Origin of the sequence: Brucella sp. RRSP16, from assembly GCF_052246815.1 — a bacterium.
In the GTDB taxonomy this organism is placed as follows: domain Bacteria; phylum Pseudomonadota; class Alphaproteobacteria; order Rhizobiales; family Rhizobiaceae; genus Brucella; species Brucella intermedia.
Genome location: NZ_JBQQAM010000017.1, coordinates 1 through 56179, shown reverse-complemented (window position 1 = coordinate 56179; position 56179 = coordinate 1). Strand labels below are relative to the sequence as shown.

Sequence of the window (56179 nt, the reverse complement as noted above, 5' to 3'; positions counted from 1 at the left end):
AATGCATGCCGACAGATTTTGTTCCGTGGGTCGGTTAAAAAACCGGGCCGATTGGGCTTCCACCAAGTTGCGGCTTGTCGCAGCGCGAAATCTGATTTACCCGGTTGCGCATGAAAATACTCGCGCTTGATACTGCCGCTTCGTGGTGTTCCGTTGCCGTCTACGATTCCGATGGCGATCTCGTGCTTGCCGATGTGAGCGAAAACATCGGCAAAGGACACGCGGAAGTATTGATGACCTATGTAGAACGCGCTTTGACGGAGGCGAAACTATCGCTCAGTGACATGGATCGGGTCGCGGTCAATATCGGGCCCGGATCGTTTACCGGCGTGCGTATCGGCGTTTCGGCGGCGCGCGGCTTTGCATTGGCCCTCGGCGTTCCGGCGCTCGGCATCACAGCCTTCGAAGCGCTGGCCGCTGAAAGCCGCCTCACGACCCCTGAAAAGCCGGTGCTCGTCCTCCTCGACGCGCATCGCGGCGAAATTTATGCGCAATCATTCGATGCGAAGGGTTTGCCAGGCGATAAGCCTCTGGTCCTGTCACGGGAGGAGGCAGAGGCCCTTGCCGCTTCCCAGGCGGAAAATACGGTTCTTGCGGGTTCTGCTTCCGTTTCAATCAAAGAAACGGTTGGGGGGCGTTTCGCGCTCGGCCCGTCAGAGCCGACCGCGACAATCGGCGTTTATGCGCGTCTCGCTGGCTCGCGCCAGCCGGGGGATGCGCCGAAGCCGCTTTACATGCGCGGGCCTGATGCAAAGCCACAGGTCGGGTTTGCGCTGCCCCGGAAGAGCGCTGGGGAATAGCCGATGATGGGCTTGCCGTTCGGCCGTTTCGGTCGCAGGGAGGTTTCGATAGAACCGCTGAACGCACAGGACAGCCATGCAATCCAGCGCATTCATGCCGCCGCCTTCCATCATGGCTGGAGCTCCGATGATTTCAGGTCGCTGATTGGCGAAAACACTGTGTTCGGCTTTGTGGCGCGTGCGGAAGGCAAGCCGAACGATGCGTGCGGCTTTGTGCTGGCTCGTCTGGTCGCAGGAGAAGCCGAAATCCTTACCATCGCCGTCGCGCGCGACGTGCAGCGGCAGGGCGTGGGGCGTGCGCTCATGGATGCCGTGCTGCGCCATCTCTACCAGGAACGGGCCGAAACGCTTTTTCTCGAGGTGGACGAGGCCAATGTCGCCGCGCAGGCGCTTTATCGCCGCCTCGGCTTCCGGAAAATTGGCGACCGTCCGGCCTATTACGAAACGGCGAATGGGCGTTCGGCGGCCCTCATCTTGCGGCGTGACCTGAAGAGGGCGCCATGATCGGCGCGATACGGATATTCCTGGTCGTCGCGGCCATGGTTGCGCTGAGCCTGTCGCTGATTCCGGTGCAATATCTGTTTTTGAAACTGAAGAACGGCTGGAAACGCAGCCTGCCGAACTTCTTCCACCGCGTCGTGGCGCGGCTTTTCGGCTTCCGCATCAGGACCGTCGGCCAGATGCACGAAGGCCGCCCGCTTCTCCTTGTCGCCAATCATACATCATGGAGCGACATTGTCGTGCTGTCGGCCGTAGGGCAGGTGTCCTTCATCGCCAAATCGGAAGTGCGCGACTGGCCCGTCTTCGGCATGTTCGCCGTCTTGCAGCGTACCGTTTTCGTGGAGCGCGAGCGGCGAGGCAAGACCGGAGAGCAGACGTCGGAGATTGCGCGGCGTCTGGCGACCGACGACGCAATGGTGTTGTTCGCCGAAGGCACGACATCGGACGGCAATCGCGTTCTGCCTTTCAAAACGGCGCTTTTCGGTGCCGCGCACGCCGCGATCAAGGAAGCGAATGTGCCTGAAGTCATGGTTCAGCCGGTCGCCATCGCCTATACGGGGGTTCACGGCATGGCGATGGGCCGCTATTTCCGCCCCATTGCGTCGTGGCCGGGCGATGTCCAACTGATGCCGCATCTCAAAGGCATCTTGCGCGAGGGTGCGATAGACGTCGAGGTGCGTTTCGGAGAACCCATTGTCGTAACCGCCGAGACAGATCGCAAGGCGCTTGCTCGCACAATGGAAAACCGGGTGCGCGCGCTTTTGCAAAGCGCATTGCTGGGGCGTGATATCCCCGAAGAATGACAGCCGTCAGATTGTCACCTTCCAAAATGACGACAAAAGCTGTAGATAGCCGCGCATGAGCGACAATATCACCGAACTCGACCCCGCGGCAGAGCGCCCGAATGCGCGCAAGGTTTTCGTAAAGACCTATGGCTGCCAGATGAACGTCTACGATAGCCAGCGCATGGCCGACAGCCTTGCAGCGGAAGGCTATGTCGCGACCGATACGCCGGATGATGCCGATCTGGTTCTGCTCAATACCTGCCATATTCGCGAAAAAGCGTCGGAAAAGCTCTATTCCGCGCTTGGCCGTCTGCGCAAGATGAAGGATGCGCGTGAAGCGAATGGCAAGGAACTGACCATCGGCGTTGCGGGCTGCGTGGCGCAGGCGGAAGGACAGGAAATCCTGCGCCGTGCGCCGAATGTCGATCTTGTCATCGGGCCGCAGACCTATCATCGCCTGCCCAATGCGCTTGCGCGGGTTCGCGGCGGCGAAAAGGTGGTGGAGACCGAATACGCTCTCGAGGATAAATTTGAACATCTGCCATCGCCGAGGCGCGAGGAAACGCGCAAGCGCGGTGTTTCAGCGTTCCTGACCGTGCAAGAGGGCTGCGACAAGTTCTGTACCTTCTGCGTGGTTCCCTATACGCGCGGCTCGGAAGTTTCGCGCAGCGTGAAACAGATCGTGGCGGAGGCCGAGCGCCTTGCCGACAGCGGCGTGCGCGAACTGACCCTGCTCGGCCAGAACGTGAATGCCTGGCACGGCGCTGGTGACGATGGCCGCGAATGGGGCCTCGGCGAACTTCTGTTTCGTCTGGCCCGCATTCCGGGTATCGCCCGCCTTCGTTACACGACCAGCCATCCGCGCGACATGGATGACAGCCTGATTGCCGCCCATCGTGACCTGCGCCAGCTGATGCCTTATCTGCATCTGCCGGTGCAGTCCGGCTCGGACCGCATTCTCAAGGCGATGAACCGCCGTCACAAGGCGGGTGAATATGTGCGCCTCATCGAGCGTATCCGCGAAGTCAGGCCGGATATGGCGTTGTCGGGGGATTTCATCGTCGGCTTCCCCGGTGAAACCGATCAGGATTTCGAAGACACGATGCAGCTCGTGCGCGAGGTCAATTACGCACAGGCCTATTCGTTCAAATATTCGCCGCGTCCCGGCACGCCGGGTGCCGATCTTGACGATCATGTTGAGGAAGCGGTCAAGGATGAACGCCTCCAGCGGCTTCAGGCACTATTGTCCGAACAGCAATATGCGTTCCAGGATTCCATGATCGGTCGCGAGATGGATGTGCTGCTCGAAAAGCCGGGTCGCGTTGCGGGCCAGATGGTGGGCCGTTCGCCATGGCTGCTGCCTGTCATCATCGATGACAATCAGGACCGGATCGGCGACATCATTCATGTGAAAATCACGTCCACAGGCACCAACAGCCTTATTGCGCAAAAACTGGCCTGAAGGCATGATGATGCCGAGGCAGAAAATTTCGGCGTATTGAGTCGCTTGCCGGTAATCCTGTCGAGACTATGATTGCAATGCGTGGACGGTTTGCGTTCATGCATAGTCTGGTCTGAAAAGTCCCCTACTTTTCAGGATTGTGCTTTAAGGAGATACGGTTGAGCGCTACGGAAAAGCTGAAGTCTGCCAAGCCAACCAATCAAACGCAAAAAAGCCCGACGACCGGGGCCTCGGATATGGCCCATATCGTGCTCACCTTCGACAACAACCGTCTTGCCAGCGCGCTTTACGGTCAGTTCGATGAAAACCTTGCCCGTATCGAACAGAAGCTTGGCGTGGATGTCCGCTCCAAGGGTAACCAGCTGTCGATCCGGGGTGAGCCGACCGCGACCGAGCAGGCGCGGCGCGCGCTCGATCATCTTTATGCCACGCTGCAGAAGGGTCATGAGCTTGGACCATCCGATGTGGATGGCGCACTCCGCATGGCAATCGCTGCCGATGACCAGTTGACGCTGCCGACCATGGAAAACAAGGGCAAGCTTTCCGCAGCCCAGATTTCCACGCGCAAGAAGACGATCTTTGCCCGCACGCCGACGCAGGATGCCTATATGCGGGCACTCGACCGGTCGGAGCTGGTGTTCGGCGTCGGTCCCGCCGGTACCGGCAAGACCTATCTTGCCGTTGCTCATGCCGCCATGCTTCTCGAACGCGGTCTGGTGGAGCGCATCATCCTGTCCCGCCCCGCTGTCGAGGCGGGGGAACGTCTGGGCTTCCTGCCCGGCGACATGAAGGAAAAGGTCGATCCCTATCTGCGCCCGCTTTACGATGCGCTTTACGACATGATGCCGGCGGAAAAGGTGGAACGTGCCATTACCGCGGGTGTGATCGAAATCGCGCCTCTTGCCTTCATGCGTGGGCGTACGCTGGCGCATTCTGCGGTCATTCTCGATGAGGCGCAGAACACGACCTCCATGCAGATGAAGATGTTCCTGACCCGCCTTGGCGAGGGTTCGCGCATGATCGTGACGGGCGATCCAAGCCAGATTGACCTTCCGCCGGGGCAGAAATCGGGCCTCGTGGAAGCACTTCGCGTGCTGGATGATGTCGAAGGCGTCATCAAGGTGCGCTTTACGGAGAAAGACGTTGTTCGCCATCCGCTGGTGGCAGCAATCGTCGGCGCTTACGACCGCGACGGCAAACAGCACGCGCGTTCGGAATGATCTTGCAATTGCCTGCTGGGATCACGATTTAACAAAGGCTGTCTGCCTCTTGGCAGACAGCTTTCCCGAGCATGATTCCGAAAAGCGGAACCGCCTGCGCAGGGAAATCGGTCCACCGGCTGATTTCTGATCCTGTTTTGGTCGGATAAATCATGCTCAAGCAAAGGCTTCTGTGCGTCTGATTGGACGCACGGCGCTCTAATAACTGAAAGGTGATGCGGCTAACCAGCATGGAGAGCCGTGGTAGAACGTGTCAAATAACGCGATCCATATCGATATCATGATCGAAGCCGGCAACTGGCAGGACGAAAACGCCCTTGAAGGGCTCGTAAGAAAGTCCGTCGAGGCCGCCTGGTCCAACCTTGGACTGAAAAGCGCAGCAAGCGAACTCAGTGTCGTCTTCACGGATGATGCTTCGATCCAGACCCTCAATGCCGAATGGCGTGGCAAGGACAAGCCGACCAATGTGCTGTCGTTTCCGGCATTTCCGGTCAAGGCCGGATCGCAGCCGGGACCGATGCTCGGCGACATCATCATTGCGCGGGAAACCGTCGAGCGAGAGGCTCTTGAAGAGGGAAAGCCGCTCGAAAACCACCTTGTACACCTTGTCGTGCATGGCTTTTTGCACCTTTTGGGTTACGATCACGAAACCGATGCGGAAGCGGAGGTGATGGAGGGCCGCGAGCGTGAAATCCTTCATGCTCTTGCCATCCCCGACCCTTATGCTGTATCCGATTGAGACCTTAACAACGATTGACCATGGCTGATCAAACATCGCACCCCCCGTCCGCTGGCGAAAATCGCAGCGAGACTCAAGACGCCGAAGGGCAAAGTACGCAGCGGTCCGTAGTGGCCGAAAAGCGTTCCCTGTTGTCGAATATTTTCCCGTTCATGCGCTCGCGCCAATCATCTTCGCTGCGTGAAGATCTGGCCGATGCTCTTTCCAGCACGGCAAGCGAACAGGATTCAGCATTCTCGCCCGAAGAAAAGGCGATGCTGCACAATATCCTGCGCCTGCGCGAAATCCGCGTTGAAGACGTGATGATCCCGCGCGCCGACGTCGAGGCCGTGGAAATTTCCACGCCGCTCTGGGAAGTGCTGGAGCTTTTCGAAAAATCCGGCCATTCGCGTATGCCGGTCTATGCCGAAACGCTGGACGATCCGCGCGGCATGATCCATATCCGCGATGTTCTCAACTACATCACCAAGCAGGCCCGTCAGAAGACCACGCGCCGCAGCAGCACGCGCAGCAAGGCGACTGCCGAAGACAAGGCCGCCAAGTTCGACATGGGCCGCATCGATCTCACCAAGACGATCGGTGAACTCAATCTCATGCGCAAGGTCCTGTTCGTGCCGCCATCCATGATGGCGAGCGGATTGATGGCGCGCATGCAGGCGACCCATATCCAGATGGCTCTGGTCATCGACGAATATGGCGGCACTGACGGTCTGGTCTCGCTGGAAGACATTGTCGAAATGGTCGTCGGCGATATCGAAGACGAACATGACGACGAAGAAATCATGATCGCCGAAGAAGCCGACGGCGTGTTCGTCGTCGATGCACGCGCCGATCTGGAGGAACTGACGGCAAAGATCGGCCCGTCTTTCGAAGTGGGTGAGCATGGCGAGGACGTCGATACGGTCGGCGGTCTGATCTTCTCGGTTCTCGGGCGCATTCCGGTTCGCGGCGAGGTCGTTCAGGCCATTCCGGGCTACGAATTCCACGTGCTGGAAGTCGATCCGCGCCGGGTAAAGAAAGTGCGTATCGTGCCGCTTTCCGCGGCTGACCGTCGCCGCCAGCAACGCGCTGTCGTATCCGCCAAGCCGGGAGAACAGCCCGCACAAGCCGAAACGGCAACCGACGCCCCCAAAGAGGCCGGATGATCGAAAGGCTGGCGGGGAAAATCATTCTGTCGAGCGGCTGGCGTCGTGCGCTGGCCGCTTTTCTGAGTGGTGCCTTCGCCACACTGACCCAGCCGCCCTTCGATATCTTTGTAGCGGGCTTCATCTCTTTTCCCATTCTCGTCTGGCAGATCGATGGCGCTATCGCCAATGTGAATGCCGGTCCGGTCAGGTGCCTGCTTCCCGCAGCAGTGGTCGGCTGGTGGTTTGGTTTCGGTTATTTCGTTTCAGGGCTGTGGTGGATCGGCACGGCGCTGCTCGTCGATGCGGACCAGTTTGCCTGGGCCCTGCCGCTTGCGGTTCTGGGTCTGCCCGCGTTTCTGGCGCTTTTCTACGCGCTTGCGGCCATGGTCGCGCGTATCTTCTGGTCTGACGGCCTGGGGCGCATCGTTGCGCTTGCGTTCGGCTTTGCGCTGGCGGAGTGGCTGCGCCTCTTTCTGTTCACGGGTTTCCCGTGGAACGCCATCGGCTATGCCATCATGCCAACGCCGCTTCTGATGCAGTCGGTCGCCGTGCTCGGCCTCACCGGGATGAGCGCGATGGCAGTGTTTGTCTTTGCCGCACCAGCATTGCTGATCGGCGGGCGGTTTGCAAAGACGGGCATCGCATTTGCTCTGATACTCGTCGCTGCCCACATCGGCTTCGGTGCGTGGACGCTTTCACAAGCGCCCGCATTGGGCGAGGAAAAAACCGCGCTCGCGGTTCGTATCGTGCAGCCATCCATCGCCCAGACCATGAAGTGGGATAATGCCGAACGCCGGTCCATTTTCGACAAGCTGGTTTCCCTGACAGCGGAAGCACCCGCCGAAGGCAAGCCGAAGCCCGATGTGATCATATGGCCCGAAACGGCAGTTCCTTATATCCTCACCTCAACGCCCGAGGCTCTTTCCCGGATCGGCGAAGTTCTGCAGGACGGTCAAGTGCTGTTGACCGGTGCCGTTCGTGAAGAAAAAGCATCCGGTGGCGGCGAGCCGCGCTATTATAATTCCATTTACACGATCGATGACCGGGGAGTCATAGTCGATGCCGCCGACAAGGTGCATCTCGTCCCCTTCGGCGAATATCTGCCTTATGAGAATTTTCTTCGCAGGCTTGGGCTTCAGGAAGTGGTGGAAATGCCCGGCGGGTTTACCGCCGGCACCACGCGCCGCGCGCTGAACGTGAAAGGCGGCACAAGCTTTCTGCCGCTGGTCTGCTATGAGGCGATTTTCCCGGACGAACTCGGCTATTCCGGACAGGCGGCAAGTGCCATCATCAATGTGACGAATGACGCGTGGTATGGCGATACGCCGGGACCATACCAGCATTTTCGGCAGGCACAGGTGCGGGCCGTGGAGCAGGGGCTGCCCCTCATTCGCGCAGCCAATAATGGTCTTTCAGCGGTCGTGGATGCTTATGGTCGAATCACTGACGGCCTTGCGCATGATGCCGTCGGGGTCGTTGACGCTTACCTACCGTCAACTCGTGCACCATTTTGGAGCACGCCACCCGGCTCGCGACAATCTCTGGTAGCGCTGTTAACCTTACTCGCGGTGAGCGTGGCTCTCCGACTGCCAATCGGCAGGCGTTTTCATTGACAGACTAATATTGTTACGATGTTATGGCTCGGCGGCGACGGTTTTTGCGGAAAATCGTCAGACTACCTCCCAAAACTTATTGTTATCGCTGTTCAGATGAACAGAGCATGAATGAAAGCTCGCAGCTGCGAGGAGTGACAGTTGTATGATTGAGAATAAAAAGAAGCCCAACCCCATTGACGTGCATGTCGGCAGCCGCATCCGTCTTCGTCGTAACATGCTGGGCCTCAGTCAGGAAAAACTAGGCGAAAATCTCGGCATTACCTTTCAGCAGATCCAGAAATACGAGAAAGGCACCAACCGTGTCGGTGCAAGCCGCCTTCAGGCGATCTCGGCCATTCTGAATGTCCCGGTCTCCTTCTTTTTTGAAGACGCGCCGGGTTCCTCGAACCAGGCCGGTTTTGCAGAAGATAATGAAGCGACCTACGTTGTCGACTTCCTGAATTCCAATGAAGGCGTTCAGCTGACCCGTGCCTTCACGAAAATTTCAGATCCCAAAGTGCGCCGCAAGATCATCGATCTCGTGAAGTCGCTCGCTGCGGACGCTGACTGACTGCATATCCTGAAAAGGCGATAGGAGCGGGACATGGCCGTGTCCCGCCGGACTTGGCACTTCACGGCGCGGGAACAGTCGGAAAAGGCCATGCGGAACGAATTTTCGTGCCGAGGCGCTGTCGCAACAAGAATATGCATTGACGGTTTAATCCCAACTTCGCTAACACATTACCGTGCCCGGAACGCTGGAACCTGTTCCGGGCGCTACTGTGTTTCCATGGCGGAGATATTCTCCGTTGGATTTTCAAGAGGGGTTACCCGTGTCGCGCAGTTCTTATCTCTTCACCAGCGAATCTGTGTCCGAAGGCCATCCGGACAAGGTTTGCGACCGCATCTCCGATGAAATCGTGGACATGATCTACAAGGAAGCGCGCCGTACCGGCGTCGATCCGTGGTCTGTCCGTGTTGCCTGCGAAACGCTTGCGACCACCAATCGCGTGGTCATCGCCGGCGAAGTGCGCGTGCCGGATACTTTCCTGAAGAAGAATAAGGACGGCACCATCGCCCATGATGCTGCCGGGCATCCGCTCATCAATCCTTCGCGTTTCCGTTCGGCGGCCCGCAAGGCGATCCGTGAAATCGGTTACGAACAGAACGGCTTCAACTGGAAGACCGTGAAGATCGACGTGCTTCTGCATCCGCAATCCGCCGACATCGCGCTGGGCGTGGACAACGCTGCCGACCGTCAGGGCGAAGAAGGTGCGGGCGATCAGGGCATCATGTTCGGCTATGCCTGCCGCGAAACCCCCGATCTCATGCCGGCGCCGATCTATTATTCGCACAAGATTCTGGAAAAGCTGTCCGAAGCCCGCCACAAGGGTGAGGGCGACGCGGGCAAGCTCGGGCCTGACGCCAAGAGCCAGGTCACGGTGCGCTACGAGAACGGCAAGGCCGCCGAGGTTACGCAGATCGTTCTTTCCACGCAGCATCTGGATGCAAGCTGGGATTCGAAAAAGGTCCGTTCGGTTGTCGAACCCTATATCCGCGAAGCGCTCGGCGACCTTCCGATAGCCGCCAACTGCAACTGGTACATCAATCCGACCGGCAAGTTCGTCATTGGCGGACCGGACGGCGATGCCGGGCTGACCGGCCGCAAGATCATCGTGGACACTTACGGTGGTGCCGCTCCGCATGGCGGCGGTGCATTCTCCGGCAAGGACACGACCAAGGTTGACCGTTCCGCCGCTTATGCTGCCCGTTATCTCGCCAAGAACGTGGTTGCCGCCGGACTTGCCGACCGCTGCACGATCCAGCTTTCCTATGCCATCGGCGTTGCACAGCCGCTGTCGGTCTATGTCGACCTGCATGGCACCGGAAAGGTGGCCGAATCTGCGGTCGAGGAAGCGCTGCGTGAAGTCATGGACCTGTCGCCGACGGGCATCCGCAAGCATCTCGACCTTAACAAGCCGATCTATGCCAAGACCTCATCTTATGGTCATTTCGGCCGCAAGCCGGGCCGTGACGGTTCCTTCTCCTGGGAGAAGACGGACCTGACCAAGGCTCTGAAGGCTGCGGTGGCGTAACTTCCGGCGGGAAGTTGCATCTAAAACCGCTTGGCATTATGTGTGCCGACGAATTTCGAGGAGCGCGGTCTTGGATCGCGCTCTTCTGCTATTGGAGCGCATCCCGAAAAATGTGAAACAGTTTTCGGACCGGATGCGCGTCAAAATAGATGGATAGAGCACCAGATATGATGCCCACGGATAAAGTATGACCGAAGAATCTCATCCTCTGCGCGGTGCCGGAAATTTCTTCGGCCGCCGCCACGGCAAGCCTTTGCGGAGCCACCAGAAGAACCTGTTCGAGGATCTTCTGCCGCGCTTGAAGATCGATGTCGAAAATCCGGCACCGCAGGATTTGCGCACGCTCTTTGACGCAAAGGTTGATGCCGTGCGTCTGGAGATTGGCTTCGGCGGCGGTGAGCATTTGCACCACGAAACCGGACGCTATCCGCAGACAGGCTTCATTGGCGTCGAACCGTTCATCAACGGCATGGCCAAGATGCTGGCGGCACTGGATGCAGAGCCGCGGCAAAACCTGCGCCTCTATGATGAGGATGCGACGGCGGTATTGGACTGGCTGCCGGATGCTTCCCTGGCGGGCATTGATCTTTTCTATCCCGATCCGTGGCACAAGCGCCGCCACTGGAAACGCCGTTTCGTGAGCGACGCCAATCTGGACCGCTTCGCTCGCGTGTTGAAGCCCGGCGCGAAATTCCGTTTTGCTTCGGATATCGAACATTACGTCAACTGGACGCTCCAGCATTGTCGCCGCCACCCGGCATTCGACTGGCAGGCGGACGGCCCGTCCGACTGGAATGATGCCTATGAAGGCTGGCCGGGCACGCGCTATGAAGCAAAGGCTTTTCGCGAGGGACGCCGCGCCGCCTATCTGACCTTTATCCGCCGTTGAAGCGGCTGGGCGTAAACGGAATGAATCGAACAGCAGAAGCGGTCTTGAAAAAATCCGCTTCCGCTGGTATATAGGTTTCAAATTCTTGGTCGTTTGAACAAGAGTGGGCCCTCCCGGACCCGCTCTTTTTTGTTACTTACGGCTCTGTAAAAAGGTTTATCGAGTGACGGAACAGGAACAGGCAATTGAAGCCGCAGGCGCAGATGAGCGTATCATTCGCGAAACGGGCATCGATGCAAAAGTAGCAGGCATTGTGGAGCCGGTGCTCAATACGCTGGGTTTCCGCCTTGTGCGTGTGCGCCTTTCCGGCCTCAACGGCCAGACCTTGCAGATCATGGCCGAGCGCCCCGACGGCACGATGACGGTCGACGATTGCGAGCTGGTCAGCCGCACCATTGCGCCGGTTCTCGACGTGGAAGATCCGATCAATGGAAAATACCATCTGGAGATTTCCTCTCCCGGTATCGACCGCCCTCTGGTCCGCAAGTCGGACTTCGCCGACTGGGCCGGTCACATTGCAAAGGTGGAAACATCCATCGTTCATGAAGGCCGCAAGAAGTTCCGTGGCCGTATCGTTCTGGGCGATGCGGAATCCGTCGTGATCGAAAGCGACCAGATTTCCTATGGCAGCGAACCTGTCGTGCGCATTCCATTCGATCTGATCTCGGATGCGCGCCTCGTTCTGACCGATGACCTGATCCGCGATGCGCTGCGCAAGGACAAGGCCCTGCGCGAAGGCCGCATTCCGGGTGACGATCTCGGTAGCGATGAAGCGGACGGGCAGTCCGACGGAGCCGCATCGGACGAAGCCGAAGATAAAGAATAAGTTTCAGGCGTCCGGCATCTTGAGGAGCCGGATGCGACACCAAGGAGAGTCCAATGGCAGTCAGTGCTAACAGGCTGGAGCTTCTGCAGATCGCCGATGCGGTCGCACGCGAGAAGTCGATCGACCGCGAGATCGTTCTTGCGGCCATGGCCGATGCGATCCAGAAGGCGGCGCGTTCGCGTTACGGCCAGGAAAGCAACATTCGCGCGGACATCAATGCGAAGTCCGGTGAGATCAAGCTGCAGCGCCTGCTCGAAGTCGTTGAACACGTCGAGGATTACGCGACGCAGATTTCGCTCTTCACCGCCCGTGATCGCAACCCGGACGCACAAATTGGTGATTTCATCGCTGACCAGCTTCCGCCGATGGATTTCGGCCGTATCGCCGCGCAGTCGGCAAAGCAGGTCATCGTGCAGAAAGTGCGCGAAGCCGAGCGTGACCGCCAGTATGACGAATACAAGGACCGTGTCGGCGAAATCGTCAACGGTACTGTGAAGCGCGTCGAATACGGCAATGTGATCGTTGATCTGGGTCGTGGCGAAGCCATCGTGCGTCGTGACGAACTGATCCCGCGTGAAGCTTTCCGTTACGGCGACCGCATTCGCGCCTATGTCTACGACGTGCGTCGCGAACAGCGCGGTCCGCAGATTTTCCTGTCGCGTACCCATCCGTCCTTCATGGCGAAGCTTTTCACCATGGAAGTGCCGGAAATCTACGACGGCATCATCGAAATCAAGTCGGTTGCCCGTGATCCGGGTTCCCGCGCCAAGATCGCGGTCGTCTCGCGTGACGCTTCCATCGATCCGGTCGGCGCCTGCGTCGGCATGCGCGGCTCCCGCGTTCAGGCCGTCGTCGGCGAACTGCAGGGCGAGAAGATCGACATCATTCCGTGGTCGCCGGATGCGGCTTCCTTCATCGTCAATGCGCTTCAGCCTGCTGAAGTTGCCAAGGTTGTTCTCGATGAAGATGCCGAACGTATTGAAGTTGTCGTCCCGAATGACCAACTATCACTTGCAATCGGTCGTCGTGGTCAGAACGTGCGTCTGGCTTCCCAGCTCACCGGCTGGGACATCGACATCCTGACGGAAGACGAAGAATCCGAACGTCGCCAGAAGGAATTCGCCGAACGTTCGACCCTCTTCATGGAAGCGCTCGACGTCGACGAGATGGTCGGTCAGGTTCTGGCTTCCGAGGGCTTTGCCTCGATCGAGGAACTGGCCTATGTCGAACCGGGCGAAATCGCCTCCATCGATGGCTTCGACGACGATACGGCTGGCGAAATCCAGGAACGCGCCCGCGAATATCTGGATCGCATCGAAAGCGAACAGGATAATCGCCGCAAGGAACTGGGCGTCGCGGATGAACTGCGCGAACTGCCGGGCATCACCACGGCGATGCTGGTGGCTGTCGGCGAAGACGGCGTGAAGACGATCGAGGACTTTGCCGGTTATGCCGTTGATGATCTGGTCGGCTGGCGTGAACGCAAGGACGGCGAAACCGTCGCCCATAGCGGCATCTTCTCCCCGTTTGACGTTTCGCGCGTCGATGCGGAACAGATGGTGCTGACTGCGCGTTTGAAGGCAGGATGGATCACGGAAGAAGAACTGGCATCGGCTCAGGAAGAAGAAGCCGAAGCTGGCGAAGAGGAAGCAGCTTCTTAAGAAGCCTGCTGGAACAGGAGGGGCCGCGTGGCTCTTACGTCTGGTTCATTTCAGGCGTAAGCTGTGCGGCTCTCGCAATTGAGTTCTGAAAAATGGCCGTCGTTCATCCGGATTGATCGGCCAGTCCGGCTTTCGAGGGCGGTGGTGGCCGTCCTGAGCATCCACCCGAAAAATCGGTTGGGATTTTCGGAAAGCGCGATGCTTGGATTCATCGGTTTGGAGCGTCCTTTGTGCGTTTATGAGGACCCATGGCGCTCTAACGGGTTGTGGTGGGGCTTTCGCTCTGGTACAGCGCCCGCGTTGGGTCCGATGTGCGGGCAGACCGCGATGTGGCAAGACTGGAGTACGCGTGGAGCAGGATATGAATGACAGAACCTGTATCGTCACGCGCGAAAGCGGTTCTGCCGATGATTTGATCCGGTTCGTGGCTGGTCCCGATGGTTCCGTCGTGCCGGATCTGAAACGAAATCTGCCGGGCAGGGGATGCTGGGTCAGGGCCGAGCGCCGTCTGGTGGATGAAGCGGTCAAGCGCAAGCTTTTTGCGCGGGCGCTGAAAGAAGGTGTAACGCCGCAGGCGGATCTTGGCGCGCTGGTTGACCAGCTGCTGACGAAATCTGCTCTCGGCAGTCTCGCTCTGGCCCGCAAGGCCGGTGCTGTGGTGTCGGGCTCGACCAAGGTGGATCAGGCGATCCGTACCGGGGCAGCCGCCATGGTGTTGCACGCTAGGGAAGCCGCTGCCGACGGCGTACGCAAGCTTGATCAGGCTCGCCGTGCCGTGGTGCATCTGGATGGCCCCGAAATCCCTTCCTTCTCTCTTTTTACGGGAGAAGAAATGGATTTGGCATTTGGGGGCGGAAATGTGATACATGCAGCCGTACTTGAAGGAAAGGCGGCAGCCGGGTTCGTAAAGCGGGCGCTTATATTGCATCGCTATCGCGGTGAAAGCGCATCGGACTCGGAGTAGAGTGCAGCTCTGGAGGGGTTTGGCAGGCCCCGGATGGGATTGCACGTTGAAGCGGATGACTGGAGCTTTATCCAACATGACCGGGTCGCGTTGGATAATGCTCGAGTAGAGCGGCCGGAGCCGCGAAGGAAACGGAAACGTAATGAGCGATAAAACGAACGACGACAAGACGCTGAGCGTTAATACGAAGAAGACGCTGACCATGAAGCGGCCAGGCGTCGAGCAGAGCACCGTGCGCCAGAATTTCAGCCACGGCCGCACGAAGGCTGTCGTCGTTGAAACGAAGAAGCGCAAATTCTCGCGGCCTGACGAGAAGCCGGAAGTCGAAGCGGCGGCCCCACGGCCTGCTGCTCCTGCCCCGGCGGCTCCTGCGCCTGCAGCCCCTGCACCGGCTCAGGCCGCGCAGCCTGCCCAGGCTGCACAGCCCGCTCCGGCAGTGCGTGCGCCAGCACCTGCAACTCCGGCACCCAAGCCGGCGGCACCTGCTGCTTCGGTAACGAAGCCGCATGTCGCGCAGCAGCGCCCTATGCAACAGCGCCCCGGTGGACAGCAGGCACAGCGCCCGCGTCCGTCCGACCGCTCCGGCATGGTTCTCAACACGCTGTCGCGCTCAGAAATGGATGCGCGTCGCCGCGCACTCGAGGAAGCACAGGTACGCGAAGTCGAAGAACGCGCCCGCGCTGTCGAGGAAGCCAAGCGTCGCGCCGAGGAAGAAGCACGCCGCGCCAAGGAACGTGAAGAATCTGCCCGTCGCCAGGCGGAAGAGGAAGCTCGTCTCAAGGCCGAGGCTGATGCCCGCCGCAAGGCCGAGGAAGAAGCCGCCAAGCGTATGCCGCAGCCCGAAGCCCGCACCGAGCGTCGCGATGACGTGCGCCCGGCGCCGCAGGGCAATCGTCCGCGTGAGGCCGGTCGTCCTCAGGGCAGTCGCCCGCCGCAAGGTGGCCGTCCGCAGCAAGGCGGACCGCGCCCGGCGCCGAGTCTCGTCGATGCTGCTCCCATTCCGGGCAAGCCGCTTCCGCAGAGCCAGCTTCGCAAACCCGGTCAGTCGGATGACGACGATGACCGTCGCGGCGCAGTCCGTCGCGGCACCCCCGCCAAGCCGGAAGTGCGTGCACCGAAGGTTGTGAAGGGCGAAGATGACCGCCGTCGTGGCAAGCTCACTCTCACGAGCAATCTTGAGGAGGAAGGCCGTTCGCGTTCGCTTTCGGCGATGCGCCGCCGCCAGGAAAAGTTCAAGCGTTCGCAGATGCAGGAAACCCGCGAAAAGATTTCGCGTGAAGTGACCATTCCTGAAACCATCACGTTGCAGGAACTCGCCCAGCGTATGACCGAGCGCTCCGTTGACATCATCAAGTACCTGATGAAGCAGGGCCAGATGATGAAGCCGGGCGACGTGATCGACGCCGATATGGCGCAGCTGATCGCTGAAGAGTTCGGCCACACCGTCAAGCGCGTTGCGGAATCGGACGTCGAAGAAGGCATCTTTGGTGTTGCCGACAACGAAGCCGCACTGGTTTCCCGTCCTCCGGTCGTGACCATCATGGGCCACGTCGATCACGGCAAGACCTCGCTGCTCGACGCCATTCGTCATGCCAATGTCGTGTCCGGCGAAGCCGGTGGCATCACCCAGCATATCGGTGCCTATCAGGTCGAACAGAACGGCCAGAAGATCACCTTCATCGATACGCCGGGCCACGCCGCATTCACCGCGATGCGTGCCCGTGGTGCGCAGGCGACCGACATTGCCATTCTGGTGGTTGCCGCTGACGACAGCGTGATGCCGCAGACGATTGAATCGATCAACCATGCCAAGGCGGCTGGTGTCCCGATCATCGTGGCGATCAACAAGATCGACAAGCCTGCTGCCGATCCGCAGAAGGTTCGCACTGCCCTGCTGCAGCACGAAGTCTTCGTGGAATCGATGGGCGGTGAAGTGCTCGACGTGGAAGTGTCGGCGAAGAACAAGATCAACCTCGACAAGTTGCTTGAAGCAATTCTGTTGCAGGCTGAAATTCTTGACCTCAAGTCCGATCCGACGCGTACGGCTGAAGGCGTCGTCGTCGAAGCCCAGCTTGATCGTGGCCGTGGTTCGGTTGCAACCGTTCTGGTTCAGACCGGTACGCTGCATCCCGGTGACATTCTGGTCGCGGGCAGCGAATGGGGTCGCGTGCGCGCTCTGGTCAATGACCGTGGCGAGCATGTCAAGGAAGCCGGTCCCGCAATGCCGGTCGAAATCCTCGGCCTTCAGGGTACGCCGCAGGCGGGTGACCGTTTCGCAGTCGTTGCCAACGAAGCCAAGGCGCGTGAAATCGCCGAGTACCGCCAGCGCCTGGCGCGCGACAAGGCCGTCGCTCGCCAGTCCGGTGCACGCGGTTCGCTCGAGCAGATGATGAACCAGCTTCAGGTTTCGGGCACGAAGGAATTCCCGCTCGTCATCAAGGGTGACGTGCAGGGTTCCATCGAAGCCATCACCAATGCGCTGGACAAGCTTGGCACCGACGAAGTTCGCGCCCGCATCGTCCATTCGGGCGCAGGCGGCATCACGGAAAGCGACGTGTCGCTGGCCGAAGCCTCCAACGCCGCGATCATCGGCTTCAACGTCCGCGCCAACAAGCAGGCACGCGACGCAGCCGATCAGCAGGGCATCGAAATCCGCTACTACAACATCATCTATGATCTCATCGATGACGTTAAGGCAGCGATGTCGGGTCTTCTGTCGCCGGAGCGCCGCGAAACCTTCCTTGGCAATGCCGAGATTCTCGAAGTCTTCAACATTACCAAGGTCGGCAAGGTTGCCGGTTGCCGTGTCACCGAAGGCAAGGTCGAGCGTGGTGCAGGCGTCCGCCTCATTCGCGACAACGTGGTTATCCACGAGGGCAAGCTCAAGACGCTCAAGCGCTTCAAGGACGAAGTGTCGGAAGTTCCGGCCGGTCAGGAGTGCGGCATGGCGTTCGAGAACTACGACGACATTCGCGCAGGCGACGTCATCGAAGCCTTCCGCGTCGAACACGTTTCGCGCACACTCTGATTACTGTCTCGCCGGGCTGCCGTAAGGCGGCCCGGCTTTTCATTATCCGGTCCAGAGGGTCTGACTCCCGGCTGGATTGTGGTAAGTTGCGTATTATTACGCCTGCCAATTTGTAGTCATGTTGTCGGACAGTCCTTCGCGGCTGGATGCCGATTGGCGGCTGTTTATCGAGGTTATAGCCATGGCACGTTCTCCAGATCCAAAAGGCTCGGGCGGCCTTTCCCAGCGCCAGCTCCGCGTCGGCGAGCAGGTGCGCCACGCATTGGCGCAGGTGCTGCAGCGCGGGGAAATCCGCGACGATCTCATTGCCCGCACCGTGATTTCCGTTTCGGAAGTGCGTATGTCGCCCGACCTCAAGATCGCGACCTGCTTCATCACCCCGCTCGGGGATGCCGATACGCAGGCCGTTATCAAGGCGCTCGCCGCACATGCAAAGTTCATTCGCGGACGCATGGCGCCCAGCCTCAGCCAGATGAAGTACATGCCCGAATTCCGCTTCCGGGCCGATACCAGCTTTGACAATTTTTCCAAGATCGATGCGCTGCTCCGCTCGCCGGAAGTCGCCCGCGACCTTGGGCATCACGATGAAGAAGACCGGGAGGCAGACAAGGCTTCCGGCAATGGAGACGAGTAAAGCATGGCAAGACGGGGCAAGAAAAAAGGTCGCCCGATATCCGGCTGGGTTATTTTCGACAAGCCGAAAGGGATGGGATCGACCGAGGCGGTCTCGAAGATCAAGTGGCTGTTCAATGCCGAAAAGGCCGGCCATGCCGGTACACTCGATCCGCTTGCTTCCGGCATGCTGCCCATAGCGCTTGGCGAAGCGACCAAGACCGTGCCTTATGTCATGGATGGAACCAAGATCTACCGCTTTACTGTGACCTGGGGCGAGGAGCGTTCCACGGACGATCTGGAAGGCCAGCCGACCAAGACATCGGACAAGCGCCCGTCGCGCGCGGATATCGAAGCACTGCTTCCCAATTATACGGGCGTCATTTCACAGGTTCCGCCGCAGTTCTCGGCTATCAAGATCGACGGCGAGCGCGCCTACGACCTCGCCCGTGAAGGCGAAACGGTCGAAATCCCGTCCCGTGAAGTCGAGATCGACCGTCTGGAAATCGTCGGCCTTCCGGATGCAGACCGCACCGAGTTCGAAGTCGAATGCTCCAAGGGCACCTATGTGCGCTCGCTGGCGCGCGACATGGGGCGTGACCTTGGCTGCTACGGTCATATTTCGGAGCTGCGTCGCATCGAAGTTGCTCCGTTCACGGAAGAGGATTCCGTGACGCTGGCAGAACTGGAACAGGCATGGCCGCCGCTCCCGCCGAAGGATGAGGACGGCAATATCGTGGAGCCGGCTCCGCGCCGGGATTTTTCGGCGATCGACGCATTGGTCATCGATACGGGTGCTGCACTCGACTGCCTGCCGCAGGTGGCGCTTTCCGACGATCAGGCACAGCGCGTGCGTCTCGGCAATCCGGTGATCCTGCGCGGACGCGATGCACCTCTGGAGGCAGACGAAGCCTGTGTCACCACACGCGGAAAACTGCTCGCCATCGGCTATATCGAACATGGACAGTTCAAGCCGAAGCGGGTTTTCACAACCGGCTGACGTTTCGTCGGATGATGGCGGTGAGGTGGCAAATTGAATTGAGACTGGCATTCCTGCCAATTTTGCACTATATGCCCCTCATCGATCATGCGTAACAGCATGTCAGATCGTGTAAATGGCCCGCGCTGGACGACATCCCGGCCCGGGCGTCTGGTTTTCCTCTCATCTAGAAAGGGTGTTACGATGTCGATTACTGCTGAGCGCAAGCAAGCACTTATCAAGGAATACGCCACCAAGGAAGGTGACACCGGTTCTCCTGAAGTACAGGTTGCCGTTCTTTCCGAGCGTATCGCCAACCTCACCGAACACTTCAAGGGCCACAAGAATGACAATCATTCGCGTCGCGGCCTCCTGAAGCTGGTTTCGCAGCGTCGTCGCCTTCTCGACTATGTCAAGGGCATTGACGAAGCGCGTTATCAGGCGCTGATCGGCCGTCTCGGCCTGCGCCGCTAAGGTTGAAATCGGGCGACGCCTCAAAACGTCGCCCGTTTGATTTATCGGCATTTGGTCGTGCGGATAGCCGCGAACCGATCAAATGCGACTGTGAGCATGTCTCCCAAGAGCGGGAACCGGTTTTGGGACGAAGACATGCCTGGAAACAACAGATTGAGTTGAAGCGCGAACATATGTGAGCGCATCCGCTCTATCGGGCGAACGCCCGCTGGCATGAAACGACGCACCGGGTGCATTCCGTCATGCCTATGAAGAGCCCACAAGGCTCATGACCTGGACCAGTCATGGGGCAGGATTGCAGGCAGTTCGTGTCAGAGCGTATTCGGAAATGAATGTTCTGACACTTACGAACTTCCCGTTGTCTTGCCCGTGGCCCGTCCGCCAACCGAGGCGATGCCTTCAGGCGCTTTTGCGCGGCATCACCACATGAGGACAAGATATGTTCAATACCCATAAAGTAGAAATCGAATGGGGCGGTCGTCCGCTCACGCTCGAAACCGGCAAGATCGCCCGTCAGGCTGACGGCGCCGTTCTCGCAACCTATGGCGAAACCGTCGTTCTGGCGACTGTCGTTTCTGCCAAGGAGCCGAAGCCCGGGCAGGATTTCTTCCCGCTGACCGTCAACTATCAGGAAAAGACCTATGCCGCCGGCAAGATTCCTGGTGGCTACTTCAAGCGTGAAGGCCGTCCGAGCGAAAACGAAACGCTGGTTTCGCGCCTGATCGACCGTCCGATCCGTCCGCTCTTCGTCGATGGCTACAAGAACGACACGCAGGTTGTCGTCACCGTTGTACAGCACGATCTGGAAAACGATCCGGACGTTCTGTCGATGGTTGCCGCTTCCGCAGCGCTCACCATTTCGGGCGTGCCTTTCATGGGCCCGATTGGCGGCGCACGCGTCGGCTACATCAACGGCGAATATGTCCTGAACCCGAATATCGACGAAATGCCGGAATCGAAGCTCGATCTGGTCGTCGCGGGTACGTCGGAAGCCGTGCTGATGGTCGAATCCGAAGCACAGGAACTCTCCGAAGAAATCATGCTCGGCGCCGTTGTTTTCGGCCAGAAGGGCTTCCAGCCGGTCATCGATGCGATCATCAAGCTCGCTGAAGTTGCCGCCAAGGAACCGCGCGACTTCCAGCCGGAAGACCTGTCGGCTCTCGAAGCCAAGATGCTGGCCGTTGTCGAAAACGATCTGCGCGACGCTTACAAGATCACCGAAAAGCAGGCCCGTTATGCCGCCGTCGATGCCGCCAAGGCAAAGGCGAAGGAACATTTCTTCCCCGAAGGCGTGGAAGAAACCGAAATGTCGCCGGAACAGTTCGCGACCATTTTCAAGCATTTGCAGGCCAAGATCGTTCGCTGGAACATTCTCGACACCGGCAGCCGCATCGATGGCCGCGATCTCAAGACCGTTCGTCCGATTGTATCGGAAGTCGGCCTTCTGCCGCGCACCCACGGTTCGGCCCTGTTTACCCGCGGTGAAACGCAGGCTATCGTTGTTGCCACGCTCGGCACCGGCGAAGACGAACAGATGATCGACGCCCTGACCGGCACCTACAAGCAGCCTTTCATGCTGCACTACAACTTCCCGCCTTACTCGGTTGGTGAAACCGGCCGCATGGGTTCGCCGGGCCGTCGCGAAATCGGCCATGGCAAGCTTGCCTGGCGCGCAATCCATCCGATGCTGCCTTCCGCTGAACAGTTCCCTTACACGATCCGCGCCGTTTCCGAGATCACGGAATCGAACGGCTCGTCCTCGATGGCAACCGTTTGCGGCACGTCGCTGGCTCTCATGGATGCAGGCGTTCCGCTTGCACGTCCGGTTGCCGGTATCGCCATGGGCCTGATCAAGGAAGGCGAACGCTTCGCCGTTCTGTCCGACATTCTGGGTGATGAAGATCACCTCGGCGACATGGACTTCAAGGTTGCCGGTACGGAAAACGGCATCACCTCGCTCCAGATGGACATCAAGATCGACGGTATCACCGAAGAGATCATGAAGGTCGCTCTGGAACAGGCCAAGGGCGGTCGCGTTCACATCCTCGGCGAAATGGCCAAGGCTCTGTCGACCTCGCGTGAAGAACTCGGCGAATTTGCTCCGCGCATCGAAGTGATGAACATCCCGACCGACAAGATCCGCGATGTTATCGGTTCTGGCGGCAAGGTCATCCGCGAAATCGTGGAAAAGACCGGCGCCAAGATCAACATCGAAGACGACGGCACGGTGAAGATCGCTTCGTCGAACGGCAAGGAAATCGAAGCCGCCAAGAAGTGGATTCATTCGATCGTTGCCGAACCGGAAGTCGGCGAAATCTACGAAGGCACGGTCGTCAAGACCGCGGACTTCGGCGCTTTCGTGAACTTCTTCGGCCCGCGCGACGGTCTGGTTCACATTTCGCAGCTGGCTTCCGACCGCGTTGCCAAGACCACCGATGTGGTCAAGGAAGGCCAGAAGGTCTGGGTCAAGCTCATGGGCTTTGACGAGCGCGGCAAGGTTCGCCTGTCGATGAAGGTTGTCGATCAGGAAACCGGCAAGGAAATTGCCCAGGAAAAGAAGAAGGAAGAAGCCGACGCTGAATAAGCGTCGCATCTTTCGCGAAACCGGAAAGCGCGCCGCGAGGCGCGCTTTTTTGTTGCATGGGATTCATTTCAAGACCATGGATGATCCCCATGATTACACCGGCACAACAAACTCTCTTTCTCCCCTTCGATCAGGGCATTCTGGATATCCCTGCGGAAGGCCAGTCCTTTCTTGGCTGCGGTCTTTCCGCGGATCGGCGCCTTGAAGATGAATGGAAACAGGCGCTCACTTTCCTGCAACCCTGGCGCCCCGACTGGCTGGCCTTGGAAAAGGAAGGTTTCAAGGCAGCGCCCAGATTAGGCGCCAGATTGGACGAGGAGCGCCGTTTCGCCGGTGGGCTACTGTTGCTCGGAAAACATCGCGGACGCAACGAGGCGTGGTTTGCGGAGCTTCTGGCGCGTGTTGAGCCGGGCGGATGGATCGCCGTATCGGGCGACAAGAAGCTCGGCATCGACAGTTTTCGCAAATGGGTGGGCAATATTGCCGAAATCAGCGACCGCATGTCGAAGAACCATGCCGTGGTGTTCTGGCTCAGGAGGCCTGCCGACCTTACCGACGATTTCATCGCCGCGCTGAAGCCGCTTGCCGCCAATATCGACGACATGTTCCAGACCGAACCCGGCATGTTCTCGCACGGCGTCATCGACAAGGGCTCGGCCTTGCTCGTGCCGCATATGGAAAAGATCGTTTTCGGCAATGTCGCCGATCTGGGCGCTGGCTGGGGCTATCTGGCTGCGCAATGCCTGAAGTATGCTGATCGCATCAAGGCAATAGACCTTTATGAGGCTGATTTTGAGGCGCTGGAAGCCGCACGCGGCAATCTGGAACGGCTGGGCCCATCGGTGCCGATCAGCTTCAACTGGTTCGATGTGACGAGCGAGAAACTGACGGGCATCTATGACACCGTGGTCATGAACCCGCCTTTCCACGAGGGGCGGGTGACGGATGTGTCGCTTGGACAGGCATTCATTGCCGCGGCAGCTTCACGGTTGAAAACCGGCGGGCGTCTGCTGATGGTCGCAAATCGTCAACTGCCTTATGAGACGACCCTCAAAGGGCTGTTCAAGAATGTGACCCTTCTTGAGGAGGCAAACGGTTTTAAAATCTTCGATGCGAAGAAATAAAACAAAAAACCCGGCATTTCTGCCGGGTTTTTTAATTGAGTGAAACGGGCTTACTCGCCGCGTTCGGCGTCGGAGCTTTTCAGCTCTTCCAGTGTGGGCATGGAAACGATGTTGTAGCCGGAATCCACATAGTGGATTTCGCCGGTAACGCCGCTCGAAAGATCGGACAGCAGATAGACTGCCGATTTGCCAACATCATCGATATCGACGGTGCGGCGCAGCGGAGAGTTACGGCGCTGATAGCTGAAGATCGCGCGTGCATCGCCGATACCGGCACCGGCCAGGGTACGCACCGGGCCAGCCGAAATCGCGTTGACGCGGATGCCCTGCGGGCCGTAATCGGCGGCAAGATAACGAACCATGGCTTCAAGTGCCGCCTTGGCAACGCCCATGACGTTGTAGTTCGGGATGGTGCGGGTCGATCCGCCGTAGGTCAGCGTGAGGATCGAGCCGCCGTCCTTCATGAGCTTTTCGGCGCGTTGTGCCATTTCCGTGAAGGAGTAGGCGGAAATCACCATGGTGCGGCTGAAGTTTTCGCGCGTGGTGACGTCTGCGTAGCGACCCTTCAATTCGTTCTTGTCGGAAAAGCCGATGGCGTGAACGATGAAATCGAGCTTGCCCCACTTCTTTTCGATTTCGGCAAAGACCGCATCGACCGATGCTATATCTTCAACATCGCAAGGCAGCACGAAATCCGAACCGACCTGTTCGGCAAGCGGCTTCACGCGCTTGCCCAGCGCATCGCCCTGATAGGTGAAGGCGAGTTCTGCACCCTGTGCTGCGAGTTGTTTTGAAATTCCCCAGGCGAGTGAGTGATTATTCGCGACCCCCATGATGAGGCCGCGTTTGCCTTTCATCAGACCTTCCATATTTTCCCTCTCCCTCAGCCCTGGTAACGCTGGAAAACCAGCGTTGCATTGGTGCCGCCAAATCCGAAGGAATTGGAGAGCACGGTGTTGAGCTGAGCGTTGTCAATGCGCTTGCGAACGATAGGCATGTCCGCGAAGGCAGGGTCCAGTTCTTCGATATGTGCGCTTTCGCAAATGAAATTGTTCTGCATCATCAGGAGCGAATAGATCGCTTCCTGCACGCCTGTGGCACCCAGCGAGTGGCCGGTCAGCGATTTGGTTGCGGCAATTGGCGGGCATGCATCGCCCGAACCAAAGACCTGGCGGATCGCTTCGATTTCCGGTGCGTCGCCGGCAGGGGTCGAGGTTGCGTGCGGGTTAATATAGTCGATCTTGGTCTTGACGGTCGAAAGCGCCATCTTCATGCAGCGGATCGCGCCTTCACCAGACGGAGCGACCATGTCGTAGCCGTCGGATGTTGCGCCATAACCGACGATTTCGCCATAGATCTTGGCGCCGCGAGCCAGAGCAGTTTCCAGGTCTTCCAGCACCAGAACACCGGCGCCGCCTGCGATCACGAAGCCGTCGCGATTCTTGTCATAGGCGCGCGATGCGGTCGACGGCGTGTCGTTATATTTGGAAGACATGGCGCCCATGGCGTCGAACAGGACGGAAAGCGTCCAGTCGAGGTCTTCGCAGCCGCCCGCGAACATGCGGTCCTGCTTGCCATACTGGATCATCTCGAACGCATTGCCAATGCAATGGTTCGACGTCGCGCAGGCCGAGGAGATCGAGTAGTTGATGCCCTTGATCTTGAAGAAGGTCGCAAGCGTTGCCGAAGCCGTCGAGCTCATGGCTTTCGGCACGGCAAACGGACCGACGCGCTTGGGGCCCTTTTCGCGGGTGATGTCGGCAGAATCGACGATGGTGCGCGTCGAGGGGCCGCCGGAACCCATGATGATGCCGGTGCGGTCGTTGGAAACTTCCTCGTCGGAAAGCCCCGCATCGGCAATCGCCTGATCCATGGCAATGTGGTTCCAGGCCGTGCCGCGGCCATGGAAGCGCATCGCGCGCCGGTCGACGAGCGCTTCGACGTCGATATTCGGGGCACCGTGCACCTGGCAGCGGAAGCCGAGTTCGGCATATTCCTCAGCGCGGGAGATACCGGACTTCGCTTCACGCAGCGAAGCCGTGACTTCTTCGGTGTTGTTACCAATCGAGGATACGATCCCCATACCCGTTACGACCACACGCCGCATCGCGTTCTCCTTTACACCTGATCCGTGAGCGACGTGCCGTCATGCGGACTGCCGCCTGTTCGCGGTTACATAGGTGCGATCTTCGCATGTTTTGAGCGCGGCCGCATGAAAACTGTTCACTTTTTTGCAGTCGCGCTCGTGAATGATGATGATTGGGGCGCCTTACTGGCCCTCGCTGTCCTTCGACAGGCCGACGCGCAGGTCGGTTGCCCGGTAGATGGTTTCGCCATCGGCTTTCAGCCAGCCGTCAGCCGTGCCGAGCACGAGGCGGCCGCGCATGACGCGCTTGAAATCAATGCCATATTCAAGAAGCTTGGTATGCGGGCGCACCATGCCCTTGAACTTCACTTCACCGGTGGAGAGGGCCATGCCGCGGCCCGGCTCGCCCAGCCAGCCGAGGAAGAAGCCGGTCAGCTGCCACATGCCGTCGAGGCCGAGGCAGCCCGGCATGATCGGATTGCCCATGAAATGGCATGGGAAATACCAGTCGTCGGGGCGCACGTCATATTCGGCGCGGATATAGCCCTTGTCGAACTCGCCGCCGGTTTCGGAAATATCTGTGATGCGATGGACCATCAGCATCGGAGGCAGGGGAAGCTGAGCATTGCCGGGGCCGAACATCTCGCCGCGCGCGCAGGCCAGGAGTTCTTCATACCCGTAGCTTGATTTCTGTTCTGCCATTACGCCTCCCTTGAGGTTCATTCTGTATCGACCGGCAATCCGGCCCGATTGTAGGTTTCACCGGAACATCCCTACCACAGACTGTTTCCGGCAGTAAAATCATGCATTGGATTAATCCGGGGTTTATCCGAAAAACCGCGCATTTCCCAAGGCTATTGATAGTTATTTCGCAACGGCATATATCAATGTCAGTATGCAATGGGCAACAGCCCGTTTGACGATTGATGATTTTGCAACAAGCTTGTGACGGTACCAACGGTGAATATGCAGTCTTCACATACCCACTCGACGGTCTCGATCGAAGAGCAGCTCCGCCGCGCGGGCCTGCGTCCGACGCGCCAGCGCGTTGCGCTTGCGAGCCTGATCTTCGCGCAGGGCGATCGCCATCTGTCTGCGGAAGACCTGCACGAAGAGGCCGTCATGGCCGACGTGCCGGTGTCGCTGGCAACGGTTTACAACACGCTGCACCAGTTCACGGAAGCCGGTATGCTGCGCATTATCGCAGTCGAGGGCTCGAAGACCTATTTCGATACGAATATCTCGGATCACCAGCATTTCTTCCTCGAAGGGGAAAATGTCGTGTTCGATATTCCACACGGTGACAAAGGCCAGCCTACGGTTGCCAATATGCCCGACGCACCGGACGGCATGGAAATCGTCAATGTCGACATCATCGTTCGCCTGCGCCGCAAGGGCCAGTAACGGCGTCTTTTTTCGATTGGGAATGAAAGAAAGCGGCCATGGCCGCTTTTTTTGTTGCCTATTGGCGCGCATGGGGCTGAAAAGGGAAGAAATTCTGATGTCCCGATTGAATCGCCTCCCACGTTAAAGTCGGGCCTGTACCAAGGAGATATCATGCGTAAACTACTTGTCGCGGCAACCATTCTTGCCGTGTTCACCGCTGGCAGCGCCTTCGCAAAGACCGTCCAGATCGGGGTCACGCCGGGGCCGCACGCCCAGATCATGGAAAAGGTCAAGGAAGTCGCCGGGAAGAACGGCCTGGAACTCGATATTCAGGAATTCTCTGACTACGTCATTCCGAACATGGCGCTTGCGGATGGCGCGCTGGAAGCCAATTCGTTCCAGCACAAGCCCTATCTCGACAATCAGGTCGCCGATCGCGGCTTCGACATTGTGAGCGTTGCCGAAACCGTCAACTTTCCGATGGGGCTGTATTCGAAGAAACTGAAGAATATTTCGGAGCTGGCCGACGGCGCGACGATTGCGATCCCCAATGATCCGACCAATGGCGGACGCGCTCTGCTCGTGCTTGCCGAAAACGGGATCATCAAGCTCGATGCGTCCAAGGGACTGAAGGTCAGCGCTCTCGATATCGTGGAGAACCCGAAGAACCTCAAATTCGTTGAGCTCGATGCCGCGCAGCTTCCGCGTTCGATGGAAGATGTCGATGCCGCCGTCATCAACACCAACTATGCCATGGAAGCAGGCCTCAATCCGGCAACCGATCCGCTGGTGCGGGAAGGCGAGAAGGCGCCCTACATCAATATCCTTGTCGTTCGTACCGCAGACAAGGATGCCGACTGGGTGAAAACCCTGATTTCCTCCTATCACAGCGAGGAAGTGAAGGAATTCATTGCAACAACGTTCAAGGGGTCGGTGATCCCGGCCTGGTGACATTTGCGTTGTTAAGCGCGGCGATCTTGGCCCCGCCGCGCGAAGTCCAACTCGGTCAGTTCCGCAGGAGAGGGGTCAGTCGAAAACCTCGCCAGGATAAACGCCCCACAGGTCCGATTGCTTTATCCAGCCACGGACCCCGCCCATGTCCAGGCGGCACCATTGACCGGTGCACTCGCGCACGGTCCCGACCACGCCCGGCTCGATCTCGGCGGCAAGCGCCGATGTTTCGCTGGCATCGCGGCGCATATTGATCATCGAACCCTGATTGTTCTTGAGCCACGGAGCGGTGATGGCGGTTCGCTTGCCGGAGAGCAGCGACTGGTAAACCCAGCCTTCCGTGCCGTCCGCATCGCGGATACGGCGCCAGTTATCGTATTCCTGGATGATCTCGACCGGCAATCCAGCCTTCATGAAAAGCCATGAAACCGCATAGTCACGCCCGGGTCCGACGCGCAGATTGACGCGGGCCGGTTTAAGGCTGACGAAACGCGGTACGGGGAGCCCGCTGGCGCCCACGGAGGTGCCGGCGGGCTCCGCAGCCTGTGCGCCATGGTTTTGGGAGGCGCCAAGCGGCGCCAGAAAGAGAAAAAATGCCAGAAAGCCAAGCGTGGCCATCATGAAGCGTTGCGAAAGTACTCTGTACAAACTGCGACCTCTCGCCGTCCTGTCACGACAGAACGGTAGCGGCTTCGGCAGTTTACGGGGGCTGCGAGGCGACGGTGCCGTCCTGTTTTCAGATCGTGCATCCATCTGTGCGTTACAGATCGATATCCGACCAAGTTGTTTGATTTTTAACGCCTGTCTTCGGAAAGCCATTGCAGGTTTTCCAGGAGGCGCCTGAAGTTTCCGGTTTTTCTTTGTCTTTGCCGCTTCGCCTTGATAGAGATGTTCAGCCGAAGCAATATCCCATATTGCACCGCCTTGGTTAAGGAGGTCTCAACATGAAGCTTCGGTTAACGCATTTCCGGAAATGTGGGAGTAGGTTTCCCTTGGAAATGTGCAGGAAATTTCTTGGAGCGCGCCCTGTCGGTTGGTTACAATACAGGCCGTTCCAAGGGCTTTGCTCAACGATGGGGTGGAGATGTCGAACAAGAAGAAGCCGCTGGTCGTTCTTACGCGAAAATTGCCGGACCCAGTGGAAACCCGGATGCGGGAACTGTTTGATGCGCGTCTGAATATAGACGACCACCGCATGAATCAGCCGGAAATCATCGCTGCGATGAAAGAGGCGGACGTTCTGGTGCCCTGCATCACGGATGTCATCGACGCCGCGGCAATCGAACAGGCTGGTCCCAATCTCAAGCTGATCGCGAATTTCGGCAACGGCGTGGACAATATCGACGTCACCGCTGCCGCAAAGCGGGGCATAACCGTCACCAATACGCCGAATGTCCTCACCGAGGACACCGCGGACATGACCCTGGCGCTTCTGCTCTCGGTGCCAAGACGTCTGGTGGAAGGCGCCAATGTGCTCGGTGAGCGCCACGGGCAGTGGCCGGGCTGGTCGCCGACCTGGATGCTGGGACGGCGCATCTGGGGAAAGCGCCTCGGCATTGTCGGCATGGGGCGCATCGGCACGGCCGTCGCCCGCCGCGCCAAGGCGTTCGGGCTTTCCATTCACTATCACAACCGCAAGCGCGTCAATCCGCAGGTGGAGGAGGAACTGGAGGCGACCTATTGGGATAGTCTCGACCAGATGCTGGCCCGGATGGACATCATCTCGGTCAACTGCCCGTCCACGCCTGCCACCTTCCATCTGCTCTCTGCACGTCGCATCGCGCTGATGCAGCCGACCGCCTATATGGTCAACACGGCCCGCGGCCAGATCATCGACGAGAATGCGCTGATCGACCTGATCGAGCAGGGCAAGCTGGCCGGCGCCGGTCTGGATGTGTTCGAGAACGAACCTGCGGTCAATCCGCGTTTGCTGGCCCTTGCGGAAAAAGGCAAGGTCGTCCTGCTGCCGCATATGGGCTCGGCCACCATGGAGGGCCGCATCGACATGGGCGACAAGGTCATCATCAATATCAAGGCTTTTGTCGACGGACATCGCCCGCCCGACCGCGTATTGCCGAACCGGGTTTAGCTTTTCCGGCTCGCGGTCTTCACTTGGTCGGCGTTCTTGCCGTCAATGAAGCGCAGCACCGTATGCGCATAAAGGCGCGGATTTTCGACCGGCACCCCATGTCCGGCATCGGGCAGGATAATCAGTTGCGCGCCCGGTATCTGGCTGGCGATGAATTCCGTATGTTCGCGCGAGATGGCCGTATCATGGTCGCCGATGACAATCGCCGTGCGCACGCGAATGTCCGAGAGCTCCTCGCCGGTATAGTTCGGCTCGTTTGCCCACAGTGCATGGATTTCCCTGTCGATGCTCTCATAGTGGCGCAGTTCCGGTATCGGCTTTCCCTCTGCGCGCGCTTCGGCATAGCCGGTATTGCCATCAGGCGTCACGTTCGCCGCCTGCGCGAACAGGCTTTTCAGCCGTTCAGGATAACGCATGGCGATATCGAGACCGATAATGCCGCCATCGCTCCAGCCGACCAGATCAACCTTGTCGATGCGGAGAAAGTCGAGCAGCGCCACATAATCGTCGGCCATTAACCCGTAGGTGATGGGATCTTTGGTGCGGGTGGAACGCCCCTGTCCGCGACTGTCCGCAACGATCACCATGTGATGGCGCGCGAGAATCGGCAGTTGGGCATCCCACACGTGCTGGTCGGACAGACCGCCGGGAATGAGCAGGATTGGCGATCCCTTGCCGACGATCCGGTAATACATTTCGATGCCGTTGACCTCGGCAAAGGTGGGAGGCGAGGCGGGAATGGCCATGCGCGCAACCTTTTCAGTCGAAACGGGGGAGGGAAAAGACAAGACAAGGCCGATCAGCAAGGCGGCTATCGTCGATGTCGTCTTCCCCTTCATGAATTCCCTGTCTTGCTTTCAGGGTCTGCGGATAAGCGTCGGCAGATCGTAGAGATAGGCGATGCGCTTGATCGCGTCCTGCAGCGGTTCCAGCGTAACCGTCATCGTATGGCCGCTCGCATGGATCAGCATATCGGGCGATGCGCAGATGGCGACATGGCCCTTCCAGAAGACGAGATCGCCGCGCTGCAGATTTGAATAGTTCGCATCGGGCTCGACGATTTCACCGAGCGCATCCTGCTGCATGTCGGAATCGCGCAGAACCTTTCTGCCCGCCACCCACATGCAGAGCTGCACGAGGCCGGAGCAATCGATGCCGAAACCCGACGTACCGCCCCACAGATAGGGCGTATGGAGGAGCGTTTCGGCGACGGTCACATAATCCGCCGCATGTTCGCTCACCGGGGCAAGATGGCTTGCAATCAGTGCCTCGCCGCTTTCCAGCAGCGCATATTTCGTGCCGCGCGTCTCGGCAGCCCCGACGATGCGCAGGCGTGAACCGAGTGACAGCGCCTTGGTGTGCGGGAAACGGAGATCGGAGCCGGGATAAACGAAGGTGCGCGGCACAACTACCATATGCGTGGCCTCGCCTGACGGACGTTCCAGCGCGGCAGAGGAGACGTAACCGGTATAACCGTCGCGTTCGGCCTGCACCCACGACCAGCCGTCCATTTCCTCGAAGACGCGGAGGGAATCGCCAAAGATCATCTGGGTCTGCGGCCCGCTATCCATGCGCGGTTCGCCCCGCAGATCGACAACCGGGGCGGAAACCTGCATCGGCGTTCCGGCGGCAAAACGCGCAGCTTCCACCTGACCGGTCAGCCTTTCATCGGCGAGGTCGGGACGGTAGGCGTTGAGACGGCGGTCGAGCATGGTCAAAGTGGTAACTCCCTGGCTTTGGCGATCACCAGATCGCCCAGTTTTTCAACATAAAGTGCACCGGCGACCGTCCTCTTTACTAGCACATTTCGCCGGTCTTTTTCATCACGATGCCGGGAGACGAACTCAAGCGCGCCCATCGTGTCGAGCGCGCGGGTGATAACCGGCTTGGTGACGTTCAGTTTCGCTGCAAGTCCCCGCACTGTATGCGGCGGGGGCTCCAGATAGATGGTCAGGAGAATGGCTGTCTGCCGCGTGGTGAGATCGGGCATCTCATCACGCACCTGTTCCAGCGACAGGGTTCTCAGCAATGTCAGCGCCTGCAACGGCTTCAGCTCAATTGGCATCCGGTCCCACCCAAACGGGGATTGTTTCGGAACCGTTTTATTCAATCTGCTTTCGGCGTTTCAGGCAAGCGGATTCAGCGCGCCGGATAGCGTTCCTTCAAAAGCTGGTAAAGAGCGCGAATGGCCTGCGCTTCGCCGCCGACCGGAGAAGCGGGCTTTTCAACCGGCACCCAGCCGAAAATGTCGAAATGGGCCCAGCTTCGAGCCTTTTCGACAAATTTGCTGAGGAAAAGCGCTGCCGTCACCGATCCGGCGAACCCGTCGGTAGTGACATTGTTGATGTCGGCGATCCGCGAGGAAAGTTTTTGCGCATAGGGCTTCCAGAGCGGCATCCGCCATAGCGGGTCCGCTGTCGCTTCCGCGCATTGGGCGATGGAAGCGGCAAGCCGGTCATCATGCGTATAGAATGGCGGCAGGTCGGGGCCAAGCGCGACACGCGCAGCCCCCGTCAGCGTCGCCATGTCGATCACGAGTTCAGGCTCTTCCTCGTCGGCCAGCGTCAGCGCGTCGGCAAGGACCAGCCGGCCTTCCGCATCGGTATTACCGATTTCGACGGTCAGTCCTTTTCGGCTTTGCAGAACGTCGCCCGGCCGGAAGGCATTGCCGGCGATCGAGTTCTCCACGGCTGGGATGAGCACCCGCAGCCGCACCGGCAATTGCGCATCCGTGACCATGGAGGCGAGACCCAGCACATTGGCGGCTCCGCCCATGTCCTTCTTCATCAGGAGCATGCCGCTTGCCGGTTTGATGTCGAGACCGCCGGTATCGAAGCAGACGCCCTTGCCGACCAGCGTGATTTTCGGGTCGCCCGCCTTGCCCCAGCCAAGATCGATCAGGCGCGGCGCAATGGCGCCAGCGCGACCGACCGCGTGGATCATCGGAAAATTCTTTTCCAGAAGTGCATCGCCTTCGGTGACGGCAATGTCGGCCTTGTATTTTTTCGCCAGTTCACGGGCGGCGTTTTCGAGGGCATCCGGCCCCATGTCGTTGGTCGGCGTGTTGATGAGGTCGCGCACCAGCGTCACCGCGCCGGCGATGCGGCGGAGTTCGGCTTCGTCCAGGCCGTCCGGCAAGGCCAGTCGGACCGCCTTGCCATTGGCCTTGCGATAACGCGTGAAATCATAGCCGCCCATCAGGAAGCCCAGAACTGCAAGCGCTGCATCATCGACCGTGCCGTCGATATGCCAGTCGCCCTCCGGGAGGCTGCGCGCGAGCTTTCCGGCCAGAAGCTGCGACTGGCCGGTCTTTTCATCGCCGGTCCCAAACAGTGCACCCGATACCGATCCGTCCGCGCCGGGGAGGGCGAGCACACGTCCGGCTTCGCCATCAAAGCCATTGGCCTTGGCCCATGCAACTGCTGCGGCGGGAAGGCCGGAAGTTTCCAGACCGCCCTTCGGCGTAAACCAGATAGGGCGGCTTTGTTCGGATTTTCGGGAAAGAAGTTCGACAGACATGATGCTCTTTCTGGCCAGTAAGCGATGTCCGGCAAAAGCGCTGGGATTTTGTCGGAAGTTCATAAAAACAAGCAGATGGCGCACGCCGAAAAGTGTGAAGCGGTTTCCGGACAAGATGCGCGCCAAAACAAACAGATAGCGCGATTATTGCCGCGCGGAAACCAAAACCGCAATCGCTTTGTTAACCAATCATTAGGGTTAACGGATTATTGATTTATCAGGAATTGGGCTTGAGGGGGCATGGGCGCATCGTCCGGCCTTGATCATGTCTCCGAATCCCGAACCGGTTTCGGGATGAGACATGCATGAAACGAGAGACTGAAGCATGTCGGGTCACGACGCGCTTCGGCAGGAGAGGCGGGATGCTGAACATCGCTCGAAAAGACGCTATCGCAACACGTCTCGGTTTCGCCTGCATTCTTTCAGCATTGGTTCTTTCCGGCTGCACATCGGTTGACCGGACGACGACAGGCTCGGTGCGCCGCGCGGCAACGGTTGCGACTTTCGATCACATGAACGACGCGCAGCTTGCTGCAATGGCCGGGCGGCTTGGCGCACAATATGAACGCAATCCGAAGGATCGCCAGACCGCGCTCAACTATGCCAATGTGCTGGGCCGCCTTGGCCGCAACGATCAGGCGTTGGCGGTCATGCGGGCGCTCGCCATCGTCTACCCGAAGGATCAGGCTGTTCTTGCAGCCTATGGCAAGGCGCTTGCGGGAGCGGGCCAGTTTGACGGCGCGCTCGACGCCATTCGCCGCGCTCAGAACCCGGCCTATCCCGACTGGAAGCTGGTTTCCGCGGAGGGTGCCATCCTCGACCAGATGGGCAGGAAGGAAGAAGCCCGCGCGACTTATCAGAAGGCGCTGCAGCTTCAGCCGAATGAACCGTCGATCATCTCCAATATGGGAATGTCCTATCTTCTGGCCGGTGATGCCCGAACGGCAGAAACCTATTTCAAACAGGCCGCAGCCGCGCCCGGTGCCGATAGCCGCGTGCGCCAGAACCTCGCCCTGTCGGTCGGTCTGCAAGGCCGCTTTCAGGAAGCCGAGGCGATTGCCGCGCAAGAGATTTCTCCGCAACAGGCAAAGGCCAATACGGATTATCTCCGATCAATGCTCGCGCAGCAGAACTCCTGGAACATGCTCAAGGACAAGCCGAAAGGCTGACCCCCCTATCAGTTTCCGCCGAACAATCCGCCCTGCGCCGATATCTGGATGAAGGCCGGACCGAGGATGACGATAAAGAGCACCGGCAGGAAGAAAACAATCATCGGAACGGTAAGTTTCGGCGGCAGGGCCGCCGCCTTCTTTTCCGCTTCCAGCAGACGCAGGTCGCGGCTTTCCTGAGAAAGCGTGCGCAGCGCCTGCGCGACCGGCGTGCCGTAACGCTCCGCCTGAATCAGCGCCTGCGTGACCGATTTCACCGGTTCCAGACCGGTGCGATTGGCGAGATTTTCATAGGCCTGACGACGTTCCGGCAGGAAGGAAAGCTCGGCATTGGTCAGCATCAGTTCTTCGGCAAGCTCGACGGACTGGATGCCGATTTCGTCAGCCACCCGGCGAAAGGCAGCTTCGGTGGACATGCCCGATTCAACGCAGATCAGCATCAGGTCGAGTGCATCCGGCCAGGCCCGCCGGATGGATTGCTTGCGTTTGGTTGCGCGGTTCGAGACGTAGAGGTTGGGCGCGTAAAAACCGGCATAGCCTGCAAAAATGCAGACGAGAAGGCGAACGAAGAACGTCTGATCGGCAAGCACCCCCAGTACGAAAATGTAGATTGCCGCAACGGCCATTGCCCCGAACGGCAGCACGAAACGCAAAAACAGGAAGATGTTGAGTGGGTTTTGCCCCCGGAAGCCAGCCTGCCGGAGCGAAGCGACCGTCTTTTCGTCGGCCAGAGCCCGTTTGAGATCCAGCTTTTCGACGAATTCCCGGATGCCGGGCTTCTGCTGATGACGCAGGCTGCCGCGCCGGTCGCTTTCGGCTGCCAGACGGGCCCGCTCGCGTGAGCGAATGGCTTCGCGTTCGGTGGCGACCGATTTCATGCGCGATTTGAGCGCGCTGCCGCTCAGTACCGGCAGGAGAATGGTCACCACGGTAGCAAAGACCGCGACCATGATCAGCGCGCCGATCAGAAACTGGGGATCGGACAATTTCTGTGTGAGGAGAGAAAACATATCCGGTGCCTCACATATCGAAGTTGATCATGGTCTTCATGATGAAGATGCCTGTCAGCATCAGCACGGCTGCAATGCCCAGGAGCATATGGCCGGTCGAAGACGTGAAAAGCAGCGTCATATAGAGCGGGCTTGTCAGGTAGACGAGAACCATGACGATGAAGGGCAAGGCGCCGATAATTGCAGCCGAAGCCTTGGCTTCCATGGAAAGCGCATTGACCTTGGCCTTCATCTTCTTCCGGTCGCGCAGAACCTTTGAAAGATTGTTGAGCGCCTCGGAAAGATTGCCGCCCGCCTGTGCCTGTATCTGGATGACGATGGCGAAGAAATTGGTTTCGGGGCAGGGCATGGAATCGGGCATCTTGCCGACCGCCTCGGGGATGGAAAGCCCGATCTGTTGCGCCTCGACGACCTTCTTGAACTCGCTCTTGACCGGTTCAACCGCCTCGCTCGCAATGAGCCGCAAACCGTCATTGAGCGGGAGCCCGGCGCGGGTCGCGCGCACGATGACATCGAGCGCATTGGGAAATTCCTCGAGGAATTTTTTCAGTCGCTGCTTGCGCCTGTGCAGCACAAACCAGCGCGGCAGGCCGAAGAAACCGGCAATCGCTATACCGGGCAGGAAAAGCAGCGGTGCACCGAAGAGCAGTGCGACGAATGTGGCGAAAAACGCAGCCGCACCGGAATAAAGATAGAATTTCTGCAAGGTGAGCGTGAGCCCGGCCTGGGTCAGCAGAATGCGCAGGGGTGGATATTTCTGGTTCTTCTCGCGCTGCTTTTGCCGGGCTTCCAGATCCTTGATATTGTCCTGCAGCTGCTTGCGGCGCTTCTGGATGTCGGCATTTCTGTCGCGCTCGCTGCGCGTTATCGCCCGTTCCGAACCGCTGTTGCGCACGGTTTCGAAGCGGCGCGCCGCATGATCCTTCTTGCCGAGCTTTTCATAAAAGAGCGCATAGAACAAAGCCGCGCAGGCGATGACGGCAAGCACCACGAACATCACAATGCTGGCGGACCCTGTCATGCACCAGCCCTTTCCATGCCGTCGAGCACGGAGGCAAGGCGGCTATCCTCATTATAGTAGCGGGCGCGCTCCCAGAAGGCGGGGCGTCCGATGCCGGTCGAGCTATGGCTGCCGAGAATGCGTCCCGAAGCGTCCTCCCCCTTGATATCGTAGAGAACGAGATCCTGGGTCGTGATGACGTCACCTTCCAGCCCAACCACTTCCGTAATGTGGGTGATGCGGCGGGAACCGTCGCGCAGGCGTGCGGCCTGGATGATGATATCGACCGAACCGACGATGATCTCGCGCACGGTCTTTTGCGGCAGCACATAGCCGCCCATGGCGATCATGGCTTCCATGCGGTTGAGGCATTCACGCGGGCTGTTGGCGTGTATCGTGCCCATCGAACCATCGTGGCCCGTATTCATGGCCTGCAGGAGATCGAATACCTCGGGTCCGCGCACTTCGCCCACGATGATGCGTTCGGGCCGCATGCGCAGGCAGTTCTTCACAAGGTCGCGCATGGTGACTTCGCCTTCGCCTTCCAGATTGGGCGGGCGGGTTTCCAGACGCACCACATGTGGCTGCTGCAGTTGCAGTTCTGCCGAGTCTTCGCAGGTGATGATGCGTTCGTGCGTGTCGATATAGCGTGTCAGGCAGTTCAGAAGCGTGGTCTTGCCCGAACCGGTGCCGCCGGAAATGATGACATTGCAGCGCACCCGGCTGATGATCTGCAGCAGTTCCGCCCCGGCATTCGATATCGCGCCGAACCGCACCAGCTGGTCGAGCGTCAGCTTGTCCTTGCGGAATTTGCGGATGGTCAGGGTGGGACCGTCGAGCGACAGCGGCGGAGCAATGACGTTGACGCGCGAACCGTCGGGCAGGCGGGCGTCGCAGATCGGGCTCGATTCGTCCACGCGGCGTCCGACCTGACTCACGATGCGCTGGCAGATGTTGAGAAGCTGCTGGTTGTCGCGAAAACGGATGCCGGTTTCCTGCAGCAGGCCATCCACTTCGATATAGGTCCGGCGCGAGCCGTTCACCATGATATCGGCGATGTCGTCGCGGGAAAGAAGCGGCTCCAGCGGACCATAGCCCAGCACGTCATTGCAGATGTCATCGAGCAGTTCCTCCTGCTCGGCAATCGACATGACGAAGTTCTTGATGGCGATGATGTCATTGACGATGTCGCGGATTTCCTCGCGCGCGGCATCGGGCGCCATGCGGGACAATTGCGACAGGTCGATCGTATCGATCAGCGCCGAGAAGACCTGCGATTTGGTGTCGTAATAGCTCTCGGTCTTTTCGCGGCCATGACCGCTGGATTGATGCGTGCCGGGCTGATGCGAGCCCGTCGGCCCGGATGTTTTCGCGAGCGTGCCCGGATGGGCCGCCTGCGTGCGGGATGGCTGCATGACCGGTTGGGCCGGTGCGGGCATGGCGGCTGGCGCGGCAGGTTTGGGCGCGGGCGGTCGCGTTCCGCTTTCCGGCCTGTTTCCCGTATCGTTGCCTCTTCTGCCGAACATGATTCCCTGCCGTTACTTGGTCTTGCGTGCAAACTTGCCCAACAGGCTCGATATGCCGCTCTTCTTGCGCGGTTGCACATCGGCCCTGCCGGTCACGACATGCGCAATGTGGCTGATGGCTTCGGCAACCGGGCTTTCCGGATTGGTCTCCGCGATCATTCGGCCATTATTGGCGGCATTGCCGAAAAGTTGCGGATCGAAGTCGATGGTGGCGATGGGATCGATGCCGAGCGGTTCCGCAAAATCGGCGATTGCGATTTCCGGCCGCTTCGGAATGCCCATCTGGTTGAGGACGAGATGCGGCTTCACATCATTGGGGCGCAGCTGCGCCAGCGTGTCGAGGAGGTTTTTCGTGTTGCGAAGATTGGCAAGATCGGGCGTTGCGACGATCACCACTTCATCGACGCGCATCAGGGTGGTCCGCGTCCATCCGCTCCAGCCGTGAGCTACGTCCAGCACGACCAGCGGAGAACTGCGCTGGGCGACGTCGATCAGTTCGGCAAAGGCGTCTTCGGCGAAGTCGAATGTCCGCTCCAGGCTCGAAGGTGCCGCGAGGATCGACAGATGGTCCCCATATTGGACGAGCAGCCGGTCGAGATAGACCTCGTCAATGCGTTCCGGTGAAAAGACAGCATCGGCAATGCCGAGCGTCGGGTCCTGATCGAAGTTGATATTTGCCGTGCCGAAGGGCAGGTCCATGTCCGCCAGCACGACATCGTGACGGAACATATTGGAGATCGACCAGGCGACATTATGGGCGATGGTCGATGCGCCGACGCCGCCTTTCGCGCCGATGAAGGCGATGGAGCGGCCAAGCGGTTCCGCACCCGGGTCGAGAAAGATCGATGAGACGATGGCCAGAATGTCGGCGAGCGACACAGGCGCCACGATATATTCCGAAACGCCGCGCCGCAGCAATTCGCGATAGAGCCAGACTTCGTTGGAATGGCCGATGACCATGACCTTCGAGCCGGGATCGCAGACTTCCGACAGCTGCTGCAATTCTTCGAGCAGCACATTGGGTTCGGACGCCGATTCGACGATGATCAGGTTGGGGGTGGAGGCGGTCTGATAGAATTCGATTGCAGCCGCAACGCCGCCCATCATGACTTTCAGATGGGTCTTTGCCATGCGCCGGTCGCCGCCTGCGCGCTCGATCGGAATCGCGACGCTTTCGTTCACGCAGAAAGCCTGGATGGAAATGCGCGGAATAGGGCGCACATTTTCAAGCATGATCGGCGCACGGCCTGTTTCCGGTGCTTCGTCCTCCGGTTCGAACGCGAAGTTGCTCATGGCGCCCTCTTAATACTCGGCCTGCTGGCTGCGGGGTTCGCGCCAGTTTTGCGTCTGTGCAGGCGACATTTTCACATAGCCCTGATTGCCGTTGAGTCGTGCCGTCGCGCGATCCGAATCGATAGGCGTCATGGTGCGCGGCCCAAGAAGATCGGCCGGGTTGGCGACCTGCGCGGCCAGATTGTTCTGCGAGGCGCAGCCAAAATTGGCGTAATGCTTGTTTTCAGGGGTGCTGGCGAGGTCATCCGGCCAGCGGCCGCACGGCGTCGTGCCGGCCGTTATCGCGTAATAGCTGATGCGGATCGGGGCTGCCGCATCCGGGCTTTCGACCGGATAGTTTTCGATGGCGATATTGTTTGCCTTGATGCCGCTGCGCCGCAGCGTTGCCGCTACCTCTGTGCTCAGCCGGTATGCTGCGGCCTGATTGGACGCGCCTGAAGGCACCAGAACATAAAGCATGCCGGAGCCGCTGCGCCGGTAATTGGCGATTGCGCCCTGAACGATGCCGCGCTGCATCGGGCTCAGCTTCTGGTCGGCCTGTGCGATCGGAATATCGGTAACCTGTTCCCGCTCGGCAATCGTGATCGGGTGATTGGTGCGATAATCGTCCGGTAGCGCGCCCACGGTGACGTGCTGGCGGTTCGCGCAACCCGCAAGAAGGGCCAGCGACAGGGCAATGAGCGCTGGTCGGGCGGAAATCCTGCAAAAGCCTCTGACTGAATAGGTCATGATCTGTCCCCGCTCACTTGTAGATATAACCGACGACGCCGTTGTAGCGACCGGGCGGCAATTTGGTTTCCATCGTGCCGTAAACGCGATTGACCTTGCCGAGGATGTATCCCGCGCCATCGCTGGCCGGGTTGAGATTGTCGTCAGGGCGCGCAAGCTGCTGGCGGGCGACCGGTCGCGCCAGATAAGGCGTGACGATCACCACCAGTTCGGATTCGTTGCGAATGAAATCCTTGCTGCGGAATAGCGCGCCGAGGACTGGAATCTTGGTGAGGCCCGGAAAGCCGGAAACCGACTGGCGCACTTCATCGCGGATCAGGCCGCCGATCATCATGGAACCGCCGGACGGCAGTTCCACAGTCGTGTCGGCAACGCGCTTTCGCAGCGACAGGACGCTCGCGCCAACGCCTTCCATCTTGTTTGTCGTGCCAGCGCCTTCAGTTGTCGGCTCCGAGACGGAGGTTCTGATTTTCAGGCTGATGCGTCCCGGCCCCAGCACGGTCGGCATGAATTCCAGACCGATGCCATAATTGATCTTGGCCAGCTGATTGGTGCGTTTTCCGTCGTCGTCATAGGTCACGCTGTTGATGACATTATATTCGCCGCCGACATTGAAAGCCGCCTTTTCACCGGAGATTGCGGTCAAGGTAGGTTCGGCGAGGGTCTTCATCACGCCTGCCGATTCCATCGCCCGCAGATAGGCGGAAAAGTTGCTCGTCGCGAGGCCGAACCCGGTATCGGAAAGGTTGTTGCCGATGGCGCCTGCGATATTCTCGGAAATCCCGCCGTAGGAAATACCGTTTGATACGCCGCTGCCCGTCATGTTGACGCCAAGCTGCTTCATGACGGAGCGGCTGACCTCGGCGACGGTGACTTTCAGCGTCACCTGATCCTCGCCGACGATGGTGAGCATATTGACGATTGCGCTCTGCCGACGCCCCCAGTCGGGATTGTTGATGGCGACACCGCCGCCATCGGTCGGGGCGGAGGCCGTGGTTGAATATTGACCGGTTGTTGCTTCGCCACCGGAAACGAAAAGACCGGCAAGCTTTGCGGCCTGCGCCGAATCCTGCGGGGTCTGCACGGTTCCGGTCAGCACCACATTGTCGTTGATGAGTTCGACGCGAATATCGGAACCCGGGATGAGGCGCTTGAGCTGGGACGAAAGCCCGCTCACGTCCCGCTCGATCTCGACATCGATCGATGCGACCTGCTCGCCATTCTGTCCGAAGACAAAGATATTGGTCTGTCCGACCTGCTTGCCGAAAAGATAGATGCGCCGCGACGTGCGCGTCACAGCATCGGCTATCGTCGGATTGGAGACGAGAACGTCATAGGCGTCCTGCGGGAGATCGAGGACAACCGATTTGTTGAGGCCGAGCTTGATCGTCTGCGAACGCTGCTGGCTGCCAACCTTGACGATGCCTGCCGCCGCCATTGCGGTCATGTCGGCGAGAGGCAGGGAAACGGTTGCAAGCGCGCCGGCCAACAGCGCGATCCTTGCGGAATATGGGCGCACGCGGTTTGTCTTTCTCATGAGCGCGGTCCTATTTCTGTAACGCTGCCGGATTTGATGACCTTGACCGTCCCGCTGCGGGTGGGCGAAGAAACCAGATAGTCCGCCTGCTTGATGTCCCTGTCCTCGACATCCTGTGTCGAGCGAAGCGCCAATGTCAGGCGGTCTGCCATCTGCTGGGCAACGGTGATGATTTCGGCCTGTTCCGGCGTCACTTCCAGCGTCGCGGTCTGGCCAACCATGACCTTGCGGCCCTGCTCGTCTTCCTGGATCGCCTGGTCGATTGCCAGAACCCGCACATTCTGCAGCACGGTTTCGGTGGTGAAGGGTGTGAGCGACTTGTCGCCATTGTCCGGCTTGCGGCGGGTCATGATGACATCGACGAAATCATTGGGAAGAATGAAGCCGCCCGCCGAACTTTCGGCATTGATCTGCGTCGCGACGGCGCGCATGCCGGGCGGCAGGATCGACGACATGAAGCTCTGTCCCGGACCGATGAGCTTGGCCTTGCGGATCGGCTCGCCCGTGAAGAACTGCAGCCGGACCGTGGCGCCGCTCAGTTGATTGATGGCATCGGGTTCGCTCGCGCGTGTGATATAGCCTTCGCTGATAGCCTCGGCCGGCCAGGGCTGCCAGCGCATCTGCGATGTGAGCTCCGCGCCGACACCAAGATTTTCGGTGGCGACGAGCACGTCCTCCAGTTTGATCTGCGGTGCTTCAGGGGCGGCGACGACGGGCGCAGGCGGCGGCGTGGCAAGGTTCATGGCAATATAGCCAGCGCCACCAGCCGCAAGAACGGCTACTCCTAAAATGAGCAGTCGAGCTGATTTCATGATATGCCCCGCGCAAATCCCCACGCCTTGATGACGTGTTCCAAAATTGCACTGGCAATCGTGTAATTATGGTTAATATAATCTTATTCGCATAAAGAAAGATTGAAATTACACGTAGGCGTTGTGCGCCAAAGCGTTCAAAACATCCCCGCCATATAGGCTTTCATCGATTCTCCGACGGGCGTCAGCGGAAATGTCCAGAGACCGGCGGCGCCAAGCGCAATGCCGTAGGGAATGCCTACATCCTTGCGGGCGAGCGTGCCCATGAATGCAAAACGGTCAGCCAGAAGCGGGCGCGGAACCAGCCGGTAGAGGATGATCGTGAGCGTGAGCACGCCGCCGAGGATCGAAACCATCACGAGATAATCCAAGAGGCTGGGATCGGGGCCGTACCACAAGGCCGTCGCCGCGATCAGCTTGGCGTCACCACCACCCATGGCGCGAAGGCAGAAGAGTGCAAAGGTGATGACGAGCGCGATGCCGCCAACCGCCAGGTGCCAGCCGAAATCGGAAAGGGAAATGCCGCACAGGGGCGCGAGCAGGAGAAAACCGAGGGTCAGCCCGATGGAAACACGGTTGCGGATCGTCATCGACGTCAGGTCGGTGACCATGGCCGTCACCATTGCCAGAGCGAAGATTGCCGTCATAACTGTTGCCGTCATGGCCATTGCTGTCATTGCCGCCCCCGCGTCAACTGTCACCCCACCGTCTGCACGGAATTGTTCTTATGCCTAGCGGTTCGTCGCCTGTTCGAACTGTCTCGCCGTTTCGTTGAATTTGTCGCCGACACTGCCGGCCATGAGCGCGACGCCGCTTATGATCGCAATGGAAACGAGCGTGCCGATCAGCGCATATTCGATCGCTGTCGAACCGGCCCTGTTCTTCATGAAACGCGTCATCAATGTCGGCATCGCATGCTCCTCGCTGTCCCGATCGCGCTGGTTTTTGGGAGTGCGCTTTAATTTCGGATGTGCTGAAGCATAGGAGAGAGGAATTGTGGCCCTCTTAACAGGTATGGTTAATGAAGTGCTGCAAGGCTTGCGAGGTGGCGGCAATCGCGCGATTGGTTAATCTTTGACGAATTGCGGGCGCGGTCTGCACCGATGGGTGGCGACTTAATTCTTCCTTCACCAATCCCGTTCATTCTTTGCTCATTATATTGATGGGGCTTCATGAGCTTGGCCCATTATATCAGCGGGGGAATGTCGCGTGGGGCGTCGTTTGTTTTCTTTGGGTGGCTTCGGCGTGGTGCCTGCCATGGGCGCGGCTTTCATGGCTGTGATTGCGGTCGCACCGGCATCTTCGGAAGACTATATCGCCCTTGAAACCAGCCAGGCGCGTATTTTGCGGCTGGCGCGTCCCGCCGACAGCGTCGTGATCGGCAATCCGTCGATCGCCGATGCAGTCGTTCAGGACGCACAAACCATCGTCCTGACCGGCAAGGATTTCGGCGTCACCAATATCGTCGTCATGGACAAGCAGGGCGAACCGATCCTCGACCGTGAACTGGTCGTCTCCCGCAACACACGCGGAACGACGCGGATTTATCGGCAGGCCGAAGTGCAAACGCTTTCCTGCACACCCTATTGCGAAAAAGCCTCAACGAAGAACGGCTTCGACGACAAATAGCGATATTCGTGCGTGAGGCCGCGCTTGCGTTAATACTCTTTCAGGTTGTCCTGTTGTAACCATACGCCCAATCGAATTCTTGATCGAGTTCAGGCAGAATTGGGTGGGGTTATGACATTGGAGATCTTGGCGCGTCGCCTTGCGCGGGTGGGCGTATGCCTGCGCCGTTTCCCTCGTGCGCAAAATGGCGTGGCAGCGGTGGAATTCGTGCTGCTCATCGTTCCGTTCCTCCTCATCGTCTTCGCGACGATCGAGATCGGCGTGAGTTTTGCGGCACGCCAGGTCATAGCCAATGCGACGGAGACCGTGGCTCGCAAGTTGCAGACGTCGGGCAGGATCGGAGGCATCCAGATCAAAGACGCACCGATCAGCGTGGACGCCCTGCGCAATGAACTTTGTCAGCAGATGCAGTTCATGGTCGCGTCCGGCTGTCCCAATCTTTCGTTCAATCTTGGAACCTATGAAGGGTTCGGCCAGGTTCCGACGGACACGATTCTCGATGAAGAGGGCAAGCTCACGCGGACGGGCATTACCGGGACGAGCGGAACCTCCACCATCAACCAGCTCAACGTTGTTTACGCATGGCCGGTGCTGACGAACATCCTCTATCTGATGCAAAGTCCCCATGCTGCAGGCGGCACGATGCCGCTTTTTGCAACGCTTACCTGGCAGAACGAGCCTTTCCCGAACTGAGATAACCAACGCGCCCCGAAACCGGTTCAAACTTTTCGGGATGCATTCCAGAGGGATCCTCAGAGCGATCACCGGAGCGATCATTGTCATGCGTAACTATCTTCGGAATTTTCTGAGTGACCGGCGCGGCCTGGGAGCGGTTGAATTCGCGCTCATCGCGCCGCTCCTGCTTCTGATTTACCTGGGTTCCGTCGACCTTGCCGATGGGGTGGATACGAACAAGAAAGTGTCGCGCTCGGCGAGTGCCCTTGCCGATCTGGTCGCCCGCCAGTTGTCGGTCACGAAGAATGATCTGGACGACATGTTCAATATCAGCCGGGCTTCGCTTCTGCCCTATGGGCGGACCAGCCCGAAGATAAGGATCACCGCGATCAGGATCTATGGCGCCGCCAACAACCTGACGCCGAAAGTCGACTGGTCCTACGCCAATGCGGCGGATTTTGCCGTCAAGAAGGGTAGCACCGGTACTATTCCCTCCACGCTCGTGAGTGAAGGTTCTTATTTCATCAAGGTCGATGTCGAACTTGACTACAAGCCGCTCAATTCATGGATTTCCACGAGCATTCCGATGAGCGAAACCTATTATCTGGCGCCGCGCTATACGAACACGATCCCCTGCACCAATTGCTGAGCATCTTGGCATTGCGGGCAAAACTCAACATATAAGGGCAAAGCCGATGCACGGCTCTTGTTCAGGATCAGTTTTCAATGCCCGAATTACCAGAGGTCGAGACGGTTCGCCGTGGTCTGCAGCCCGTCATGGAAGGCGCGACCGTCAGCCAGGTCGAACAGCGCCGCCCGGACCTGCGCTTTCCCTTTCCAGACCGTTTTGCCCAACGTCTTTCGGGCCGGCGCATTTCGGCGCTCGGGCGCCGCGCAAAATATCTCACGATCCATCTTGATGACGGCCTTTCCGTCATCAGCCATCTGGGCATGTCGGGGTCGTTTCGCATCGAGACGGATGAGGGTGGCGATATGCCCGGCCAGTTCCATCACGAGCGTTCCAAGCTGAGTGCGCATGATCATGTGGTGTTTCACCTTCAGCGTGCCGATGGCGGCGCTGCCCGCGTGGTCTATAACGATCCGCGACGGTTCGGTTTCATGCTCTTTGCCGAAGAAGGCACGCTCGACAGTCATCCGCTGCTTGCGGGCCTTGGCATAGAGCCGACGGGCAATCTGCTTTCGGGCACTGTCCTGTCGGAACTCTTCGCGGGCCGCAAGGCACCCCTCAAGGCCGCGCTGCTCGACCAGCGGCTGATAGCTGGTCTCGGTAATATCTATGTCTGCGAGGCACTCTGGCGCAGCCACCTGTCGCCGATGCGTGCCGCCGGTTCTGTCGCACAGGACCCAGAAACCATGGAGCGGCTTGCTTCCGACATTCGAACGGTGATTGCGGAAGCCATTGCCGCAGGCGGCTCAACCCTCAAGGACTATATTCAGGCAGATGGCGCGCTCGGCTATTTCCAGCACTCCTTCTCCGTCTATGGTCGCGAGGGCGAGCCTTGCCGAAATCCCGCCTGCAACGGCTTTGTGGAACGGGCGGTACAGTCGGGACGTTCGACTTTTTTCTGTGCCTCCTGCCAGCAATGAATGCTTGAAAAAGAAGTCCTGCCAGTCCACTTTGCCCGCCAACCAGCCAGCCGTTGATGGAGGAGTTCAAATTCATGGCCTATGATACGATCATCGTTGAGACGCGCGGCAGCGTGGGCCTCATTCGTCTCAATCGTCCGCAGGCGCTCAATGCGCTGAACCGCAAGGTGCTTGAGGAATTGACGGAAGCTCTCGGCGCTTTCGATGCGGACGGCAAGATCGGCGCAATCGTCCTCACCGGCTCCGAAAAGGCTTTTGCCGCAGGTGCCGACATCAAGGAAATGCAGCCTATCGATTTCGTGGACGCCTATCTTCAGGACATGTTCGCCGACTGGCAGAAGGTGGACCGTGTCCGCAAGCCGATCATCGCGGCGGTTTCGGGCTATGCGCTCGGTGGCGGCTGTGAACTTGCCATGATGTGCGATTTCATCATTGCCGGCAGCAACGCCAAGTTTGGCCAGCCCGAAATCACCCTCGGCGTCATGCCCGGCATGGGCGGCTCGCAGCGTCTCACCCGCTATGTGGGCAAGTCCAAGGCAATGGATATGTGCCTGACCGGACGCATGATGGATGCGGCGGAAGCCGAACGCAGCGGCCTGGTCTCGCGGGTGGTCGCGCCGGAAGAACTTCTGGAAGAGGCTTTGAAGGCTGCCGAACGCATTGCATCCTTCTCGCGTCCCTCCGTGCTGATGGTCAAGGAAGCGGTCAACCGCACCTATGAAATGACGCTGAGCGAAGGGCTTCGTTTCGAGCGTCGCCAGTTCCACTCCCTGTTTGCGACGGAAGACCAGAAGGAGGGCATGGCGGCCTTCATCGACAAGCGCACGCCATCGTTCAAGAATCGCTGATTGATCGGTTTGGCGGCCAACAGGCTGCCCCGACAAGGGCGTCGTGGAAGTCTTCCGGCTGCTTCCGCTGAGCTTTTATTGGGCTTTTATTGGGCTTTTGGGCCGGATTTGCGGCTCTGTGATCGACCTTTGGGGCAGAATCCACGTTGACGCCGCCCCAAAGCTGATCTATAAGCCCGCCCACGGATCGGCGGCCCAAAGGATTTTTCTCGGCTGCCCTAGAGGTTTTGTGCCCGGCGGTTTTTGCCCCTGGCTAGCTGACAGAAAAAAGAGAGGCATTTATGGCCAATACTCCTTCGGCCAAGAAGGCAGTGCGCAAGATCGCTGCCCGCACCGAAATCAACAAGTCCCGCCGTTCGCGCGTTCGCACCTTTGTGCGTAAGCTCGAAGACGCTCTCCTGAGCGGCGACAAGCAGGCTGCAGAACTCGCATTCAAGGCTGCTGAGCCTGAGCTGATGCGCGCAGCTTCCAAGGGCGTGATGCACAAGAATACCGCTTCGCGTAAGGTCTCGCGCCTTGCCCATCGCGTTAAGGCTCTCAACGCCTAATATTCATCCATTCTTATGGATCAGTTTCGAAACCCGGCTCATTGTTAGCCGGGTTTTCTTTTTTGAGCGTTTTTTGGACAACCTGCGTTCTTTCTTTCCATCTCCAATTGAAGAGATATTTCAATGACTAGCTGGAATTTTTGAGAGGGGCGTCAATCCTGTGAGTGTTGATTTGATTAGTATTTTCAAATGGTTGCAGATTCTTATCCACTGTTATCCACAGGCGGGTTTAGGGACTCGGAAGTGGGTTTGAGTCAAGAATTTTTTTTAAATTTATTTTTCGGACGGAACATATCAGGACCACCTAAAAATTGTCCTATGAAAACGCATTGAATCCAAAGGTGTTATTTCGCTGGCATCCGATTCCCCCCTGTTGTGGGGAGGCCCTGCAAGAGCTTTCAGTAAAAAAATGTGGTTTTCTGAGGCTTGCCCTTTGCTGCGAGGCTTCGCTAAAGTCAGGACATAAGAGGGGTGGGCCATCGGCCCGGAGTTAGCATCAAATAACGAGTTTGTCGGCGTGGGTGTCACAGCCCGCGGGTGTTATATTCTGGTCGTAAGGTCCTGATCCTCATGGTTGATTGCTTACCATTCATTAACCGGAATGCCGTTTTAGGCATGTCCCCGACAATTGAATGGTTGTGGCGGATTTCTTTCCGGGCAATCAGCCTCCGATAAAAGTGTTGTGAGTCGTAAAAAGGTCGCCGGGAAGGAGTATCCGGGTGTTGGTCCTGATGGGACCGTTTGAGTTTGTGTTTGGCCCAGAGCTTTCGAGCCGGGCTTTGTGAGTGAGTACCTGCTGGCCAGACGGATGATAATCCGCGGCGCGGACAGGAAAAAATGACAAGCGCCAGAAAACGGCGCGTACGAATGTGAAGGCAGGCGAGACGATGGCAATGATGACCGGCAAATCGACGGCAACGATGGGTGATGATGCACATGCGAACCGTATCCACGGATCTTCTGCTACCGGAAATGACAAGAGCCTGGTCGAGTTGAGCGGCAACGCTGGTGATGAGGTTTTCGAGCGCCTTACGGCAAAGCTGAAAGCCCGCGTCGGCACCGAGATTTATTCCAGCTGGTTCGGTCGTCTGAAGCTCGACGACATCTCCAAGAGCATTGTCCGCCTGTCGGTTCCGACGGCCTTCCTGCGCTCTTGGATCAACAATCACTATTCCGAACTGCTGACCGAGCTGTGGCAGGAAGAAAACCCGCAGATTCTGAAGGTTGAAGTCGTGGTACGTGGCGTAAGCCGCGTGGTGCGCAGCGCCGCTCCGGTCGAAGCCTGCGAAGCTTCCGAGAACAAGCCGGTCGTCGCCCCGCGCGAAAAGATGGTGTTCCCGCTCGGCCAGTCCTTTGGCGGCCAGCCGGTGGGCGACAAGCGCGGTTCCGCCGTCGTCGCAGAATCGGCGGCGGCTTCGGGTGCCGTGCTCGGCTCGCCGCTCGATCCCCGCTATACGTTCGACAGCTTCGTCGATGGCGCATCGAATCGCGTCGCGCTCGCCGCTGCCCGCACCATTGCGGAAGCCGGTTCCAGCGCCGTTCGCTTCAATCCGCTTTTCATCCATGCTTCCGTCGGTCTCGGCAAGACTCACCTTCTGCAGGCGATCGCCGCCGCGGCGCTCCAGCGCCAGGAAAAGGCCCGCGTCGTCTATCTGACGGCAGAATATTTCATGTGGCGCTTCGCCACCGCCATCCGCGACAACAATGCGCTGTCCTTCAAGGAACAGCTTCGCGATATCGACCTTCTCGTGATCGACGACATGCAGTTCCTGCAGGGCAAGTCGATCCAGCACGAGTTCTGCCATCTCCTGAACACGTTGCTCGACAGCGCAAAGCAGGTCGTTGTCGCCGCCGACCGTGCGCCTTCCGAACTGGAATCGCTTGATGTGCGTGTCCGTTCGCGTCTTCAGGGCGGCGTTGCGCTTGAAGTGGCCGCGCCCGACTATGAAATGCGCGTCGAAATGCTGCGCCGCCGACTGGCCGCAGCGCAGGCGGAAGATCCGAGCCTCACGATTGGCGAAGAGATTCTCTCCCATGTGGCCCGCACCGTCACCGGATCGGGCCGTGAACTGGAAGGCGCTTTCAACCAGCTTCTGTTCCGCCAGTCCTTCGAGCCGAACATCTCCATCGACCGCGTCGATGAACTGCTCGGTCACCTGACCCGCGTCGGCGAACCGAAGCGTATCCGCATCGAGGAAATCCAGCGCATCGTCGCGCGGCATTACAATGTCTCGAAGCAGGACCTGCTGTCGAACCGCCGCACGCGCACCATCGTCAAGCCGCGTCAGGTGGCAATGTATCTTGCCAAGATGATGACGCCGCGTTCCCTGCCGGAAATCGGTCGCCGCTTCGGCGGTCGCGATCACACCACGGTCCTGCACGCCGTGCGCAAGATCGAGGATCTGGTCGGCGCCGATACCAAGCTCGCCCAGGAACTGGAGCTTCTCAAGCGCCTTATCAACGATCAGGCAGCCTGACGGGCTCAGCATCGGCTCTAGTATGTATCCCGGCATCGACCCGAAAATCGGAATCGATTTTCGGAAAGGTCGATGCGGCGATCCGACCTTCCCCGCTATCAATGGCGGTTATCAACAAAAAGCCCGGGCCCTGTCGCTTTCCGACACGGCGCGGGCTTGCTTTTCTCCTTAAAAATCTGCCACTTTAACGGACCTTCTGGCGCCCCGGGCGCCTTATCGACAGGGGCCGCCTGCCTGCCCGTCAGATGCAGTTGCCCTGTCCCAGCGAGCGAGTGCGTTTGAACATGCGTGTTACCCTAGAGCGATCGAACCTTCTCAAATCTCTCAATCACGTCCACCGCGTCGTGGAACGCCGCAACACGATACCGATTCTGTCGAACGTGCTTTTGCAGGCTGAGGGCGCAAGCCTCGCGCTCAAGGCGACCGATCTTGATCTTGAGGTCAATGAAGCGACGGCCGCCATGGTGGAGCAGGCTGGCGCCACGACGGTTCCGGCGCATCTCCTCTACGATATCGTCCGCAAGTTGCCCGATGGCGCCGAAGTCATGCTCTCGACCAACCCGGATGGCGGTTCCATGTCGGTCATATCCGGCAAGTCGTCCTTCCGTCTGCAGTGCCTGCCGCAGTCCGATTTCCCGGAACTGACCGCTGGCGCCTTCACCCACTCCTTCCTGATCGAGGCGCAGGCGCTGAAACGCCTCATCGACCGCACGCAGTTTGCGATTCGACGGAAGAAACCCGCTATTACCTCAACGGCATTTTCTTCCACGCCATCGAAAGCGATGGCGCGCTGAAGCTCCGTGCTGTCGCGACCGACGGCCACCGGCTGGCGCGCGCCGAGCTGGAAGCGCCGTCCGGCACCGAAGGCATGCCCGGCATCATCATTCCGCGCAAGACGGTCGCCGAACTGCAGAAGCTGGTCGACGTGCCGGAAGTGGTCGTTACGGTTGAACTGTCGGACGCCAAGATCCGCTTCACGGTCGGCTCGGTGGTGCTCACCTCGAAACTGATCGACGGCACCTTCCCGGATTACCAGCGCGTGATTCCGTCCGGCAACGACAAGAAGCTCACCATTGGCCGCCAGGAATTCGCGGCCTCCGTCGACCGCGTCTCGACCATTTCCAGCGAACGTGGCCGCGCGGTGAAGCTCTCCATCGCCGATGGTCAGTTGACACTCACCGTCAACAATCCCGATTCCGGCAGCGCAACCGACGAGCTTGCTGCCGATTACGATGCCGATCCGCTCGATATCGGTTTCAACTCGAAATACCTGCTCGATATCACCAGCCAGCTTTCGGGTTCCGATGCGGTCTTCATGCTGGCCGATGCCGGTTCACCGACACTGGTGCGCGATACGGGCGATGAAGATGTGCTGTACGTTCTCATGCCTATGCGTGTTTAAAGAACAGAAAAGTGAATAGGCCCGAGCCTGATCAAAGCCGCCCGGATCGCGTTTCGATCCGGCGGCTTAAGCTTGTCAATTTCCGCAACTATGCGGAATTGTCGTTGCCGCTTGGCCCCGGCCACGTGGTGCTGACCGGCGAAAACGGCTCCGGCAAGACCAATCTGATCGAAGCGGTTTCCTTTCTGTCACCGGGGCGCGGCCTGCGCCGCGCTGCTTATGACGATGTCGCACGCACCAGTTCGCTCGATGGCTTTGCCATCCATGCCGCGCTTGATTGCATGATCTATGGCGAGGCCGAGATCGGCACCGGCACCGCTGGCGGCGGCGAGGGTGGCCGCAAGGTCCGCATCAACGGTATTGCCGCTTCCGGCGACGATCTGCTCGATTATGCGCGCATTCTCTGGGTGGTGCCGTCGATGGATGGGCTGTTCACCGGAGGCGCTTCCGACCGGCGGCGTTTTCTGGACCGCATGGTGCTCGCCATCGATACCGCGCACGGCAAGCGCGTGCTCGATTATGAACGGGCAATGCGCAGCCGCAACCGGTTGCTGAGCGACGGCAACGGTGACGACCAATGGCTGGATGCGATAGAAAGCCAGATGGCTGAACTTGGCACGGCCATCGCAGCCGCCCGTGCCGAAGCCATGCGCCTGATCGCGGCGATGATCGAGCGGCTGCCAGCCGAAGGACCGTTTCCCAAGGCTGACTGCTTTCTGGAAGGAACGCTTGAGCAGAGAATCAGTGTCGAGGCGGCGCTTGATCTTGAAGAGGATTTCCGACGCACCCTGCGCGATGGCCGCGCACGCGACCGGGCGGCAGGCCGCACGCTGGAAGGTCCGCATCGCACCGATCTGATCGTCCAGCATCGCCCCAAGGCGATGCCTGCCGCACTTTGTTCCACCGGTGAGCAGAAAGCCCTGCTGATCGGTCTGGTGCTTGCTCATGCGCGGCTGACGGCGGAGCTTTCCGGCATGGCCCCCATACTCCTGCTCGATGAAATCGCCGCGCATCTCGATACGGGACGCCGCGCCGCACTCTTCGGCATCCTTAATGAGCTTGGCGGGCAAGCCTTCATGACCGGCACGGATCGGGCGCTTTTTGAGGCGCTTGAAGGGGAAGCGCAATTTTTCAATGTGGCGGCTGGCACGCTTACCCCGCTCTGAGGCAAAATATCCGCTGACAGCGGGTCGGCAGAGGCATATGTTTGCCGACCATGAACGCACCATCGAAGCCCTTTTCATCCGAAGAACTCGAACGCTACGCGCGCCATATCGTGCTGCCGGAAATCGGCGGGCCGGGCCAGCAGAAGCTGAAGGCCGCCCGCATATTGATCGTCGGCGCAGGCGGTCTTGGCGCGCCTGTGCTGCAATATCTGGCAGCGGCGGGTGTCGGCACGCTCGGCATCATCGACGATGACACGGTTTCGCTGTCCAACCTGCAGCGGCAGGTCATCCACGATACGCAAAGCGTCGGCCAGCCGAAGGTGGAAAGCGCGCTCGCCACCATTGCCCGCATCAACCCGCATGTGAGGGTAGAAGGGCATCAGCTCCGCCTCGATGCGGACAATGCCGAAGCCCTGATCGGCAATTACGATATTGTGGTGGATGGTTCGGACAATTTCACCACGCGTTATATTCTGGCCGATGCCGCTGCCAAAGTCGGTCGCCCGCTGGTGACCGGCGCCATGGGCCGTTTCGACGGCACGGTCACGGTGCTGATGCCATACGCAAACAGCCCCGATGGCATGCCCAACCCGTCCTATCGTGATCTTTTCCCGGAAGCGCCGCCGCCCGGAACGGTGCCGACCTGTGCCGAAGCCGGAGTGCTGGGCGTCCTGCCGGGTGTGATCGGCAGCCTGCAGGCAATGGAAGTCATCAAGCTCATCACGGGCATCGGCGAGCCGCTGGTCGGTCGGCTGCTGCTCTATAATGCGCTGAATGTCCGCTTCGAAACCATCCGCTACAAGGCGCGCAAACCGAAATGACGGCTCTGCGTGTCGAAGTTATTGGCGGGAATTTCGAGCAGTGGGAAGAACTGCTCGGCATGATCCGCGACAGCTTCGCCTATACGGACGGCGTGATCGATCCGCCCTCGTCAGCAGGTTTGCTGACGGCGGAAAATTTGCGGCAGAAGGCCGAGGAAGAAACCGGCTTTGCAGCCTTCCTTGATGGCAGACTTGTCGGCTGTGTCTTCATACGGGAAAAGGCCGAGGGCTTTTATCTCGGCAAGCTTGCCGTCGCATCCGCTTTTGAGGGAAGAGGCATTGGGCGATTGCTGATGCAAAAGGCGGAAGATGTTGCGCTTGCAAAAGGCAAGCCCTCGATTGAGTTGCAGGTGCGTATCGAGCTTGCTCGCAATCGGGCGGTGTTTGAGAAGCTCGGATATCGCAAGATCGCGGAAAACGCGCATCCGGGCTATAGCCGCCCCACATCCATAACCATGCGCAAGGAGATCACGCGTGGCACTGACATTAACCGATGAAGAGCGGTCGATAGCGGCTGGCGATCAGGGGGGAGGCGCTGCGATGGCAATGCGCATCGTGGCCGACACTGCGCGGCTTATGGGTGCGCCGCGTCTTATCCCTGTCGCATCGGCGCATATCGACGGTGCGCTCTATCACGGCGATAGCGGAACGCTTTTTGCTGAGAAGCTGGTGGAGGGCGGCGCGAAGGTCAGGGTGCGCGCCACACTCAATGTCGGTTCCATAGATCTGACCGGCTGTTCGCATAATCTTTTGCCGGCTCACGAGGCAGATATGGCTAGGCGCATGATGCGGGCCTACATCAAGCTCGGCTGCGAGCCGACATGGACCTGCGCGCCTTATCAGGCGGGCCACAGGCCAGCACAGGGAACCGATGTCGCATGGGGCGAATCCAATGCGGTCGTGTTCTGCAATTCGGTTCTGGGCGCGCGCACCAATCGCTATGGCGATTTCCTGGATATCGCCTGCGCCATTGCAGGACGCGCCCCCGATTATGGTCTTCATCGCACCGAAAACCGCCGCGCTACGGTGGTGATCGATATTTCGGCGCTCGATCCTGCCTTCCTGTCTTCGGAGGTGGCCTGGCCGATTCTCGGCAATCTGTTCGGTCGCAGCGTGGGAACGAATATCGGTGTCGTCGCGGGCAGTCCCGTCCACCCCGATGAAGATGATCTCAAGGCCTTCGGTGCGGCCTCGGCATCGGTGGGCGCGGTCGGATTGTTCCATATTGCGGGCGTGACACCGGAAGCCCCCGACCTTGAAACGGCCTTGCAGCATCAGGAACCGGAGGGCGTCATCCGCGTCACGCGAGACATGGTCGAGGCGACGCGCAAGCGGCTTTCGACTGTCGAACGCGTGGACCATATCGATGCGGTCGCCATTGGCAGTCCGCATCTTTCGATAACGGAATTCGACCGTCTGGAGCGCGCCATAGCGCAACGCAAGCTCGCTGTCTCGCTCTATGCCTGTACGGGCCGTCATGCGCTGGCCGAGCTGGAGAAAGACGGGCGCAGGCAGGCGCTGGAAAGGGCAGGCGTCGTCATCGTCGCCGATACTTGCGTCGTCGTCACACCTATTTTGCCAGCTAAGGATGACGCCATCCTGATGACCAATTCCGGCAAGTTCGCCCATTATGCCCCCGGCAATACCGGCTATGGCGTGCTTTACGGTTCGCTGGAGGAATGCGTGGAAAGCGCTGTCGCTGGCAGACCGGTTTTCGGGAGGCAGGCAGCATGAGCATCGGGAAAACTTCTATACTCGTTACTGGCAAGGCCGCTGATGCCGAGGCGCTGGTTCTCTCCGCGCCGATCAGCTTCTGGGGCGGCGTCGATCCGAAAAGCGGGCGGATTGCCGATGTGCGTCATCCGGAACATGGGCAAAACATCGCCGGGCGCGTGCTGTGCCTGCCGGGAACCATCGGCTCGTCGTCAGCCGCTGCCGTTCTGCTGGAACTGGTCCATAGCGGCCACGCGCCCGCAGCCATTGTCCTGCACGAGCCTGATGCGATCCTGCTGCTCGGCCTCATCGTTGCCCGTGAAATGGGCCATGATGTGCCCGTCGCCGTTGAACTCGACCGCGAGGCGCAAAAGCAACTCGCTGGCCATCGGGTGACGGTCGGCGAGGACGGAACGATTGGGATTACTGCTTGACCATTCCAGATTGGGCTTATGCGTCTTTTTCGCCGTCACCATCCTGAGCCTGTCCAAGGGCCGAGGGCAGGCGTTGTGCGTTTTCCCTCAGCCCTTCGAGACGCCTCCTTCGACAGGCTCAGGAGGCTCCTCAGGATGAGGGAAAAGAGACGACAAAGGCGGCTTTAGAGCATTTCCAGCAAAAGTGTGAAACGTCTACGCGGGGAAATCAGTTCACTGGACTGATTTCTTATGCCGCTTCGATGCGTTGGATAATGCGATAAAACAAATAGTTAGAGCGGTTCC

Annotated in this window: 54 protein-coding genes and 1 pseudogene; 38 read left to right on the top strand and 17 right to left on the bottom strand. The window is 59.2% G+C overall.

Annotated elements, in window-relative coordinates:
• Positions 1–110 precede the first annotated feature (110 nt).
• The 20 genes from tsaB (at position 111) to ACS5UA_RS20700 (ending at position 23466) form a co-directional block, all read left to right on the top strand.
• On the top strand, positions 111–800 hold the full coding sequence (gene tsaB / locus ACS5UA_RS20795) for a tRNA (adenosine(37)-N6)-threonylcarbamoyltransferase complex dimerization subunit type 1 TsaB (RefSeq protein ID WP_112672396.1): 690 nt from the start codon (positions 111–113) through the stop codon (positions 798–800).
• A 3-nt stretch (positions 801–803) separates the two neighbouring features.
• The gene (gene rimI / locus ACS5UA_RS20790) at positions 804–1304 is read left to right on the top strand and encodes a ribosomal protein S18-alanine N-acetyltransferase (protein WP_112672398.1); all 501 of its coding nucleotides are present in this window, start codon (positions 804–806) and stop codon (positions 1302–1304) included.
• Complete coding sequence (locus ACS5UA_RS20785) at positions 1301–2104, top strand: lysophospholipid acyltransferase family protein (RefSeq protein WP_112672400.1); 804 nt, start codon at positions 1301–1303, stop codon at positions 2102–2104. Before rimI ends, ACS5UA_RS20785 begins: the two co-directional genes overlap by 4 nt.
• Before the next feature lie 55 nt (positions 2105–2159).
• On the top strand, positions 2160–3548 hold the full coding sequence (gene miaB, locus ACS5UA_RS20780) for a tRNA (N6-isopentenyl adenosine(37)-C2)-methylthiotransferase MiaB (RefSeq protein ID WP_112672402.1): 1389 nt from the start codon (positions 2160–2162) through the stop codon (positions 3546–3548).
• Between the two features lie 158 nt (positions 3549–3706).
• Complete coding sequence (locus ACS5UA_RS20775) at positions 3707–4768, top strand: PhoH family protein (protein ID WP_021587621.1); 1062 nt, start codon at positions 3707–3709, stop codon at positions 4766–4768.
• A gap of 250 nt (positions 4769–5018) precedes the next feature.
• Positions 5019–5507, top strand: coding sequence for an rRNA maturation RNase YbeY (gene ybeY, locus ACS5UA_RS20770; protein WP_112672404.1), 489 nt, complete (start codon positions 5019–5021; stop codon positions 5505–5507).
• A 20-nt stretch (positions 5508–5527) separates the two neighbouring features.
• Positions 5528–6652: a hemolysin family protein gene (locus ACS5UA_RS20765; RefSeq protein ID WP_443101737.1), complete on the top strand. Its 1125-nt coding sequence runs from the start codon at positions 5528–5530 to the stop codon at positions 6650–6652.
• The gene (lnt, locus tag ACS5UA_RS20760) at positions 6649–8247 is read left to right on the top strand and encodes an apolipoprotein N-acyltransferase (protein ID WP_112672406.1); all 1599 of its coding nucleotides are present in this window, start codon (positions 6649–6651) and stop codon (positions 8245–8247) included. Before ACS5UA_RS20765 ends, lnt begins: the two co-directional genes overlap by 4 nt.
• Before the next feature lie 145 nt (positions 8248–8392).
• Complete coding sequence (locus tag ACS5UA_RS20755) at positions 8393–8800, top strand: helix-turn-helix domain-containing protein (RefSeq protein ID WP_006468145.1); 408 nt, start codon at positions 8393–8395, stop codon at positions 8798–8800.
• A gap of 262 nt (positions 8801–9062) precedes the next feature.
• Positions 9063–10325, top strand: coding sequence for a methionine adenosyltransferase (gene metK, locus ACS5UA_RS20750; RefSeq protein WP_112672408.1), 1263 nt, complete (start codon positions 9063–9065; stop codon positions 10323–10325).
• 187 nt (positions 10326–10512) lie between these two features.
• Entirely contained in the window at positions 10513–11214 is a 702-nt protein-coding gene (gene trmB, locus ACS5UA_RS20745) for a tRNA (guanine(46)-N(7))-methyltransferase TrmB (RefSeq protein ID WP_112672410.1), read from the top strand.
• 163 nt (positions 11215–11377) lie between these two features.
• Positions 11378–12040 carry a ribosome maturation factor RimP gene (gene rimP / locus ACS5UA_RS20740; protein ID WP_112672412.1) on the top strand — a complete coding sequence of 221 codons (663 nt, stop codon included), beginning with the start codon at positions 11378–11380 and terminating at the stop codon, positions 12038–12040.
• Positions 12041–12093: 53 nt separating this feature from the next.
• On the top strand, positions 12094–13701 hold the full coding sequence (nusA, locus tag ACS5UA_RS20735) for a transcription termination factor NusA (RefSeq protein WP_006468151.1): 1608 nt from the start codon (positions 12094–12096) through the stop codon (positions 13699–13701).
• 349 nt (positions 13702–14050) lie between these two features.
• On the top strand, positions 14051–14665 hold the full coding sequence (locus ACS5UA_RS20730; protein ID WP_323055005.1) for an RNA-binding protein: 615 nt from the start codon (positions 14051–14053) through the stop codon (positions 14663–14665).
• Positions 14666–14807: 142 nt separating this feature from the next.
• Positions 14808–17693 carry a translation initiation factor IF-2 gene (gene infB / locus ACS5UA_RS20725; protein ID WP_112672418.1) on the top strand — a complete coding sequence of 962 codons (2886 nt, stop codon included), beginning with the start codon at positions 14808–14810 and terminating at the stop codon, positions 17691–17693.
• Between the two features lie 181 nt (positions 17694–17874).
• Entirely contained in the window at positions 17875–18327 is a 453-nt protein-coding gene (rbfA, locus tag ACS5UA_RS20720) for a 30S ribosome-binding factor RbfA (RefSeq protein WP_112672534.1), read from the top strand.
• Positions 18328–18330: 3 nt separating this feature from the next.
• The gene (gene truB, locus ACS5UA_RS20715) at positions 18331–19305 is read left to right on the top strand and encodes a tRNA pseudouridine(55) synthase TruB (RefSeq protein WP_112672420.1); all 975 of its coding nucleotides are present in this window, start codon (positions 18331–18333) and stop codon (positions 19303–19305) included.
• A 183-nt stretch (positions 19306–19488) separates the two neighbouring features.
• Positions 19489–19758 carry a 30S ribosomal protein S15 gene (gene rpsO, locus ACS5UA_RS20710; RefSeq protein ID WP_006473093.1) on the top strand — a complete coding sequence of 90 codons (270 nt, stop codon included), beginning with the start codon at positions 19489–19491 and terminating at the stop codon, positions 19756–19758.
• Positions 19759–20197: 439 nt separating this feature from the next.
• A complete protein-coding gene (gene pnp, locus ACS5UA_RS20705; protein ID WP_021587631.1) occupies positions 20198–22342 on the top strand; it encodes a polyribonucleotide nucleotidyltransferase in 2145 nt (714 codons plus the stop codon).
• Between the two features lie 89 nt (positions 22343–22431).
• Positions 22432–23466, top strand: a complete 1035-nt coding sequence (locus ACS5UA_RS20700) for a class I SAM-dependent methyltransferase (RefSeq protein ID WP_112672422.1) — start codon at positions 22432–22434, stop codon at positions 23464–23466.
• Between the two features lie 50 nt (positions 23467–23516).
• Here the strand turns inward: ACS5UA_RS20700 and fabI are convergent, their stop codons facing one another.
• The 3 genes from fabI to fabA all read right to left on the bottom strand — a co-directional run bounded on the left by fabI (position 23517) and on the right by fabA (position 26254).
• The gene (fabI, locus tag ACS5UA_RS20695; RefSeq protein ID WP_006468162.1) at positions 23517–24335 is read right to left on the bottom strand and encodes an enoyl-ACP reductase FabI; all 819 of its coding nucleotides are present in this window, start codon (positions 24333–24335) and stop codon (positions 23517–23519) included.
• A gap of 14 nt (positions 24336–24349) precedes the next feature.
• On the bottom strand, positions 24350–25573 hold the full coding sequence (fabB, locus tag ACS5UA_RS20690; RefSeq protein ID WP_021587634.1) for a beta-ketoacyl-ACP synthase I: 1224 nt from the start codon (positions 25571–25573) through the stop codon (positions 24350–24352).
• A 162-nt stretch (positions 25574–25735) separates the two neighbouring features.
• On the bottom strand, positions 25736–26254 hold the full coding sequence (fabA, locus tag ACS5UA_RS20685) for a 3-hydroxyacyl-[acyl-carrier-protein] dehydratase FabA (RefSeq protein WP_006473091.1): 519 nt from the start codon (positions 26252–26254) through the stop codon (positions 25736–25738).
• A 264-nt stretch (positions 26255–26518) separates the two neighbouring features.
• Between fabA and irrA the strand changes: the two genes are divergently transcribed.
• Both irrA and ACS5UA_RS20675 read left to right on the top strand, forming a co-directional pair.
• Positions 26519–26956 carry an iron response transcriptional regulator IrrA gene (irrA, locus tag ACS5UA_RS20680; protein ID WP_112672424.1) on the top strand — a complete coding sequence of 146 codons (438 nt, stop codon included), beginning with the start codon at positions 26519–26521 and terminating at the stop codon, positions 26954–26956.
• A 153-nt stretch (positions 26957–27109) separates the two neighbouring features.
• A complete protein-coding gene (locus ACS5UA_RS20675) occupies positions 27110–27889 on the top strand; it encodes a MetQ/NlpA family ABC transporter substrate-binding protein (protein WP_112672426.1) in 780 nt (259 codons plus the stop codon).
• Positions 27890–27964: 75 nt separating this feature from the next.
• Here ACS5UA_RS20675 and ACS5UA_RS20670 read toward each other — a convergent pair whose 3' ends face one another.
• Positions 27965–28510, bottom strand: a complete 546-nt coding sequence (locus ACS5UA_RS20670; RefSeq protein WP_112672428.1) for an SH3 domain-containing protein — start codon at positions 28508–28510, stop codon at positions 27965–27967.
• A gap of 463 nt (positions 28511–28973) precedes the next feature.
• On the opposite strand from ACS5UA_RS20670, the gene ACS5UA_RS20665 reads away from it, so the two are divergent.
• The gene (locus tag ACS5UA_RS20665; protein ID WP_006473087.1) at positions 28974–29978 is read left to right on the top strand and encodes a 2-hydroxyacid dehydrogenase; all 1005 of its coding nucleotides are present in this window, start codon (positions 28974–28976) and stop codon (positions 29976–29978) included.
• Here the strand turns inward: ACS5UA_RS20665 and ACS5UA_RS20660 are convergent.
• The 4 genes from ACS5UA_RS20660 to ACS5UA_RS20645 form a co-directional block, all read right to left on the bottom strand.
• Positions 29975–30817: an alpha/beta fold hydrolase gene (locus ACS5UA_RS20660; protein ID WP_006468169.1), complete on the bottom strand. Its 843-nt coding sequence runs from the start codon at positions 30815–30817 to the stop codon at positions 29975–29977. The genes ACS5UA_RS20665 and ACS5UA_RS20660 overlap by 4 nt on opposite strands.
• Before the next feature lie 18 nt (positions 30818–30835).
• Entirely contained in the window at positions 30836–31690 is an 855-nt protein-coding gene (locus tag ACS5UA_RS20655) for a C40 family peptidase (RefSeq protein ID WP_443101738.1), read from the bottom strand.
• Positions 31691–31692: 2 nt separating this feature from the next.
• The gene (locus ACS5UA_RS20650; protein WP_006473086.1) at positions 31693–32043 is read right to left on the bottom strand and encodes a MarR family transcriptional regulator; all 351 of its coding nucleotides are present in this window, start codon (positions 32041–32043) and stop codon (positions 31693–31695) included.
• Positions 32044–32117: 74 nt separating this feature from the next.
• The gene (locus tag ACS5UA_RS20645; RefSeq protein WP_112672536.1) at positions 32118–33497 is read right to left on the bottom strand and encodes a leucyl aminopeptidase family protein; all 1380 of its coding nucleotides are present in this window, start codon (positions 33495–33497) and stop codon (positions 32118–32120) included.
• A 24-nt stretch (positions 33498–33521) separates the two neighbouring features.
• Here ACS5UA_RS20645 and ACS5UA_RS20640 point away from each other — a divergent pair, with 24 nt between their 5' ends.
• Both ACS5UA_RS20640 and ACS5UA_RS20635 read left to right on the top strand, forming a co-directional pair.
• On the top strand, positions 33522–33710 hold the full coding sequence (locus ACS5UA_RS20640) for a hypothetical protein (protein WP_162713534.1): 189 nt from the start codon (positions 33522–33524) through the stop codon (positions 33708–33710).
• Positions 33711–33859: 149 nt separating this feature from the next.
• Positions 33860–34666, top strand: a complete 807-nt coding sequence (locus tag ACS5UA_RS20635) for a tetratricopeptide repeat protein (protein WP_021587642.1) — start codon at positions 33860–33862, stop codon at positions 34664–34666.
• Between the two features lie 8 nt (positions 34667–34674).
• On the opposite strand, the gene ACS5UA_RS20630 is transcribed toward ACS5UA_RS20635, so the two are convergent.
• The 9 genes from ACS5UA_RS20630 to ACS5UA_RS20590 form a co-directional block, all read right to left on the bottom strand.
• Entirely contained in the window at positions 34675–35676 is a 1002-nt protein-coding gene (locus tag ACS5UA_RS20630; RefSeq protein WP_183515826.1) for a type II secretion system F family protein, read from the bottom strand.
• 10 nt (positions 35677–35686) lie between these two features.
• Positions 35687–36697, bottom strand: coding sequence for a type II secretion system F family protein (locus ACS5UA_RS20625; protein ID WP_443101736.1), 1011 nt, complete (start codon positions 36695–36697; stop codon positions 35687–35689).
• On the bottom strand, positions 36694–38202 hold the full coding sequence (locus ACS5UA_RS20620; protein WP_112672434.1) for a CpaF family protein: 1509 nt from the start codon (positions 38200–38202) through the stop codon (positions 36694–36696). The genes ACS5UA_RS20625 and ACS5UA_RS20620 overlap by 4 nt, the downstream gene beginning before the upstream one ends.
• 12 nt (positions 38203–38214) lie before the next feature.
• Positions 38215–39495, bottom strand: a complete 1281-nt coding sequence (locus ACS5UA_RS20615; protein ID WP_063619870.1) for an AAA family ATPase — start codon at positions 39493–39495, stop codon at positions 38215–38217.
• Positions 39496–39504: 9 nt separating this feature from the next.
• Positions 39505–40224 carry a CpaD family pilus assembly protein gene (locus ACS5UA_RS20610; protein ID WP_063619871.1) on the bottom strand — a complete coding sequence of 240 codons (720 nt, stop codon included), beginning with the start codon at positions 40222–40224 and terminating at the stop codon, positions 39505–39507.
• A gap of 13 nt (positions 40225–40237) precedes the next feature.
• Positions 40238–41761 (bottom strand): type II and III secretion system protein family protein, encoded by a 1524-nt coding sequence (locus ACS5UA_RS20605; protein WP_006468179.1) that lies wholly within the window; start codon positions 41759–41761, stop codon positions 40238–40240.
• A complete protein-coding gene (gene cpaB / locus ACS5UA_RS20600; RefSeq protein ID WP_006473082.1) occupies positions 41758–42573 on the bottom strand; it encodes a Flp pilus assembly protein CpaB in 816 nt (271 codons plus the stop codon). Before cpaB ends, ACS5UA_RS20605 begins: the two co-directional genes overlap by 4 nt.
• 137 nt (positions 42574–42710) lie before the next feature.
• Positions 42711–43250: an A24 family peptidase gene (locus tag ACS5UA_RS20595; RefSeq protein ID WP_420868377.1), complete on the bottom strand. Its 540-nt coding sequence runs from the start codon at positions 43248–43250 to the stop codon at positions 42711–42713.
• A gap of 54 nt (positions 43251–43304) precedes the next feature.
• On the bottom strand, positions 43305–43484 hold the full coding sequence (locus ACS5UA_RS20590) for a Flp family type IVb pilin (RefSeq protein WP_006473080.1): 180 nt from the start codon (positions 43482–43484) through the stop codon (positions 43305–43307).
• A gap of 298 nt (positions 43485–43782) precedes the next feature.
• Between ACS5UA_RS20590 and ACS5UA_RS20585 the strand changes: the two genes are divergently transcribed.
• The 13 genes and pseudogenes from ACS5UA_RS20585 to ACS5UA_RS20525 all read left to right on the top strand — a co-directional run bounded on the left by ACS5UA_RS20585 (position 43783) and on the right by ACS5UA_RS20525 (position 55894).
• Positions 43783–44202: a pilus assembly protein N-terminal domain-containing protein gene (locus ACS5UA_RS20585; RefSeq protein ID WP_112702090.1), complete on the top strand. Its 420-nt coding sequence runs from the start codon at positions 43783–43785 to the stop codon at positions 44200–44202.
• Between the two features lie 111 nt (positions 44203–44313).
• Positions 44314–44895, top strand: coding sequence for a TadE/TadG family type IV pilus assembly protein (locus tag ACS5UA_RS20580; protein WP_100647724.1), 582 nt, complete (start codon positions 44314–44316; stop codon positions 44893–44895).
• An 88-nt stretch (positions 44896–44983) separates the two neighbouring features.
• Complete coding sequence (locus tag ACS5UA_RS20575) at positions 44984–45526, top strand: TadE/TadG family type IV pilus assembly protein (protein WP_112672442.1); 543 nt, start codon at positions 44984–44986, stop codon at positions 45524–45526.
• 77 nt (positions 45527–45603) lie between these two features.
• Positions 45604–46485 carry a bifunctional DNA-formamidopyrimidine glycosylase/DNA-(apurinic or apyrimidinic site) lyase gene (gene mutM, locus ACS5UA_RS20570; RefSeq protein WP_443101735.1) on the top strand — a complete coding sequence of 294 codons (882 nt, stop codon included), beginning with the start codon at positions 45604–45606 and terminating at the stop codon, positions 46483–46485.
• 74 nt (positions 46486–46559) lie between these two features.
• Positions 46560–47333, top strand: coding sequence for an enoyl-CoA hydratase (locus ACS5UA_RS20565; RefSeq protein ID WP_112672446.1), 774 nt, complete (start codon positions 46560–46562; stop codon positions 47331–47333).
• 281 nt (positions 47334–47614) lie between these two features.
• On the top strand, positions 47615–47881 hold the full coding sequence (gene rpsT / locus ACS5UA_RS20560; RefSeq protein WP_006465717.1) for a 30S ribosomal protein S20: 267 nt from the start codon (positions 47615–47617) through the stop codon (positions 47879–47881).
• A gap of 893 nt (positions 47882–48774) precedes the next feature.
• On the top strand, positions 48775–50358 hold the full coding sequence (dnaA, locus tag ACS5UA_RS20555) for a chromosomal replication initiator protein DnaA (protein ID WP_025090663.1): 1584 nt from the start codon (positions 48775–48777) through the stop codon (positions 50356–50358).
• Positions 50359–50642: 284 nt separating this feature from the next.
• Positions 50643–51760 (top strand): annotated as a pseudogene (gene dnaN, locus ACS5UA_RS20550) (DNA polymerase III subunit beta).
• Positions 51761–51771: 11 nt separating this feature from the next.
• Complete coding sequence (recF, locus tag ACS5UA_RS20545) at positions 51772–52926, top strand: DNA replication/repair protein RecF (protein WP_006465721.1); 1155 nt, start codon at positions 51772–51774, stop codon at positions 52924–52926.
• A 50-nt stretch (positions 52927–52976) separates the two neighbouring features.
• Positions 52977–53747 (top strand): molybdopterin-synthase adenylyltransferase MoeB, encoded by a 771-nt coding sequence (locus ACS5UA_RS20540; protein ID WP_112672452.1) that lies wholly within the window; start codon positions 52977–52979, stop codon positions 53745–53747.
• Positions 53744–54244 (top strand): GNAT family N-acetyltransferase, encoded by a 501-nt coding sequence (locus tag ACS5UA_RS20535; RefSeq protein ID WP_112702095.1) that lies wholly within the window; start codon positions 53744–53746, stop codon positions 54242–54244. Before ACS5UA_RS20540 ends, ACS5UA_RS20535 begins: the two co-directional genes overlap by 4 nt.
• Positions 54222–55481, top strand: a complete 1260-nt coding sequence (locus tag ACS5UA_RS20530) for an aconitase X catalytic domain-containing protein (RefSeq protein ID WP_182506509.1) — start codon at positions 54222–54224, stop codon at positions 55479–55481. The genes ACS5UA_RS20535 and ACS5UA_RS20530 overlap by 23 nt, the downstream gene beginning before the upstream one ends.
• Positions 55478–55894: an aconitase X swivel domain-containing protein gene (locus ACS5UA_RS20525; protein ID WP_063619879.1), complete on the top strand. Its 417-nt coding sequence runs from the start codon at positions 55478–55480 to the stop codon at positions 55892–55894. Before ACS5UA_RS20530 ends, ACS5UA_RS20525 begins: the two co-directional genes overlap by 4 nt.
• Positions 55895–56179: the final 285 nt, after the last annotated feature.

Excerpts from the sequence above, each read along its gene's own strand:
- tsaB (WP_112672396.1), top strand. The coding sequence starts at position 111 with ATGAAAATACTCGCGCTTGATACTGCCGCTTCGTGGTGTTCCGTTGCC.
- rimI (WP_112672398.1), top strand. The coding sequence starts at position 804 with ATGATGGGCTTGCCGTTCGGCCGTTTCGGTCGCAGGGAGGTTTCGATA.
- ACS5UA_RS20785 (WP_112672400.1), top strand. The coding sequence starts at position 1,301 with ATGATCGGCGCGATACGGATATTCCTGGTCGTCGCGGCCATGGTTGCG.
- miaB (WP_112672402.1), top strand. The coding sequence starts at position 2,160 with ATGAGCGACAATATCACCGAACTCGACCCCGCGGCAGAGCGCCCGAAT.
- ACS5UA_RS20765 (WP_443101737.1), top strand. The coding sequence starts at position 5,528 with ATGGCTGATCAAACATCGCACCCCCCGTCCGCTGGCGAAAATCGCAGC.
- lnt (WP_112672406.1), top strand. The coding sequence starts at position 6,649 with ATGATCGAAAGGCTGGCGGGGAAAATCATTCTGTCGAGCGGCTGGCGT.
- ACS5UA_RS20755 (WP_006468145.1), top strand. The coding sequence starts at position 8,393 with ATGATTGAGAATAAAAAGAAGCCCAACCCCATTGACGTGCATGTCGGC.
- trmB (WP_112672410.1), top strand. The coding sequence starts at position 10,513 with ATGACCGAAGAATCTCATCCTCTGCGCGGTGCCGGAAATTTCTTCGGC.
- nusA (WP_006468151.1), top strand. The coding sequence starts at position 12,094 with ATGGCAGTCAGTGCTAACAGGCTGGAGCTTCTGCAGATCGCCGATGCG.
- infB (WP_112672418.1), top strand. The coding sequence starts at position 14,808 with ATGAGCGATAAAACGAACGACGACAAGACGCTGAGCGTTAATACGAAG.
- rbfA (WP_112672534.1), top strand. The coding sequence starts at position 17,875 with ATGGCACGTTCTCCAGATCCAAAAGGCTCGGGCGGCCTTTCCCAGCGC.
- truB (WP_112672420.1), top strand. The coding sequence starts at position 18,331 with ATGGCAAGACGGGGCAAGAAAAAAGGTCGCCCGATATCCGGCTGGGTT.
- rpsO (WP_006473093.1), top strand. The coding sequence starts at position 19,489 with ATGTCGATTACTGCTGAGCGCAAGCAAGCACTTATCAAGGAATACGCC.
- pnp (WP_021587631.1), top strand. The coding sequence starts at position 20,198 with ATGTTCAATACCCATAAAGTAGAAATCGAATGGGGCGGTCGTCCGCTC.
- ACS5UA_RS20700 (WP_112672422.1), top strand. The coding sequence starts at position 22,432 with ATGATTACACCGGCACAACAAACTCTCTTTCTCCCCTTCGATCAGGGC.
- fabI (WP_006468162.1), bottom strand. The coding sequence starts at position 24,335 with ATGGAAGGTCTGATGAAAGGCAAACGCGGCCTCATCATGGGGGTCGCG.
- fabB (WP_021587634.1), bottom strand. The coding sequence starts at position 25,573 with ATGCGGCGTGTGGTCGTAACGGGTATGGGGATCGTATCCTCGATTGGT.
- fabA (WP_006473091.1), bottom strand. The coding sequence starts at position 26,254 with ATGGCAGAACAGAAATCAAGCTACGGGTATGAAGAACTCCTGGCCTGC.
- irrA (WP_112672424.1), top strand. The coding sequence starts at position 26,519 with ATGCAGTCTTCACATACCCACTCGACGGTCTCGATCGAAGAGCAGCTC.
- ACS5UA_RS20675 (WP_112672426.1), top strand. The coding sequence starts at position 27,110 with ATGCGTAAACTACTTGTCGCGGCAACCATTCTTGCCGTGTTCACCGCT.
- ACS5UA_RS20670 (WP_112672428.1), bottom strand. The coding sequence starts at position 28,510 with ATGATGGCCACGCTTGGCTTTCTGGCATTTTTTCTCTTTCTGGCGCCG.
- ACS5UA_RS20665 (WP_006473087.1), top strand. The coding sequence starts at position 28,974 with ATGTCGAACAAGAAGAAGCCGCTGGTCGTTCTTACGCGAAAATTGCCG.
- ACS5UA_RS20660 (WP_006468169.1), bottom strand. The coding sequence starts at position 30,817 with ATGAAGGGGAAGACGACATCGACGATAGCCGCCTTGCTGATCGGCCTT.
- ACS5UA_RS20655 (WP_443101738.1), bottom strand. The coding sequence starts at position 31,690 with ATGCTCGACCGCCGTCTCAACGCCTACCGTCCCGACCTCGCCGATGAA.
- ACS5UA_RS20650 (WP_006473086.1), bottom strand. The coding sequence starts at position 32,043 with ATGCCAATTGAGCTGAAGCCGTTGCAGGCGCTGACATTGCTGAGAACC.
- ACS5UA_RS20645 (WP_112672536.1), bottom strand. The coding sequence starts at position 33,497 with ATGTCTGTCGAACTTCTTTCCCGAAAATCCGAACAAAGCCGCCCTATC.
- ACS5UA_RS20640 (WP_162713534.1), top strand. The coding sequence starts at position 33,522 with ATGTCCGGCAAAAGCGCTGGGATTTTGTCGGAAGTTCATAAAAACAAG.
- ACS5UA_RS20635 (WP_021587642.1), top strand. The coding sequence starts at position 33,860 with ATGCTGAACATCGCTCGAAAAGACGCTATCGCAACACGTCTCGGTTTC.
- ACS5UA_RS20630 (WP_183515826.1), bottom strand. The coding sequence starts at position 35,676 with ATGTTTTCTCTCCTCACACAGAAATTGTCCGATCCCCAGTTTCTGATC.
- ACS5UA_RS20625 (WP_443101736.1), bottom strand. The coding sequence starts at position 36,697 with ATGACAGGGTCCGCCAGCATTGTGATGTTCGTGGTGCTTGCCGTCATC.
- ACS5UA_RS20620 (WP_112672434.1), bottom strand. The coding sequence starts at position 38,202 with ATGTTCGGCAGAAGAGGCAACGATACGGGAAACAGGCCGGAAAGCGGA.
- ACS5UA_RS20615 (WP_063619870.1), bottom strand. The coding sequence starts at position 39,495 with ATGAGCAACTTCGCGTTCGAACCGGAGGACGAAGCACCGGAAACAGGC.
- ACS5UA_RS20610 (WP_063619871.1), bottom strand. The coding sequence starts at position 40,224 with ATGACCTATTCAGTCAGAGGCTTTTGCAGGATTTCCGCCCGACCAGCG.
- ACS5UA_RS20605 (WP_006468179.1), bottom strand. The coding sequence starts at position 41,761 with ATGAGAAAGACAAACCGCGTGCGCCCATATTCCGCAAGGATCGCGCTG.
- cpaB (WP_006473082.1), bottom strand. The coding sequence starts at position 42,573 with ATGAAATCAGCTCGACTGCTCATTTTAGGAGTAGCCGTTCTTGCGGCT.
- ACS5UA_RS20595 (WP_420868377.1), bottom strand. The coding sequence starts at position 43,250 with ATGACAGCAATGGCCATGACGGCAACAGTTATGACGGCAATCTTCGCT.
- ACS5UA_RS20590 (WP_006473080.1), bottom strand. The coding sequence starts at position 43,484 with ATGCCGACATTGATGACGCGTTTCATGAAGAACAGGGCCGGTTCGACA.
- ACS5UA_RS20580 (WP_100647724.1), top strand. The coding sequence starts at position 44,314 with ATGACATTGGAGATCTTGGCGCGTCGCCTTGCGCGGGTGGGCGTATGC.
- ACS5UA_RS20575 (WP_112672442.1), top strand. The coding sequence starts at position 44,984 with ATGCGTAACTATCTTCGGAATTTTCTGAGTGACCGGCGCGGCCTGGGA.
- mutM (WP_443101735.1), top strand. The coding sequence starts at position 45,604 with ATGCCCGAATTACCAGAGGTCGAGACGGTTCGCCGTGGTCTGCAGCCC.
- ACS5UA_RS20565 (WP_112672446.1), top strand. The coding sequence starts at position 46,560 with ATGGCCTATGATACGATCATCGTTGAGACGCGCGGCAGCGTGGGCCTC.
- rpsT (WP_006465717.1), top strand. The coding sequence starts at position 47,615 with ATGGCCAATACTCCTTCGGCCAAGAAGGCAGTGCGCAAGATCGCTGCC.
- dnaA (WP_025090663.1), top strand. The coding sequence starts at position 48,775 with ATGATGACCGGCAAATCGACGGCAACGATGGGTGATGATGCACATGCG.
- ACS5UA_RS20540 (WP_112672452.1), top strand. The coding sequence starts at position 52,977 with ATGAACGCACCATCGAAGCCCTTTTCATCCGAAGAACTCGAACGCTAC.
- ACS5UA_RS20535 (WP_112702095.1), top strand. The coding sequence starts at position 53,744 with ATGACGGCTCTGCGTGTCGAAGTTATTGGCGGGAATTTCGAGCAGTGG.
- ACS5UA_RS20525 (WP_063619879.1), top strand. The coding sequence starts at position 55,478 with ATGAGCATCGGGAAAACTTCTATACTCGTTACTGGCAAGGCCGCTGAT.